48 protein-coding genes, 1 tRNA gene and 1 pseudogene (2 of these 50 running past the window's edge) are annotated in these 57,671 nt (G+C 63.8%); 16 read left to right on the forward strand and 34 right to left on the reverse strand.

What is annotated here, in order from left to right; translation table 11 throughout:
• Nucleotides 1-527: the beginning of a M3 family oligoendopeptidase gene (locus AB8841_RS26230; RefSeq protein ID WP_370438681.1), read on the reverse strand. Its footprint begins 1,318 nt before the window's first position; the window shows 527 of its 1,845 coding nt (coding positions 1-527); the start codon lies at nt 525-527; its stop codon lies beyond the left edge, outside the window.
• Between the two features lie 171 nt (nt 528-698).
• Between AB8841_RS26230 and AB8841_RS26235 the strand changes: the two genes are divergently transcribed.
• The 3 genes from AB8841_RS26235 (at nt 699) to AB8841_RS26245 (ending at nt 5,554) form a co-directional block, all read left to right on the forward strand.
• On the forward strand, nt 699-1,733 hold the full coding sequence (locus AB8841_RS26235) for a sigma-54-dependent transcriptional regulator (protein WP_370438682.1): 1,035 nt from the start codon (nt 699-701) through the stop codon (nt 1,731-1,733).
• Between the two features lie 106 nt (nt 1,734-1,839).
• A complete protein-coding gene (locus AB8841_RS26240; protein WP_370438683.1) occupies nt 1,840-3,618 on the forward strand; it encodes a murein L,D-transpeptidase in 1,779 nt (592 codons plus the stop codon).
• A gap of 238 nt (nt 3,619-3,856) precedes the next feature.
• The gene (locus AB8841_RS26245; RefSeq protein ID WP_370438684.1) at nt 3,857-5,554 is read left to right on the forward strand and encodes a DUF882 domain-containing protein; all 1,698 of its coding nucleotides are present in this window, start codon (nt 3,857-3,859) and stop codon (nt 5,552-5,554) included.
• Nucleotides 5,555-5,589: 35 nt separating this feature from the next.
• Here the strand turns inward: AB8841_RS26245 and AB8841_RS26250 are convergent, their stop codons facing one another.
• Nucleotides 5,590-6,450, reverse strand: coding sequence for an urea carboxylase-associated family protein (locus AB8841_RS26250; RefSeq protein ID WP_370438685.1), 861 nt, complete (start codon nt 6,448-6,450; stop codon nt 5,590-5,592).
• Nucleotides 6,451-6,855: 405 nt separating this feature from the next.
• Here AB8841_RS26250 and AB8841_RS26255 point away from each other — a divergent pair, with 405 nt between their 5' ends.
• Nucleotides 6,856-6,996, forward strand: a complete 141-nt coding sequence (locus AB8841_RS26255; RefSeq protein ID WP_370438686.1) for a hypothetical protein — start codon at nt 6,856-6,858, stop codon at nt 6,994-6,996.
• 122 nt (nt 6,997-7,118) lie between these two features.
• Nucleotides 7,119-8,825, forward strand: coding sequence for a PAS domain S-box protein (locus AB8841_RS26260; protein WP_370438687.1), 1,707 nt, complete (start codon nt 7,119-7,121; stop codon nt 8,823-8,825).
• Nucleotides 8,826-9,059: 234 nt separating this feature from the next.
• Here the strand turns inward: AB8841_RS26260 and AB8841_RS26265 are convergent, their stop codons facing one another.
• The 15 genes and pseudogenes from AB8841_RS26265 to AB8841_RS26335 form a co-directional block, all read right to left on the reverse strand.
• Nucleotides 9,060-10,823 carry an ABC transporter substrate-binding protein gene (locus tag AB8841_RS26265; protein WP_370438688.1) on the reverse strand — a complete coding sequence of 588 codons (1,764 nt, stop codon included), beginning with the start codon at nt 10,821-10,823 and terminating at the stop codon, nt 9,060-9,062.
• A gap of 91 nt (nt 10,824-10,914) precedes the next feature.
• A complete protein-coding gene (locus AB8841_RS26270; protein ID WP_370438689.1) occupies nt 10,915-11,196 on the reverse strand; it encodes a DUF2160 domain-containing protein in 282 nt (93 codons plus the stop codon).
• A gap of 11 nt (nt 11,197-11,207) precedes the next feature.
• Nucleotides 11,208-11,984, reverse strand: coding sequence for a carbohydrate ABC transporter permease (locus AB8841_RS26275; protein WP_370439378.1), 777 nt, complete (start codon nt 11,982-11,984; stop codon nt 11,208-11,210).
• Nucleotides 11,985-12,088: 104 nt separating this feature from the next.
• Nucleotides 12,089-12,985 (reverse strand): carbohydrate ABC transporter permease, encoded by an 897-nt coding sequence (locus AB8841_RS26280; protein ID WP_370438690.1) that lies wholly within the window; start codon nt 12,983-12,985, stop codon nt 12,089-12,091.
• Entirely contained in the window at nt 12,982-14,082 is a 1,101-nt protein-coding gene (locus AB8841_RS26285) for an ABC transporter ATP-binding protein (RefSeq protein WP_370438691.1), read from the reverse strand. Before AB8841_RS26285 ends, AB8841_RS26280 begins: the two co-directional genes overlap by 4 nt.
• A gap of 10 nt (nt 14,083-14,092) precedes the next feature.
• A complete protein-coding gene (locus tag AB8841_RS26290; RefSeq protein ID WP_370438692.1) occupies nt 14,093-15,181 on the reverse strand; it encodes an ABC transporter ATP-binding protein in 1,089 nt (362 codons plus the stop codon).
• Between the two features lie 11 nt (nt 15,182-15,192).
• Entirely contained in the window at nt 15,193-16,719 is a 1,527-nt protein-coding gene (gene glpD / locus AB8841_RS26295) for a glycerol-3-phosphate dehydrogenase (RefSeq protein WP_370438693.1), read from the reverse strand.
• Nucleotides 16,720-16,871: 152 nt separating this feature from the next.
• Nucleotides 16,872-17,651: a DeoR/GlpR family DNA-binding transcription regulator gene (locus tag AB8841_RS26300; RefSeq protein ID WP_370438694.1), complete on the reverse strand. Its 780-nt coding sequence runs from the start codon at nt 17,649-17,651 to the stop codon at nt 16,872-16,874.
• A 179-nt stretch (nt 17,652-17,830) separates the two neighbouring features.
• Complete coding sequence (locus AB8841_RS26305; protein ID WP_370438695.1) at nt 17,831-20,656, reverse strand: EAL domain-containing protein; 2,826 nt, start codon at nt 20,654-20,656, stop codon at nt 17,831-17,833.
• A gap of 240 nt (nt 20,657-20,896) precedes the next feature.
• The gene (locus AB8841_RS26310; protein WP_370439379.1) at nt 20,897-22,162 is read right to left on the reverse strand and encodes a diguanylate cyclase; all 1,266 of its coding nucleotides are present in this window, start codon (nt 22,160-22,162) and stop codon (nt 20,897-20,899) included.
• 144 nt (nt 22,163-22,306) lie between these two features.
• Nucleotides 22,307-22,720 (reverse strand): annotated as a pseudogene (locus tag AB8841_RS26315) (hypothetical protein); the annotation flags it as partial.
• Between the two features lie 22 nt (nt 22,721-22,742).
• Nucleotides 22,743-23,009 (reverse strand): hypothetical protein, encoded by a 267-nt coding sequence (locus AB8841_RS26320; protein ID WP_370438696.1) that lies wholly within the window; start codon nt 23,007-23,009, stop codon nt 22,743-22,745.
• Between the two features lie 147 nt (nt 23,010-23,156).
• Complete coding sequence (locus AB8841_RS26325; RefSeq protein WP_091137461.1) at nt 23,157-23,414, reverse strand: DUF2312 domain-containing protein; 258 nt, start codon at nt 23,412-23,414, stop codon at nt 23,157-23,159.
• Nucleotides 23,415-23,476: 62 nt separating this feature from the next.
• On the reverse strand, nt 23,477-23,782 hold the full coding sequence (locus tag AB8841_RS26330) for a DUF1244 domain-containing protein (protein ID WP_370438697.1): 306 nt from the start codon (nt 23,780-23,782) through the stop codon (nt 23,477-23,479).
• 15 nt (nt 23,783-23,797) lie between these two features.
• Nucleotides 23,798-24,631 (reverse strand): N-formylglutamate amidohydrolase, encoded by an 834-nt coding sequence (locus tag AB8841_RS26335; protein ID WP_370438698.1) that lies wholly within the window; start codon nt 24,629-24,631, stop codon nt 23,798-23,800.
• Nucleotides 24,632-24,736: 105 nt separating this feature from the next.
• Here AB8841_RS26335 and AB8841_RS26340 point away from each other — a divergent pair, with 105 nt between their 5' ends.
• The 3 genes from AB8841_RS26340 to pyk all read left to right on the forward strand — a co-directional run bounded on the left by AB8841_RS26340 (nt 24,737) and on the right by pyk (nt 27,773).
• The gene (locus AB8841_RS26340) at nt 24,737-25,660 is read left to right on the forward strand and encodes a DMT family transporter (protein ID WP_370438699.1); all 924 of its coding nucleotides are present in this window, start codon (nt 24,737-24,739) and stop codon (nt 25,658-25,660) included.
• Between the two features lie 212 nt (nt 25,661-25,872).
• On the forward strand, nt 25,873-26,340 hold the full coding sequence (locus AB8841_RS26345; protein ID WP_370438700.1) for a DUF1036 domain-containing protein: 468 nt from the start codon (nt 25,873-25,875) through the stop codon (nt 26,338-26,340).
• Nucleotides 26,337-27,773: a pyruvate kinase gene (gene pyk / locus AB8841_RS26350; RefSeq protein WP_370438701.1), complete on the forward strand. Its 1,437-nt coding sequence runs from the start codon at nt 26,337-26,339 to the stop codon at nt 27,771-27,773. Before AB8841_RS26345 ends, pyk begins: the two co-directional genes overlap by 4 nt.
• Before the next feature lie 390 nt (nt 27,774-28,163).
• Here the strand turns inward: pyk and AB8841_RS26355 are convergent, their stop codons facing one another.
• The 5 genes from AB8841_RS26355 to cpdR form a co-directional block, all read right to left on the reverse strand.
• Nucleotides 28,164-29,183: an alpha/beta fold hydrolase gene (locus tag AB8841_RS26355; RefSeq protein WP_370438702.1), complete on the reverse strand. Its 1,020-nt coding sequence runs from the start codon at nt 29,181-29,183 to the stop codon at nt 28,164-28,166.
• A gap of 123 nt (nt 29,184-29,306) precedes the next feature.
• Nucleotides 29,307-29,906, reverse strand: a complete 600-nt coding sequence (locus AB8841_RS26360) for a tetratricopeptide repeat protein (RefSeq protein WP_370438703.1) — start codon at nt 29,904-29,906, stop codon at nt 29,307-29,309.
• Nucleotides 29,907-29,975: 69 nt separating this feature from the next.
• Nucleotides 29,976-30,101, reverse strand: a complete 126-nt coding sequence (gene ykgO, locus AB8841_RS26365; RefSeq protein WP_009763379.1) for a type B 50S ribosomal protein L36 — start codon at nt 30,099-30,101, stop codon at nt 29,976-29,978.
• 42 nt (nt 30,102-30,143) lie between these two features.
• Nucleotides 30,144-30,218 (reverse strand) — tRNA-Val (locus AB8841_RS26370).
• Between the two features lie 92 nt (nt 30,219-30,310).
• Nucleotides 30,311-30,667 carry a cell cycle two-component system response regulator CpdR gene (cpdR, locus tag AB8841_RS26375; RefSeq protein ID WP_047191407.1) on the reverse strand — a complete coding sequence of 119 codons (357 nt, stop codon included), beginning with the start codon at nt 30,665-30,667 and terminating at the stop codon, nt 30,311-30,313.
• Nucleotides 30,668-30,841: 174 nt separating this feature from the next.
• Between cpdR and AB8841_RS26380 the strand changes: the two genes are divergently transcribed.
• Entirely contained in the window at nt 30,842-31,732 is an 891-nt protein-coding gene (locus AB8841_RS26380) for an N-formylglutamate amidohydrolase (protein WP_370438704.1), read from the forward strand.
• Nucleotides 31,733-32,085: 353 nt separating this feature from the next.
• Here AB8841_RS26380 and AB8841_RS26385 read toward each other — a convergent pair whose 3' ends face one another.
• Nucleotides 32,086-33,345, reverse strand: coding sequence for an MFS transporter (locus tag AB8841_RS26385; protein WP_370438705.1), 1,260 nt, complete (start codon nt 33,343-33,345; stop codon nt 32,086-32,088).
• Nucleotides 33,346-33,459: 114 nt separating this feature from the next.
• Between AB8841_RS26385 and hisN the strand changes: the two genes are divergently transcribed.
• Complete coding sequence (hisN, locus tag AB8841_RS26390; RefSeq protein ID WP_370438706.1) at nt 33,460-34,242, forward strand: histidinol-phosphatase; 783 nt, start codon at nt 33,460-33,462, stop codon at nt 34,240-34,242.
• Here the strand turns inward: hisN and AB8841_RS26395 are convergent.
• Nucleotides 34,162-35,223 (reverse strand): alpha/beta fold hydrolase, encoded by a 1,062-nt coding sequence (locus AB8841_RS26395; protein WP_370438707.1) that lies wholly within the window; start codon nt 35,221-35,223, stop codon nt 34,162-34,164. The genes hisN and AB8841_RS26395 overlap by 81 nt on opposite strands.
• A 189-nt stretch (nt 35,224-35,412) precedes the next feature.
• Here AB8841_RS26395 and AB8841_RS26400 point away from each other — a divergent pair, with 189 nt between their 5' ends.
• Nucleotides 35,413-35,871: an Hsp20 family protein gene (locus AB8841_RS26400; protein ID WP_370438708.1), complete on the forward strand. Its 459-nt coding sequence runs from the start codon at nt 35,413-35,415 to the stop codon at nt 35,869-35,871.
• A 635-nt stretch (nt 35,872-36,506) separates the two neighbouring features.
• On the opposite strand, the gene AB8841_RS26405 is transcribed toward AB8841_RS26400, so the two are convergent.
• Entirely contained in the window at nt 36,507-37,583 is a 1,077-nt protein-coding gene (locus AB8841_RS26405; RefSeq protein WP_370438709.1) for a low specificity L-threonine aldolase, read from the reverse strand.
• 494 nt (nt 37,584-38,077) lie between these two features.
• Here AB8841_RS26405 and gltB point away from each other — a divergent pair, with 494 nt between their 5' ends.
• Both gltB and AB8841_RS26415 read left to right on the forward strand, forming a co-directional pair.
• A complete protein-coding gene (gltB, locus tag AB8841_RS26410) occupies nt 38,078-42,814 on the forward strand; it encodes a glutamate synthase large subunit (protein WP_370438710.1) in 4,737 nt (1,578 codons plus the stop codon).
• Nucleotides 42,815-42,832: 18 nt separating this feature from the next.
• Nucleotides 42,833-44,254, forward strand: coding sequence for a glutamate synthase subunit beta (locus AB8841_RS26415; protein ID WP_370438711.1), 1,422 nt, complete (start codon nt 42,833-42,835; stop codon nt 44,252-44,254).
• 69 nt (nt 44,255-44,323) lie between these two features.
• Here AB8841_RS26415 and AB8841_RS26420 read toward each other — a convergent pair whose 3' ends face one another.
• From AB8841_RS26420 to galE, 3 genes are all read right to left on the reverse strand, one after another.
• Nucleotides 44,324-45,565 carry a DUF459 domain-containing protein gene (locus AB8841_RS26420; protein ID WP_370438712.1) on the reverse strand — a complete coding sequence of 414 codons (1,242 nt, stop codon included), beginning with the start codon at nt 45,563-45,565 and terminating at the stop codon, nt 44,324-44,326.
• A 54-nt stretch (nt 45,566-45,619) separates the two neighbouring features.
• Nucleotides 45,620-46,846, reverse strand: coding sequence for a lytic murein transglycosylase (locus AB8841_RS26425; RefSeq protein WP_370438713.1), 1,227 nt, complete (start codon nt 46,844-46,846; stop codon nt 45,620-45,622).
• Between the two features lie 259 nt (nt 46,847-47,105).
• Entirely contained in the window at nt 47,106-48,092 is a 987-nt protein-coding gene (galE, locus tag AB8841_RS26430; protein ID WP_370438714.1) for a UDP-glucose 4-epimerase GalE, read from the reverse strand.
• 247 nt (nt 48,093-48,339) lie between these two features.
• Between galE and AB8841_RS26435 the strand changes: the two genes are divergently transcribed.
• Together AB8841_RS26435 and AB8841_RS26440 are read left to right on the forward strand one after the other, a co-directional pair.
• On the forward strand, nt 48,340-49,206 hold the full coding sequence (locus AB8841_RS26435; protein WP_370438715.1) for a UTP--glucose-1-phosphate uridylyltransferase: 867 nt from the start codon (nt 48,340-48,342) through the stop codon (nt 49,204-49,206).
• Nucleotides 49,207-49,431: 225 nt separating this feature from the next.
• Nucleotides 49,432-50,427 (forward strand): SIS domain-containing protein, encoded by a 996-nt coding sequence (locus tag AB8841_RS26440; protein ID WP_370438716.1) that lies wholly within the window; start codon nt 49,432-49,434, stop codon nt 50,425-50,427.
• A 118-nt stretch (nt 50,428-50,545) separates the two neighbouring features.
• Here the strand turns inward: AB8841_RS26440 and AB8841_RS26445 are convergent, their stop codons facing one another.
• Genes AB8841_RS26445 through AB8841_RS26455 form a run of 3 tightly spaced genes read right to left on the reverse strand, consistent with a single transcriptional unit; the run spans nt 50,546 to nt 52,655 of the window.
• Entirely contained in the window at nt 50,546-51,199 is a 654-nt protein-coding gene (locus AB8841_RS26445; RefSeq protein WP_370438717.1) for a glutathione S-transferase family protein, read from the reverse strand.
• Between the two features lie 20 nt (nt 51,200-51,219).
• On the reverse strand, nt 51,220-51,669 hold the full coding sequence (locus AB8841_RS26450; RefSeq protein WP_370438718.1) for an NfeD family protein: 450 nt from the start codon (nt 51,667-51,669) through the stop codon (nt 51,220-51,222).
• Nucleotides 51,666-52,655 carry an SPFH domain-containing protein gene (locus AB8841_RS26455; protein WP_370438719.1) on the reverse strand — a complete coding sequence of 330 codons (990 nt, stop codon included), beginning with the start codon at nt 52,653-52,655 and terminating at the stop codon, nt 51,666-51,668. Before AB8841_RS26455 ends, AB8841_RS26450 begins: the two co-directional genes overlap by 4 nt.
• 249 nt (nt 52,656-52,904) lie before the next feature.
• Between AB8841_RS26455 and AB8841_RS26460 the strand changes: the two genes are divergently transcribed.
• Nucleotides 52,905-53,621, forward strand: a complete 717-nt coding sequence (locus tag AB8841_RS26460) for an alanyl-tRNA editing protein (protein ID WP_370438720.1) — start codon at nt 52,905-52,907, stop codon at nt 53,619-53,621.
• 14 nt (nt 53,622-53,635) lie between these two features.
• On the opposite strand, the gene hemH is transcribed toward AB8841_RS26460, so the two are convergent.
• The 3 genes from hemH to AB8841_RS26475 all read right to left on the reverse strand — a co-directional run.
• A complete protein-coding gene (hemH, locus tag AB8841_RS26465; RefSeq protein ID WP_370438721.1) occupies nt 53,636-54,697 on the reverse strand; it encodes a ferrochelatase in 1,062 nt (353 codons plus the stop codon).
• Nucleotides 54,698-54,825: 128 nt separating this feature from the next.
• Nucleotides 54,826-56,982 (reverse strand): HWE histidine kinase domain-containing protein, encoded by a 2,157-nt coding sequence (locus AB8841_RS26470; RefSeq protein ID WP_370438722.1) that lies wholly within the window; start codon nt 56,980-56,982, stop codon nt 54,826-54,828.
• A 230-nt stretch (nt 56,983-57,212) separates the two neighbouring features.
• Nucleotides 57,213-57,671: the final stretch of a bifunctional UDP-sugar hydrolase/5'-nucleotidase gene (locus AB8841_RS26475; protein WP_370438723.1), read on the reverse strand. It continues 1,056 nt past the right edge of the window; 459 of the gene's 1,515 nt are visible here — the last part of the coding sequence; its start codon lies off the right edge, out of view; it ends in the stop codon at nt 57,213-57,215.

A 57,671-nucleotide genomic window follows, 5' to 3' on the forward strand; every position in this document is an offset into this window, starting at 1 on the left:
TGCTCGATCTTGTCGTCGAGCTGGTAGGGCTTGTCCTTGCGCAGATCCTCGATCCAGGGCTTGTAGTGCGAGAGAGGCGCCTGGGCCACGGCCTTGTCCAGCACCTCGTCGTCGATGCGGTTGAGTTCGAGTCCGAAGAACAGAAGTTCCGTGGAGGCCGTGGTGAGACGCTCCTGCGTGTCGCCGTAGAACTTCGCGCGGACCGGATCGGTGGTGTCGCCGGAATAGACGAGGCCGGCATAGGACATGATGCGGCCGAGAAGATCCTCCAGCGCCTCGTAGCGCTTGATCACGTCCGTCAGGACCTGGGGAGCGTCCTCGCCCCGCGTCATGGAGTCGAGCCTGCCGCGATAATCCCCGGCGAAGGCCTTGCACTCGGCCTCCGCCCTGGCGAGATCGCTCTTGAACGCCTCGCTGTCCATGCCCGGATAGAGATGGGACAGGTTCCACTCTGGGAGCGAGCCGAGATCGACCTGAACGGCGCCGGTAGAGGATGTCTGGTGCACGGAAGAAACTTTCTGGGACATGACTGCAAGCGGGGTTGAAGGAGGCTGAACCACATATTGGCGGTTCGGCCTTCCGGATCAACCCGGGGAACGGGGATATGGATCCGCCAGGAGGCTGCCGCCGTTAAGGCCGGATTTACCCTTCTTGCCCAGCATCCCTGAAGCGATTCCCTCAAACCGCGTCCGTTCCGAATGCCTCTTCACCGCTTCTTCGCAGACGATATCCGGGCTCTTCGCCTGGGCACGGACGGCTTCGAAGCCGGCTCCGAACGGGAAAGAACTGCGCGTCTCGCGGATCGCGCGGCCCGCTCGGCCTTGCCCGTCCTGATCGAGACGGAGGCCGGCAGCGGCGCCACGGCCCTGGCCAGAGCGATCCATGAGAGCGGCGAGCGCAAGACCCGCTCCTTCATCGCCTTTCGAACGACCGAAGCCCTGTCCGGCCGGGAAACCCAGGAAGCGGCCCTCCTGCGCCACATGAGGGAGGCCCGCGGCGGCACGCTGTTCATCGAGGATGTCGGACGCCTGTCGAGACAGGCGCAGGAGCGCCTGGCCGAATCGCTGTTCCGGCAGGACGCGGGGCCGCGTACAGGCCGGCGCCTGGATCTCCGTCTCATCGCCAGCGCCGGTTTCGATCTGTCGGAGAATGTCCGCGAGGGGCGCTTCAGGGAGGATCTCTATTATCGCCTCCAGACCATGCCTCTCGCCCTGCTCCCTTTGAGAGGCCAGAGAGACGTCATCGCCGAATGGGCGGTTCTCTTCGCTCGGCGCTTTGCCTCGGACGAGGGCAAGACGATCCGAGGTTTGTCCACGGACGCCCTGTCCCTGCTTTCCCGCTATGACTGGCCGGGCAATCTCCAGCAGCTGGAAAATGCGGTCTATCGCGCCGTGATCCTCGCGGATGGCGCTTTCCTGACGCCGAGCGAGTTCCCGCAGATCGCAGTCCAAGTGGAAGGCTTCCGCATCGACATCCCGCCGCTTCCGGCCGTGCGGGCCTTGGCCCCCCTTCGCGCGAAGGAACCCGGCGCAAAGCACGATCCGCACGCGCTTTCACTCATTCGTGAAAGCGGAGACATGCTGACGCTGGCGGAGCTGGAAGAGCGCGCGATCCGCTTTGCTCTCGCGCATTATCAAGGACATATGTCGGCCATTTCCCGTCATCTCGGAATCGGGCGCTCGACGCTTTACCGAAAATTGAAGGAACTCGGCCTAAACGATGCAGCCGCATGACGCCTTTGCGCGTTGAGCGTGGCAGAGGTGTGCTGCGCACGGACGATAAAATGAGGATGCGGAGGATGCAACGTCCTCCGATACCGTTGCGAGAAGGAGATGGGTCATGCGTGACTTGCGCAAGACGGCGTTGTGGCTTGGGCTGATCGGATCGGCCTCGTTCTTGTCCCTTTCCGCGATGGCGCAGACTGCGACGAACGATTCACCGGGCGCATCCGAGCCCGTCCTTGCGCAAAGCCCCGCCGAACCGTCGTTCCATGATGTGATCGCCGAACCTGCCCTGGGGCAGGAGAAGGCCACCGACCATGCGATTCCCCTGCCCGAGCCCGCACCGGTCGTCATCGAAACTGCGGATCGCAAGCCCGAACCGGCCATCGACATTCCTCTGCCGGAGGCCGCTCCCGTTACGGCACTCATGCAGCAGGACATGCTGCGCCTGACGGTCGAAGGCCTGCTCGGGGACGAGGCCGCGACGCGCGACCTTCGGCTCTCCGCGAAAGAGCGCGAGGGGTTGCGGGCCTTCTATGCGCAAGCCCAACGTCCTCTCGCCTGGGCCTCGGACGGCGCCTTCACGCAGGAGGCCATGGGAGCCATCGCACGGCTGAAGGCTGCGGACGAGGACGGATTGGATCCGACCGACTATCCTGTGCCCGACGTGAAACTGCGCAAGGAAGCCGCGCCCAGCCAATGGGCCGAAGCCGATCTGAAGCTCTCGGCCTCCGTGATCCGCTATGCCCGCGATGCGCGCGGCGGGCGTATCGAGCCGTCCCGCCTTTCGCCTCTGGTCACGCCGGTTCTGGCCCTTCCCGGGGCCGACGAGGTCCTCGGAAAAGTCGCCTTCGCGAAGGATGCGAATGCGGCGCTCGCCTCGTACAACCCGCCGCATGCCGGTTACCGCGCCCTGAAGGAGAAGCTCGCGGAACTACGGGCCAGCCATCCATCCCAGCCCAGCGTGCACGTGCCCAAGGGGCCCGCGTTGCGCGTGGGCATGAAGGATCCGCGGGTCCCGCTGATCCGCGCGCGCTTCAATCTCAACGAGGACGACGACAACCGGAACGTCTACGACAAGCGTCTCTCCACGGCGGTCGCGGCGTTCCAGAAGGAAAAGGGTCTCCAAGGCAACGGCATCCTCACCGCGCAGACGGTGGCTGCCCTCTCCGGCCCCTCGCTGGCTCAGCGCGAGGCCAATCTCATCGCCAATATGGAGCGCTGGCGCTGGCTGCCGGAGGATCTCGGCAAGCGCCACATCATGGTGAACGTGCCCGAATTCCGTCTGCAGCTCGTGGATAGCGGCAAGGTCGCCCACGAGACCCGCGTGATCGTCGGCAAGGAGCAGTCGCAGACCCCGATCTTCTCCGAGAACATGAAATACCTCGTGGTTAATCCGTCCTGGACAATCCCGCCGTCCATCATGAAGAAGGAGATCCTGCCCGGTCTCGCCAACGATCCGGATTACGCGGCCAAGAGGGGATACACCGTCATCCGCAAGGGAGGCCGCCTCATCGTCCAGCAGCCCCCAGGCGAACGCAATGCGCTGGGATTCGTGAAGTTCATGTTCCCGAACAAACATGCGGTCTATCTGCACGACACGCCCAACCGCAATCTCTTCACGGCCGCCAAGCGCGCCTTCAGCCATGGCTGCGTGCGTGTGGAAAAGCCCTTCGAGCTCGCGGAGTTCATCATGGGCGAGGACAGCAAGTGGGATGAGAAAAAACTACGCAGCCTGATCGGCAAGGGAGAGCGCACGGTGTTCCTGCCGAAGCCTCTTCCGGTGCATCTGGCCTATTTCACCCTTGCGGTCGACGAAAAGGGATCCCTCAAATCCTATACCGATCTCTACGGCCTCGACCAGAAGGTCCGGGCGGCGCTGAATCTCGCCCAATAGCGCATCGTGCGGCCCTTCGGGTCCGCTCCAGCGATGCGCTCATCTAAGAAGGGAGCATCGGACCCAAAAGTGCAAATCCACTTCCCGCGTCCGATGCTCTAGCCTGATCGAAGAGCGGCCTTAGGGCCGCTTTTTTTGCGCCCATTTAACCTGAAGGTAACCGTCTTCGGCAAAGATCTTTTCACGATGTGCGATTACCGCATTTTCCCGAAATGCGGCGAGTAAAACGAGTACCCCAGTGAAAGTATTGCGTTCCGACGGCATGGTGCGCCGCACCTGCATTGGTCTTGCGGCCTTCCTGGCCGTCATGGTCGGGGGCGTGCGCGGCACGCAGGATGCCATCGCCAACGGCGATACGCGCACGCTGACCTTCTACCACAACAACACCAAGGAAACTCTGACCGTCACCTTCCGGCGCAACGGCCAGTACGATTCTGCCGCCCTGCAGCAGCTCAACTGGTTCCTGCGCGACTGGCGGCGGGACGAGGCGACCCGCATGGATCCGCGCTTGTTCGACACGGTGTGGGAGGTCTATCGCGAGGTGGGCTCGAGCGCACCGGTCCGCGTGAACTCGGCCTATCGCTCGCCTCAGACCAACGCCATGCTGCGCCGCCGCTCCAGCGTCGTGGCGAAGAACAGCCAGCATATGCAGGGCAAGGCCCTGGACTTCTATCTGCCGGACATTCCCGCCGATCGCCTTCGGGCCGTCGGCATGAAGCTCCAAAGGGGCGGCGTCGGCTATTATCCCAATGCCTACACGCCTTTCGTGCATCTCGACGTCGGCAGCGTGCGCGCCTGGCCACGCATGACGCGCGATCAGCTCGTGCGCATCTTCCCCGATGGCAAGACGGTGCATATCCCCACCGATGGCAGGCCCCTGCCCGGTTACGACCTCGCCAGGGCCGAAGTGCTCGCCGGCGGCGGCACGGTCGCAGGCTACAGCACCTATGCGGATGCCGAGGAAGCCATCGCGGCGCAGCAGCCGCGCCGCAAGAGCTTCTGGGCCACTCTCTTCGGGCTCGGCGACGACGAGGCGGAGGACGTGGAAGAAATCCGCACGGCGTCGCGCCCCAGCAGCACGCTCATGGCGTCCCGCAGCGCGCCCGGCAACTATTATGCGGATGACCGCAATTCATCACCCATCGCCGCCCTGCGCCAATACGAAGACAGGAATGCTCCGGTTGCGCGTCAGGCTCCCGTGGCCGTGGCGCAGGCCCGTCCCGAGCCTCCGGCCGCTCCGGCGGTGGTGGCCGCGATGGCGCCTGCCCTGCGTGAGGATCTGTCCCCGCCTGCGGCGGCGCCTCTGCCGCCGACCCGGATCAGCGGCCTGCCGAGCACGGTTCAGACCGAAAGCGGCCCGACCCTCGCTTGGCAGCAGGGACCGGGCGTCCAGAGCGACATGTCGATCGCCAAGGGCATGGCCTTCGCGCCGATGCCGCCGCGTCGCCCGGATGCGGATACGGCGGCTGCGGATGACGTCGCCGAGACCACCGCGCTTGCCTATGCGCCACTCCCGCCTGCACGTCCCGGCTCGCTCGCAGCCACGAACCCGATCCCGGTGCTGAGCGAACTGCGCGGCCCTGCGGGCACGACGGTGGCAAGCTCGGCCCCGCTCCCTCCGCCGCGCCCCGAGCGTGCGATCGTCGTCGCCTCCGCGAGCCCCGTCGACATCCCGGTCACGGGCTCGACTCCGAAGACCCCTGTCAAGGCTCCGCAAAAGGACACCAAGGCAAGCCAGGTTCCGGCGAGCGCGGTTGCCCTCCCGGAGGTCAAGGCTCCTGCCGCGAAGAAGCCGCAGAAGCCTGCCACGGCCCTGAGCGCCCTGATGTCCGCCGAGCCCAGCGTCGCGATGGGCTTCTCCAACAAGCCCATCGGGGATCTGGCGACGAACAAGTTCACGGGACCGGCGGTCAAGCCGCTGCCGGTGGTGAGATAAAGCAAAAAGGGCCCGAACGGGGCCCTTTTTCATGGTCAGTCGCCGTGCTTGCGGCTGTAACCGTTATGCGGCGGAGAGATCCATCCCGCGGGCGCAGCCTTCGGCTTGTATATCTCGACGAGCAGCGGGTGACAGACCGCCGTATCGCTGGAATGCTCCGCGCTGCAATCGCCGCCGGGACAGGCCGACAAGGCGCCGAGAAGATCGATCTCCGCGAAGAACTCCAGGTAATCGCCCGGACGCACGGGGCTTGCCTTCATGAAGTACTGACCCGTATCGCGGGTGAAACCCGTGCACATGAAGACGTTGAGCACGTCATGGACCGCAGGCTCCGCGGCCTCGCGCGGGCGGCCTGTCCGGTCGGCGAGAGCGCGCGTGAGGTTCGAGTGACAGCAATGATGATATTCGTGACCCGAGAGGAGCTTGTGCGTGTAGGGATCGCAACGCGTTCCGATCACGTCGTGCACGGAGCCGCCGAATGCATCGAAGCCGTACCAGTCGAGCGTATCATGCGTGATCGTCGCCATGGGTCGAAGATAAGGCAGACAGGACCAGAGCTGGTCCCCGGTGGACAGGTGCGTGCCGTGAAGCGCGCGGGTCTTGCCCGAGAAAAAGCGCTCGTCGAGGTCTTCTGCCGCCCACAGGTTCAAGTCGCCGACCTGCGGCCCTTCGATGCTCACGATCCGAAAGAAGGAGCCGGCCGGCACGGAGAAGCAGCGCGCCTCACGCGGCGGTACGATCACCTCGTCCATCTTTTCCCAGCCTTCGCGGGCCGCCTGATAGGCGGAGAGGTTCGGGCGGGGAAGCGTATCGACCGGATAGCAGATGACCGGAGGAACCGCCCGACGCTCCCCGGCGTCCTGAGGCTCCGTGACTTCGTTGCGCGCTCTCTTCATTGTCCACTCCCGGAAATCCGATGCTCACCCGTCCGGGTATAGAAGGGCGGCTCCGGCGGCGGCAAGCGAAGAGTTCTGGAGCGGCGTTCCACGGCCTGAGCATCGAACGCGGAAGCGGGAACCCGTTTTGCGTGAAAAGATGCTCAAAAACATGGACTTACAGCATCGAATGTGGGCTCGATGTCATGTCCGCTGTTGTCGTCCGCAGCCCCTCGGCTATCGCAGGCGGGCCTGCCCGAGGGACGACGGGAGCGGCAAGGCCGGAAGACAAGACGCACCCATGCGCGCCGCAGGTACTCCTCCCGGGTCGGTTCTCTCCATTCGCCCTATGACGTGTCTGCTTAAGAGTGATCGCCTCGTGCGCTCCGCAAGCCTAGGAATCACGCATGATGCGTGGAACCGGCCATGGATGATGAAGACGGCGACGGACTTCTCGAAATGCTGCCCCTGTCGCCCGCGAACGATGATCTCGCTCGAATGCTGGACTGGGTCGGCCTGTCGGCGGCCCTCGGCATGATCGTATTTGCGATCGTTCTGGCCGCATGACCGCAGCGCTCATGGGCGGGCCGGCGGCCGCTTAGCTCCAGGTCCCCTGGAACATTGACCTCACCTGACAATTCCTAACCCGGAACCCTTTTTCAAATGAGTCCGAACGGGAGCGGAACTCTGTGGACGCGCTCTTCAACCAGGCGACGGTCGGCCTCGCCGAGTGCGATTTGAGCGGCCGCATTCTGCGGGCGAACGATTACTTCTGCGCCATGCTTGCGCGCAGCCGCGACGAGTTGATCGGGCACCCCCTCGGGGACATCGTGCATCCCGACGACCTTCCGCGCACGGAGGCCCTTCTTGCCGGTCTCCTGAAGGAGGATCGCTACGAGGTCGAAAAGCGCTACCTCCGGCCCGACGGCTCCGTCGTGTGGACCCGAACCGCCGCAAACCTGATCCGCGACGAGAGCGGCCGGCCGGACAAAGCGCTCGCCGTCTGCATCGACATATCGACGAACAAGCTCCAGGAGCAGCATCTGCGCGAGAGCGAAGAGAGATTCCGCCTGCTGGCGAATTCGGTGCCGGCCCTCGTGTGGATCACCGATCCCGAAGGCGGGATCACCTATACCAGCGAACTCTGGACCCGATATACGGGGCTCCCCCCGCATGAGGCCCTCGGGCAGGGCTGGCTCAAGTCGATCCATCCCGACGATGTCGCGGAAACGCTTCGGCTCTGGGAGGAGGTTCGCGCACGCGGCATTCGCTATGAAACGGAAATTCGCTACCTCTGCCACGACGGCGCCTATCGCTGGCATGTCGTGCGCGCCAACCCGTATCGTCACTCCGCGACCGGCGAGATTCTGGCCTGGTTCGGCAGCTCTACGGATATCCACGAGCGCAAAGTGACGGAGGCGACGCTGCGCGAGAGCGAGCAAAGGCTTCGCGCCACCTACGAGCAGGCGGCCATCGGGATAGGCGAAGTTGACGCCGACGGCCGGTTCATCCGGGTCAACGAGCGGCTTTGCGCCATCAGCGGCTACGGCCGTGGCGAGCTGCTTTCCATGACCCTGGAGGACATCACGTATCCCGAGGATCGGGGCTCAGAGCTCGAGATGTTCCGCAAGCAGATGTCCGGTGACATCACCAGCTATTCCATCGAGAAGCGCCTCGTTCACAGGAACGGGAATCCCGTGTGGATCGGGGTTTCCGCATCCCGCGTTGACGACCTGGAGGGGCGTCCCCTCTACGGCATTCGCGTCATTCGGGACATCTCGGCGCGAAAGCGTGCCGAACAAAGCCAGAGCCTGCTCATCAACGAGCTGAACCATCGCGTGAAGAACACCCTGACGACGGTCCAATCCATCGCGCGTCAGACCCTGCACAATGCCCGCACGCCCGAACAGGCCGCCGAGGACCTGGAAAGTCGGCTCCTGGCCCTGTCCCGCGCTCATGACGTCCTGACGCGCGAGAACTGGGAAGGCGCGCGCTTCTCGGACATCGTCGCGCAGGCAATCGCCCCATATCTGAACCGCGGCAAGGGCCGTTTTCAGGTGACGGGGCCGGAAACGCGCCTGACGCCGCAACAGGCGCTGGCCCTCGCCATGGCTCTCCAGGAGCTCGCAACGAATGCCGCCAAATACGGCTCTCTCTCGAACGACGAGGGAATCGTGACGATCGGGTGGTACCTCGCGGAAGCGCCGGACGGGTTGCACCTGCATCTCACCTGGAGGGAAAGCGGCGGTCCGCCCGTCGAGCCTCCCACCCGGCGGGGCTTCGGAACGCGCCTCATCGAGCGCAGTCTCGCGCGTGAGCTCGACGGCACGATGAAGATCGACTTCCTGCCGAGGGGAGTCGTCTTCACGGCGGATATTCCGGGCATGGGCGACTAGCGCATCGTGCGAAAAGTGGCCCCGGCTTTTCGCAGCAAGCGATGCGCTGGTCTATCGCGGGAGCATCGAACGCGGGAAGCGGGAGCCGGCTTTGCGGGGAAAGATGCTCAAGATCGAAATGCCAAAGCGTCGGACGTGAGCTCGATGTCACGTCCGACGCTGTAGGCCGGAACAGGCGGTCAGTCACTGCCGCTGCGAGCAAGCCCCGCCCCGTAGGGGGCGGGGCCAGTTTGATCAGCTGCGCTTCGGCGGAGACGCGGGCCAGCTCTTGATGAGCGTGTCGTAATCCACCGTCTCGCCCTTCGGCTTCTCGTCCGCGAGCTTGCGCTGCGGCGCGATGTTGCCGGCAGCCTCCGCCTTCTTGAACCACTCCTCGGCCGAGGTCTTCGGGTTCAGCTTCGGGCCGCACTCGCCCTGCACATTGGCGCGTTCGAGACGGCCGAGCACTTCGTCCTGCGCCGCAGCGAGCGAGTTCATCGCCTCCTGCGGGGTCTTGGCGCCGGAGGCCGCATCGCCGATGTTCTGCCACCAGAGCTGCGCGAGCTTGGGATAATCCGGCACGTTGTTGCCGGTGGGCGTCCATTGCACGCGAGCGGGCGAACGGTAGAACTCGATGAGGCCGCCGAGCTTCGGGGCGCGCTCGGTGAAGCTCTTGTCCCAGATATCGCTTTCGCGGATGAAGGTGAGGCCCACATGGCTCTTCTTCAGCGAAACCGCCTTCGACGTCACAAACTGGGCGTAGAGCCAGGCCGCCTTGCGGCGCTCGACGGGAGTGGACTTCAGAAGCGTCCAGGATCCCGCATCCTGATAGCCGAGCTTCATGCCGTCCTTCCAGTAGGAGCCATGCGGCGAGGGCGCCATGCGCCATTTGGGCGTGCCGTCCTCGTTCATCACCGGCAATCCCGGCTTCACCATGTCGGCCGTGAAGGCGGTATACCAGAAGATCTGCTGCGCGATATTGCCCTGCGCCGGAACCGGACCCGACTCCGAGAAGTTCATGCCGTTCGCCTGGGGCGGAGCATATTTCTTCAGCCAATCGATGTACTTGGCGATGGAGTAGACGGCCGCTGGACCGTTGGTGTCGCCGCCGCGTTCGATGGAAGAGCCGACCGGCCGGCAGCCTTCCATGCGGATGCCCCACTCGTCCACCGGCAGCCCGTTGGGAATCCCCTTGTCCCCGTTGCCGGCCATGGAGAGCCAGGCATCGGTGAAGCGCCAGCCGAGCGACGGATCCTTTTTGCCGTAATCCATATGGCCGTAGACCTTGACCCCATCGATCTCCTTCACGTCGTTGGTGAAGAATTCGGCGATGTCCTCATAGGCAGACCAGTTCACAGGCACGCCGAGATCGTAGCCGTACTTTGCCTTGAACTTCTCCTTCAGATCCGGACGCTGGAACCAGTCGTAGCGGAACCAGTACACGTTCGCGAACTGCTGGTCCGGCAGCTGGTACATCTTGCCGTCGGGCGCGGTCGTGAAGGACCTGCCGATGAAGTCCTTGACGTCGAGGGTCGGCGAGGTGACGTCCTTGCCGTCTCCCGCCATCCAATCGTCGAGCGGAATCGCCTGCTTGTAGCGGAAATGCGTGCCGATAAGGTCCGAGTCGTTGACCCAGGCGTCGTAGATGTTGCGGCCGGATTGCATCTGGGTCTGGATCTTCTCGACCACGTCACCTTCCTGGATGAGGTCGTGGTTGAGCTTGATGCCGGTGATCTCCGTGAAGGCCTTGGCGAGAACCTTCGACTCGTATTCGTGGGTCGTGATCGTTTCGGAGACCACGTTGATCTCCATGCCGGCGAAAGGCTTCGCCGCGTTCACGAACCATTCCATCTCCTTCAGCTGCTCGTCTTTGGACAAGGTTGAAGGTTGGAATTCCGTCTCGATCCAGCGTCGGGCCTCGTCCATGCCCGCATACGCTGCGCTCGAGCCGATCGCCATGGCGATGACGCTCGTCGAGACGAAGAGCCTCAAGCGCCGGTGAGAGTGGGTTCGATTCATGCGTTCCTCCCAAATGGTGCCCTGACCGGCCTTTTCGCCGTTGTCTCCTTCGGCCCGGGCTGCCCGAAGGAATTGTTGGAGCCTGCCGCTTTCACACCATGCGAAACACCAGGGCCGCGTAAAGGAGCGACAGGCCCGAAGCCCACCACAGATCGGGTCCGACCAGTCCAAGCCATGCGAGATGGATGAAGGCGGCGCCCAGAAGAGAGATGAAAAGACGATCGCCGCGCGTGGTCGGAATCCGTAAGGCTCCCACACGCGCGGTCTCGGGACGGTAGATCGCGAGGATCGTCATGACGGCGAGCAGGCATCCGATGCTGGCGAAGAAGAGGCCCGTCTGCCACGTCCATGCCATCCAGCTCAAATCGGACATGCGAGCCTCCCTCAGACCCGCCCCAGGGCAAAGCCCTTGGCGATGTAGTTGCGCACGAACCAGATCACGAGCGCGCCCGGAATGATGGTGAGCACGCCCGCGGCCGCCAGGAGCCCCCAGTCCATGCCGGCGGCGGACACGGTCCGCGTCATCGTGGCCGCGATAGGCTTGGCGTTCACCGAGGTGAGCGTGCGCGCCAGCAGCAGCTCGACCCAGGAGAACATGAAGCAGAAGAAGGCGGCCACCCCGATCCCCGAGGCGATCAGCGGCATGAAGATCTTCACGAAGAAGCGCGGGAAGGAATAGCCGTCGATGGCGGCTGTCTCGTCGATCTCGCGCGGCACGCCTGACATGAAGCCTTCGAGAATCCAGACCGCGAGAGGCACGTTGAAAAGGCAATGCGCCAGCGCCACGGCCCACGGCGTGTCGAAGAGGCCGATGGCCGAATACAGATTGAAGAAGGGCAGCGCGAAGACTGCAGGCGGCGCCATGCGGTTGGTGAGGAGCCAGAAGAACAGGTGCTTGTCGCCGAGGAAGCGGTAGCGCGAGAACGCATAGGCCGCCGGCAGCGCGAAGGAGATCGACAGGATCGTGTTGATCAGCACGTAGGTGAGCGAGTTGATGTAGCCCGAATACCAGCTCCTGTCCGTGAAGATCGTGACGTAGTTCTCGAAGGTGAGGTTCTGCGGCCAGAGCGTGAGGCCCGACGTGATCTCCATGTTGGTCTTCAGGCTCATGTTCACGAGCCAGTAGATCGGCATCAGGAGGAACAGGATATAGAGCGTCATCACCGCCACCCGGCCACTCACGCGCGGCCCGGCAAGCACTTTGTTCGCCGGGACGGCCGCGGCCTGGGTCTTGATGTCGGACGTCCCGATGATGACCGAATCTGTCATGCCTCAGCTCTCTCGTTCCGCGCATCGACATTGGTCATGATGGTATAGAACACCCAGCAGATGGCGAGGATGATCAGGTTGTAGACGAGCGACATGGCCGCCGCCTTGCCGAGATCGAACTGCCCGAGGGCGAGTTTCACCAGATCGATGGACAGGAAGGTCGTGGCGTTGCCGGGGCCGCCGCCGGTGAGGACGAAGGGCTCCGTGTAGATCATGAACGAGTCCATGAAGCGCAGCAGCACCGCGATCAGCAGGACGCGCCGCATCTTCGGAAGTTGGATCGTGCGGAAAACCGCCCAGCGGGAGGCACCGTCGATGCGCGCGGCCTGATAATAGGCATCGGGGATGGATTTCAGTCCCGCATAGCACAGGAGCGCAACAAGGCTCGTCCAGTGCCACACGTCCATGACCACGATGGTGATCCACGCATCGAGCGGATCGCCCGTATAATTGTAGTCGATCCCGAGATGGTTCACGAGCCAGCCGAGCAGGCCGATATCGCCGCGGGCGAAGACCTGCCAGATCGTCCCGACCACGTTCCACGGGATCAGGAGCGGCAGTGCCATGAGGACGAGGCAGAGCGCCACGGTCCAACCCTCCCGCGGCATGGACAGCGCCACGAGGATTCCGAGTGGCACTTCGATCAGAAGAATGATTGCGGAGAACAAGAGCGTGCGCCAGAGCGCATCGAAGAAGCGGCCGCCGAGATCCGTCGAGGGATCGAGCAGTTCCTGAAACCAGCCGACGCCATTCCAGAAGAACTGGTTGTTCCCGAACGTATCCTGCATCGAATAGTTCACGACGGTCATCAGAGGGAGAACCGCCGAGAAGGCCACGATGAGGAAGACAGGCAGGACCAGAAGCCAGGCCTTGTTGTTGACGGTCTTCGTCATGCGGCCTGCCCTTCCAGCGGTTCCCCGGGGACCAGGCGCCCGTCGGCGTAGATATGGATATGGCGCGGATCGAGTCGAAGCGAAGCCTCGTCTTCGCCGATCACGAAGCTGTCCGGGACGCTCGCCGCGAGCGTACGCCCTTCGAGCTCCACCCGCGCGATGCGCGCACGCCCGATATCGTCGATGCGCCGGATCCGGACGGGAAGCCCTCTCCCCTTCGGCTGGAGCTCAGCGAATTCGGGCCTGATGCCGAGTTCGATGCGCTCGTGCTGCGGCAGGCTTGCATATCCCCGATGAAGCGCGACGGGCACGCTGCCGAGATAGGCGGTCGCGCCCTCCACGCGGCAGGGCAGGACGTTCATGCCCGGCGAGCCGATGAAATGGCCGACGAAAGTGTGGGCCGGACGCGCGAACAGCTCGTCCGGCGTTCCGGTCTGCACCACCGCGCCGTCATGCATGACCACGACCTTGTCGGCGAAGGTCAAGGCCTCCGTCTGATCATGGGTAACGTAGATCATGGTGATGTCCAACGCCCGATGGATCTCCTTGAGTGTGGAACGCAATTGCCATTTCATATGCGGGTCGATCACCGTGAGCGGCTCGTCGAACAGGATCGCCGCCACATCGGAGCGCACGAGGCCGCGCCCGAGCGAGATCTTCTGCTTCATGTCCGCCGTGAGATTGCTGGCCCTGCGATCGAGAACAGGCGCAAGGTCGAGCAGGTGCGCGATCTCCTCGACCCTCCGCGCCGTCCTGTCCCTCGGAACGTGACGGTTCTTCAACGGGAATGCGAGGTTCTCGCGCACCGTCATCGTGTCGTACACCACGGGAAACTGGAATACCTGCGCAATGTTGCGGGCTTCCGTCGGCAAGTCGGTCACATCACGATCGTCGAAGAGGATGCGCCCCCGGGTCGGCCGCACGAGCCCCGAGATGATGTTGAGAAGAGTGGTCTTGCCGCAGCCTGAGGGACCCAGCAGCGCATAGGCGCCGCCCTGACTCCAGACGTGATTGATTTCCTTCAGGGCGTAGTCGTGCGGCGTCTGCGGATCGGCTTTATAGGAATGGGCGAGATGGTCGAGGGTGATGCGGGCCATGGCGCTCTCCTCATGCGGCATTCTGCGTCGCACCGACCGCGGCAAGACGGCCCGTCCGGTCGAACAGGAAGAGATTGCGCGGATTCAGATGAGCCGTGACGGGGGTCCCTGGCTCCCAGCGCCGAACGCCCGGCATCAACGACACGAACCGGTGCTCGCCGGCATCAAGGTGCACATAGCTCTCGGAGCCTGTGATCTCGACCACCGAGACGACTGCAGGAATGGTGATCTCCCCCGCTCCCGACGGGTCGAGGCTGAGGTGATGAGCGCGAAAGCCAGCGGTGTACTCTCCGTCAGGCGCGCCCGCGAGCGCCTCCGTCGCGCGAATTCGCCTGCCCGTGCTCAGCACGGCGCTGTCGTCCGTCTTGTGGAGCGTCAGCGTGTTGAGCGGCGGGTCGGAGAACACGCGCGCGGTGACGAGGTTCTGAGGCTTACGGTAGACCTGCGGCGTCGGGCCGAACTGCGTCACACGCCCCTGAAACAGGGTCGCCGTGTTGCCGCCGAGCAGAAGGGCCTCGGACGGCTCCGTCGTCGCATAGACGAAGATGGCCCCCGACGCCGCAAACACGCGCGGCAGCTCTTCCCGCAGCTCCTCGCGCAGCTTGTAATCGAGATTGGCCAGCGGCTCGTCGAGCAGAACCAGATCCGCGCGCTTCACGAGAGCCCGCGCGATGGCCGTGCGCTGCTGCTGGCCGCCGGACAGGTTCAACGGCTTGCGGTCGAGATACGGTTCGAGCTTGAGAAGCCTTGCCGCGTCATGGACGCGGCTCTCGATCTCGGCACGTGGCAGGCCCGCGACGCGCAGCGGCGAAGCGATGTTCTCGTAAACGCTGAGCGAGGGATAATTGATGAACTGCTGGTACACCATGGCGACGCTGCGACGTTGCACGGGCCAGCCGGTCACGTCCCTTCCATCCACGAGCACCCGGCCGCCGGTCGGCGCATCGAGCCCGGCCATGAGCCGCATGAGCGAAGTCTTTCCGGCAAGCGTCGCGCCCAGGAGAACGTTGAGCGAGCCACGCGCCAGTGTCAGGGAGATGTCGTCGATATGGACCGACGCTCCGGCCTTCTTCGACACTGCTTCGAGTACAAGCTTCATCGGCACTCCCTTCAGGCCGCACTCGACGTGGCGGCGTCGCTCATGAACCCGTCGAGCGCTTCCGCCTGTCCTTCGGAGAGTTTCAAGCCCAGTTTGCTGCGCCGCCAGAGCACGTCGTCGGCCGTGAGCGCCCATTCCCGTTCGATCAGATACTCGACCTCGCGCTGCGTGAGGCCGGCACCGAAGGTTTGGCCCATGTCGTGCATCGATCGTGCATTCCCCACCACGTCACGGATCCGCGTGCCGTAGGCGCGCACGAGCCGTGCGACCACGGTACGCTCCAGGAACGGATACGCGGCGCAGGCCTCGCCCACCAACGCCGCATAGCCGGTCCGCGGGAAATCGCCGCCCGGCAGCGCGGACGCTCCCGTCCAGGCGGGCTTTCGGACTGTGGGCAAATGATCCTTGAGCCTGTCGAGAGCCGCTTCGGCGAGACGGCGATAGGTCGTGATCTTGCCGCCGAAGACAGACAGCATCGGCGGCTGTCCCTCCGGGGCATCGAGCACGAGAACATAATCGCGTGTGGCTTCCTGCGCGCTCGATGCGCCATCGTCGTAGAGCGGACGCACGCCCGAATAGGTCCAGACGACGTCCTCCCGGCGAACGGGATCCCTGAAGTACTCGCTCGCCGCGTCGCAGAGATAGAGGACCTCCTCCTCGGTGGCCCTCACGAGGGCGGGATCGCCGTCGTAATCCCGGTCGGTCGTCCCGATCAGCGTGAAGTCGTTCTGGAAGGGAATCGCAAAAATGATGCGATTGTCCTTATTCTGGAAGATATAGGCCCGCCCGTGCGGGAAGATCTTCTTCACGACGATGTGGCTGCCCTGCACCAGGCGCACCGAAGCAGGGCTGTCGGACCGGACGACACCTTTGAGAACCTTCTCCACCCATGGGCCGGCGGCGTTGACCAGCGCCTTGGCCCGCACCCGTTCCTGACGGCCCGTCCGTACGTCTTCGGACATAACGATCCAGGAGGAGCCCGAGCGCTCGGCGCGTGCGACGCGGGTCCGGGTCCGGATCCGCGCGCCGCGCTCCGCCGCGTCCTGCGCGTTCAGCACCACGAGGCGGGAATCCTCGACCCAGCAATCCGAATATTCGAAGCCTTTCGTCAGGTCGCGCTTGAGAGGAGCGCCCGCCGGATCAGACCTCAGGTCGAGCGTGCGGGTCGGCGGCAACAGCTTTCGGCCGCCGATATTGTCGTAGAGCGCCAGCCCCAGCCGCAGCAGCCATTGCGGCCGTAACCCCCGATGGTGCGGCAGAACGAAACGCAGCGGCCAGACGATATGGGGAGCGATTGTCCAGAGCACCTCGCGCTCCATGAGAGCTTCACGGACGAGGCGGAACTCATAATGTTCGAGGTAGCGCAGACCGCCATGGATGAGCTTCGTCGAGGCGGAAGACGTACCGCTGGCAAGGTCGCTCTGCTCGAAGAGGATCACGGAAGCGCCGCGGCCGGCCGCATCCCGTGCGATCCCGCACCCATTCACGCCACCACCGACGATCGCGACGTCGAACGTCGCTCCCTCGAGCGAGTCCACTGGCGTCTCCCGGCTCAGCCCCTCGGCCGTATTTTTCGTTTTATATTCGTTTGAGGCTACGCGCCCCACAAAGTGAAAGCAAGTACCAATAAGGAACCACGCCTTCCGCTAGGGAAGAGCGACAGCTTCCCGAAAGACCCGGCATCCGGGATCTATTCGCCGAAGCGTCCCACTTCCACGACCTGAACCTGAGCCTCATGGCACAGCTCGCGAAGATGGGGCGAGACAAGCGCGTCGGTCACGAAGATGTCGACCTCCCGAAGGTGACCGATCCGAACCGGAGCCGACCGCTCCGCCTTGAGATGGTCGGCGACGAGAACGACCTTTCGGGCATTGTCGATGATCGCGCGGGACACGCGCACCTCGCGGACGTCGAAATCCAGGAGCGAACCGTCCTCATCGATGGCGGATGTGCCGATCACCGCGTAATCGACCTTGAACTGGCGCACGATATCGACGGCGGCTGCGCCGATGACGGCGCCGTCCGAGCGCCGCACGGGCCCTCCCGTCACGATGACGTCGATCTTGGACTGGCGATAGAGGAGATTGGCGACATTGAGGTTGTTGGTGATGACAAGCAGCCCCTCGTGATCCAGGAGCGCCCGGGCTACCTCTTCCGTGGTCGTCCCGATATTGATGAAAAGAGAGCTGTTGTTGGGAATAAGGCGCGCAGTCGCGGCGCCGATCGCCTGCTTCTCGGCCTGGGCAATGAGGCGTCGTGCCTCGTAGGCCACATTCTCGACGCCCGACGCGATGATGGCACCGCCATGGACCCTGGTCATGAGCCGCAGCTCGCAGAGTTCGTTCAGATCCTTGCGGATCGTCTGCTGCGTCACGTCGAGCCGAGCAGCGAGATCATCCACGTTGACGCGTCCCTGCAGGCGCGCGAGGTCGACGATTTCCTGCTGCCGGGGCGTGAGCATCTGATCCATGGCTCGAGATTTCGTTTCTGTACCACTTCGAGCAAGAAGCGAATTCAAAACGAAGCACGCGGCGCACGGAGCCGTCAAGACGACGGCGAAGGCGACGCGACCAAATAGACATGGGTTAGCCTTGCGGCGGCAACTCGATATCCTCGTGACCGGAACGAGGAGGAAGCGCAGGCCTTCCCTCAGATGCGGGAGACGGCGGCCGGAGGACCGAACGGCCACGCATCGAGCAGCTCGGTTACCTGTGCCGCGGATATCGGCTTTGCGTAAAAGTAGCCTTGAGCGCTGTGGCAGCCCATCTTCCGAAGCCGCTCGACCTGTCCTTCGGTCTCGACCCCCTCGGCCGTGACATGCAGGCCCAAGCTCTTGCCGAGGCCGACCACGGCCCCCACGATGGCGGCATCGTCCTCGTCCTCTTCAAGGTCGGCAACGAAGCTGCGGTCGATTTTGATGTGGCCGACGGGAAATCGCTTGAGATGTGTCAGCGAGGCATAGCCGGTTCCGAAGTCGTCGAGCGCGATCTGGACACCATGCTCGTGGAACCGCTCCAGAATATGCAGCACCAGATCGAACTGCCCGTCGAGCAGAACCCGCTCCGTCACTTCGATCTCGAGGCATCGCGCCGGAACCTTCACCAGGTTGAGGATGCGAATGACTTCATCCGCCATACTCGGCTGGTTGAACTCGACGGAGGAAAGATTGAAGGCCACGCGGCCGAACCGGTACCCACCGTCCAGCCATCGGCGCATATCGGATGCGACCTTCCCGATCAGCCTCTTGCCGATCACGGGGGCAAGCTCAGGATCCTCGAACACGGCGCCGAACACGCCCGGCTCGAGAATGCCCTTGTCCGGATGCTGCCAGCGGGCAAGCGCCTCGAGGCCGACGATCCTTCCGCTCGAGAGACAGACCTTGGGCTGATAGAAAGGCACGAACTGATCCTGGGAGATCGCATTGCGCACGTCCCGCCCCAGAGCCAGCCGCTGCTCCGTGAGGAGTCGCATCTCGGGATCGTAGGTCACGACGCGGCCGCGCCCTTCCGCCTTTGCCCGATAAAGGGCGATATCCGCATCCTTCATGAGTTCGACCGGCTCGGAATCGTGATCCGGATAGGCCGCGACACCGATGCTCGCTCGGCTCATGAGCGCTCTTCCCGCATACATGAACGGAAGGCGCAGCCTTTTCAGGATGATCTCGCCCAGGTTGGCGGCATGACTCAACCTCAACGGCTCGACGACCAGAACGGCGAACTCGTCTCCGCCGATGCGGGCGACGGTGTCCTGATCCCGCATCATCACCGACAGGCGATCTGCCGTTTCCCTCAACAGCATGTCGCCAGCGTCATGGCCGAGCGTATCGTTGACGTCCTTGAAATCGTCGAGGTCGATCATCAGCAGGCTGACGCTGGTGTCGTTCCGCCTGGCTTCCCTGAGAGCGGAATCGAGACGGCGCTGAAACAGGACGCGATTGGGCAGTCCGGTGAGCCCATCGTGATTTGCGGAGCGCCAGACCTCCTCCTCCGCAGCCTTGCGCTCCGTGATGTCGAACGTGACGCCCACCACGCGATTGGGGCCCGCCCGCTCTCCACGCGAGGCCAGCCACAGCGTCTTTCCGGCCGGCAACCGGTATCGGAACTCCATGGTATCGCAGCCCGTCGTGCCGATCGTCTCGATGAACCGCTCCCGTGCGAGCCGGTCCTCATGAGGAACGTTCTCGAGGAACTCCGATAAGGGCCCGGATCCGATGCCCAGCAGCTCGATCGCATTGGCCGAGCGGGTGATATGGTCGGTTTCGAGGTCGTGCTCCCAGGCGATCATGCGTCCGGCCTGCATGGCCAGTCTCAGCCGCTCGTCGGCCGCGAGCAGCGCATCCTCGGACAGCTTGCGCTGTGTCACGTCCTGTATCATTCCGACCTTGCGGATTGCCCGTCCGCTCGCATCGAGCACCGTTCGGGCGCTCGACGAGATCCATCGCACCTGCCCGTCATCCGCCCGGATGATTCGGAAGACGCCGCTGTACCGGAGACCTTTGCCCGGCACATCCACGAAGATCTTGGCTTCGACGGCGCCAAGGTCGTCGGGATGGATCCGCTCGAAAAAGCGTTCGGCGGAGGCCGGGACGTCCGGCGCAATCCCCAAGATCTCTCTCGTCTCGGCGGTCCATTCGACGCAGCCGGTGACGAGATCCATGTCCCAGATCCCCGCAGAGGTCGTCTCGGCGGCAAGGCGCAGCCTTTCTTCGCTCCTCCTCAACGTGTCCTGGGCCTGTCTTCGGTCATGGATGTCCGTCACGGTCCCGACCCATTCCCGGACCGAACCATCGGGATGTTTCAACGGAGTGGCACGTGACACGACCCAGCGAAACTCGCCGCTCCTGTGCCTGACCCGAAACTCCTTCTCCAGCGTTTCGGCGGATGTCAGGGCATCGAGCCAGACTTTCATCAGCGTTTCGGAATCCTCCGGATGTACGGCGTCGAGCCAGCCATAGCCGGCATATGCCTCCGGCCGCTGGCCACAGAACTCCTCCCAACCCCATCCGGACCGGATCGAGCCGTCGGGCGACGCACGCCAGACAATCGCCGCCCTGGCCTCGACGAGGGCACGGTACCTCTCCTCGCTCTCGGCCAGAGCTTGCTCGGCCTCTTTCCAGCCATGGATATCCGTATAGGTGCCGACCCACCGCTCGACCTGGCCCTGCGGGCCGCGAACCGGACTGCCCCGGCACAGAACCCACCGATATTCGCCCGAGTGATGAAGAAGCCGATGCTCGTTCTCGTAATCCGATGCGGTCGCGAGCGCATGCCTCCAGGTCGCAAGAACGCCCTCGCGATCATCCGGATGGACGAAGTCGAGCCAGGCTTCTCCGACGACCGGATGAAAGATGCCGGTGAATTCATGCCAGCGCTTGTTGTAGGAGTTTCTGCGGCCATCGGCGGTGACGAGCCAGACCATGTGGGGCACCGCATCGATAACGATCTGAGACGTCTGCTCGCTTAAGAGAACGTGCACATCCGATGTTTTTTCCTTCCCCATGATAATAAAATTTCTATCAACCGTAGTGTTCACCAAACCAAAGCGGGGAGGCTCAAATTGCCGGAAGCAACGATAATTTTCCGCACTTAAAGAAAGGCTTAAACGCAACCCTCATCCTTACGCAGCAAGGGAATACTGCCCTTCCGGGGGATCGACGAAAGGATGCCGCCAAGCGCAAGGGTAGCTCAACTCTCGGCTGCGTGAATGACCAAACCTTCAAGCGACGACGGCCAGATTCCTGCCGGCCCGCTTGGCTCTGTAACAGGCCTCGTCGGCACGCCTCAGAAGCCTGTCGATGGAGAGATCCTGGCTCGTGACTTTCGTGATCCCGACACTCAAGCCAAGAACGAAATTCCTGTCGTTCCAGACGAAGTTCGTGGTCGAGACGGCTTTGATGAGAGCGGAGACGCACGAGATTCCGCTATCGAGATCGGCTTCGTAAAGGATCAGGCCGAACTCGTCGCCACCGAGCCGCGCCAGAAAATCCATTGGACGGATGTGCTGCTTCAGTGTCGCTGCAACCATGCGAAGCACCTGATCGCCGGCGACATGCCCGGCCGCATCATTGACGCCCTTGAAGCCATCGAGATCGAGATAACACAATGCGTGCGGACGATTGCTGGCCTGTGCCGCCTTCATCGCGGAATTCAGCGCGTCTTCGAACGCGGTTCTGTTGGGCAGGCCCGTGAGACCGTCATGGGCGGCGCGATATGCGAGATCGGACAGGAGCGTATCGCGCTCGCTCTCCGCGTGCTTCCGCGCCGTCAGATCCTGAAGCTGGCTGATCACCTCGCCATTGGATCCACCATCGGTGAAATGCACCGCCGATTGCAGGGCCCACCTGAGGGTCCCATCCTGATGGAGGAATCGGGTTTCCCGCTCCAGGGACAGGATTTTTCCCGTGACGAGTTCGGCCATGACGGCGCGGGCGGAGTTCCATTCCTCCGGCTCCATGAAATCCCAGAGCTTCTTTCCGATCAGCTCTCTCGGGGCATATCCGAGAAACCGCCCGTAGGCTTCGTTGGCTTCAAGGATCGTCCCGTCGTCCGAGGCGATGCTCATACCCACCGGTGAACGCTCGATCACGGCCCTGAAGCGCGCCTCCTGCGCCCGCGCCTGGCTCTCGGCCAGTTCGAGAGCCTGTCTCTCCCGGTTGTAGCGGGTGATGTCGAAATGCACGCAGGTTCTCAGTCCCTCGCGGCTGCGCTGTTCGACGATGCGAACCCAACGGTTTTTCGGAAGCGGAACTTCATAAGCGACGCCGGCAAAGCGCTTGTCGTCCTGCAGGATGGGCCGTATGGCTTTCTCGTAATGCTCGCCGCCGCCCTCCTCCGGGTGCCGCTGCCATAGGGATTGGATGAGCTTTTCGAGAGCCTGACCCGCAATATCCTGCTCCGGCAGCACCTCGTAGAGATGGCGGAACAGATCGTTGCAGGAGACGATGATGTTGTTGCGATCGAGCACGACGATCGGATCCGGCATGCTCTCCATGGATGTCAGATGCGCAAGTTCCGGAGGCGCATTGGCAGGAAGGAAGAATCCGCGGCTTCGGCGCTGCGGCATCGGCACTTCGGTCCAGGCTCTCATCTTTCCCGTACCGTCGAGAGGGTGAACCGCAACGCGAACCCAGCGCTCACGGTGCCTGAAGACGTAGGGAGGATGATCGGAACGGTGTCGCGTAATGCTGCGCTCGATATATTCGTCGATGAACTGGACTTCGTCTTCATCCAGCCGAAGTGCGTAAAATCGTCGCAGGTTTTCGCTGTAGTGTTCTCCGATCGCGATATGTCCTGCGTGCTCTGGAAAGAAGTGTAGGAACGTCTCGTTCCAGAGAACGGCCCGATCATCCGTATCGAGGATGTAGACTGCGACACCGAGGGAATCGAGCAATGTCGCAATCGGAGCATAAAGCGCTCTGATACGGTCGGCAGAGATACCTGCCGACAAAGATACCGGAATCACGAAAAAGCCCCCCTGCGGCGGGTGCGCGATCCGGCCTGAGGTTTCCACATGCGTGATCCCGGCCTGTTTTCGACACACCCACGGAAGATTTGAAGCTCCCTTACGTCAGAAGGTCAACTCCCATCTGGGTAGAAGATCCGCCGACCCTGACGCTTCCCCGGAAAGTCATCCCGATGCCGTAAGGTCGTGTGTCCGTCGCAATTTTGGCCGCCGACTTGCCGGTGGGCGGCACAAAGGTCGGCGCGTTTGCGACAGGGCGAAGCGGGCGGTCCATCGCAGGCTTGGCGCGCTTCTCTCCCGAGGCTTCGATCCGGCATGAAGCTGCATTTCGGCCGACATCGGCATCGGGCTTCAGTCTGTCGCCCATGAGGCCCTTTCCTGGGCGACAGACGGGAGGCTTGGTCCATCCGTGCGAAAAGTGGACCCGGCTTTTCGCAAGAACGATGCGCTGTTCTAACGTGGGAGCGTCGGATCAAACCCCAGAAGGGCAAATCCACCTCCCGCGTCCGATGCTCTAGACCATCCCGAGCGCCTGCATGTAGAGCTCGAGAATGGCCTCTTCCTCCTGGCGTTCGGCATAGTCGCGCTTGCGGAGGGAAACGATCTTGCGGAGCACCTTGGTGTCGAAGCCGTTGCCCTTGGCCTCGGCATAGACGTCCTTGATGTCGCCCGCGATGCCGGCCTTCTCCTCCTCGAGACGCTCGATGCGCTCGATGAAGGCCTTCAGCTGATCGGCTGCGACGGATTCGGTGTTGAAAGCTGCGTCATCCATGATGAAGCCCCTGAATTGATGGCGTTGGCGCCAGTGTTATCGTCGATTTGGTTGAAGTGGATTTAATGCCCCGGCTTCGATTTCCCGAATTGGTCGAGCTGCGTGGGGGACGCGTCCTTCTGGTGGCGCGCTTTCCACTCTTCGTATGGCATGCCGTAAACGTATGTCCGGCTCTCGTCCTTGGACAGGGGCACCTGCCTGGCATCGGCGGCATCCTTGAGCCAGTTGGACAGGCAGTTCCGGCAAAAGCCCGCCAGGTTCATGAGATCTATGTTCTGGACATCGGTGCGTTCCCGCAGGTGCTCCAACAGCCTGCGAAAGGCGGCCGCCTCCAGTTCGGTGCGGGTCGCATCGTCGAGGTCTTTCATGAGCCCTCTCCCTCTTCAGTGTTGGCGCAAGCGCTCGCGGGTACGCGTTCCGAAGATCGCCGGCTTGCGCAGTTCCGACCGCGTCGCCAGGGGCTTGAGGAGCCGGGCGAAGCGCTCGGCCCATTCCTCCGCCCCCTCGTCCGAGGCGATCAGATCCTGCCGGATCTCGATCAGCGCATTGGCCAGGCCCCGGATCGTGGCATGCCGGTCGACCGTATCGCCGGCGAGGGCCCCATCATAGGGTTCGTTGTCACCGACGACGAGTCCTTTCTCGGCCGCGAGTCCCTCCAGAAGAGGCCGGGCATAGCGATCGTCCGCATCCCACAGGATGCCCACGTGCCAGGGGCGCGGCCAGCCGCGCCAGACCGGGGTGTAGCTGTGCACGGTCACGATCGCCGGCGGATGGCCCGACGCCATGGCTTTGTGAATGGCGTCCAAGATGGCCGCATCGTAAGGATCGTAGAAGCGTTCGATGCGTCTTTGAATCTCCGCCTCGTCCACCTTGGCGTTCCCCGGCACCACCGCGCCGTCCGAGAGGCGCATGACCAGTGTCGGGTCGTCCCGCCCCCGGTTGGGGTCGATGACGAGGCGTGAAAACCGGGTGAGGATCGCCGGAGCGTTGAGGCGGCGAGCCAGCGAGCGGGTGACCGCGGCCGCCCCGATGTCGTAGGCGATATGCCGCTGGAACTCGCTGGCCGGCAGGCCGAGGTCGGCGAGATCGGGCGGCACGGCATTCGATGCATGGTCGCAGAGAAGAAGAATGCCGGATTCGAGAGTTCCCTCGAGGATCTCGACAGGATGGGGCTCAAGGGCGGGGTCGGCGCTCTTGAGCGCGGCAGAAGCGGACATGGCTTAAAGTGTGAAACAAGACATTGATTGGCAGGGGAAAACCCTTACCCTGCGCGCCGCCCTCTGACAACGCGACCATCCGCGCAACGACCTGGCGATCAAAAAATGTCCTCAATCTCCACTCCGGCACGGTCCGAGTCCGGCTTCGTCACCGCTTTCGCAGCTCTTTGCCTGGGCGCGGTCGCCATGGGCATCTCCCCCATTTTCGTGCGCTTCGCCTCTGCCGGCGTGAGCGGGGCGCCGGCCGATGTGGGTCCCTTCACGAGCGCCTTCTGGCGCGTTTCCCTCTGCCTGCCGCTGCTCTATGCGTGGATGCGGCTGGAAGAGCGAAAGGCGCCCGCCGATACGCCACGGATCCCCTTCTCCCGTGCCGCGATCCTGGGAGGCCTCGTCTTCACGGGCGACCTTCTGGTCTGGCACCTCGCCATCCTCAAGACCACGGTCGCCAATGCGACCTTCTTCGCCACGATGGCCCCCCTCGTGGTGGTGCTGGTGGTGTGGCTGGTGCTGCGACAGAAGGTTTCGCGGGGCACCTTCGTCGGCCTGGGTCTGTGCCTTCTGGGCGGCGGCGCCCTCATCGGCCAGAGCATGCATGCCGATCCGGCCCGTCTCACGGGCGATCTTCTCGGCCTCGCCACGGCTTTCTTCTTCGGCCTCTACTTCATCGTCGCGAGCAAAGCGCGCAAGACGGCGGGAGCCGCGCGGGTGACCTTCGAGACCAGTCTCATCACCGCGGCCCTTCTTCTCGTGGTCGCGCTCGTCTTCGAAAACCGCATCATGCCGCAGACCTGGCAGGGAGCGGCGGCGTTGTTCGCCATGTCCTATGTCAGCCATGCGGGCGGCCAGGGGCTGCTCTCCGTCGCCCTCGGGATTCTGCCCCCGGTCTTCTCGTCTCTCGTCATCTTCCTTGAATCGATTGCGGCGGCGGTATTCGGCTGGGTGATTCTCGGCGAGCCGCTCACTCTGATCCAGAGCCTGGGAGGCGCCTTGATCCTGCTGGGAATCTGGGTCGCCCGCCCGGAAAACTAGGCCCTATGGGCACCGCAGCCCTCTTCGAACAAGGGGGAAATGCCTTGCGAGGAGACCCCAGGACGGCGCCCGCGATTTTTTTAGCGGGCTAAATGTCTCGAAGGGCGCCTTTTGGGTCTTGATGCAATGCGTCTTCTGGCCGACAAGGATTCGACATAGTTCTCGAAGCATTGTGCGATTTCATTCCTGACCCGTTGACCGAATCGACGTCCATGAAGGTTTTGACACTTCCCTCGGCCTCCCGGCGGCTGCGAAGCCTTGCACTGATGGCGGCCTCGCTGGGCGGCCTTGTCCTCGCAGCCTCTCCGGCACGCGCGGATCTGCGTCTGTGCAACATGACGTCGAGCCGCGTCGGCGTCGCCCTCGGTTACCGGGACCCGCAAGGATGGGTGACTGAGGGCTGGTGGAACCTGAACGCCCGTGGATGCGAGACCCTGCTCAAAGGGCAGCTCGGCGGCCGCTTCTATTACATCTACGCCATCGATTACGACCGGGGCGGGGAATGGAGCGGACGCTCCTTCATGTGCACCCGCGAGCGGGAATTCACGATCCGCGGCACGGAAGATTGCCTTGCACGAGGCTTTGATCGCAGCGGCTTCTTTGAAGTCGATACCGGTGAACAGAAGAGCTGGACCATCCAGCTGACAGAGACGAATCGCCCAGGGGGGGCACAGCCATGAGACGCTCAAGGCGCACGAAAATTCTCGCGACTCTCGGACCGGCCTCCGAGTCCCAGGACATGATCGAGAAGTTGTTCAAGGCGGGCGCCGACGTGTTCCGCCTGAACATGAGCCATCTGCCGCGCGAAAAGCTGAAAGAGCGCGTGGCGATGATCCGGGCGGTGGAGGCGAAGTTCAAGCGCCCCATCGCGATCCTCGCGGATCTGCAGGGCCCGAAGCTGCGCGTGGGCGCGTTCGAGGGCGACAGCGCCATGCTGAAGCCGGGACAGACCTTCACGCTCGATGCCGACCCGGCGCTCGGTGGGACGGAGCGTGTCCATCTGCCTCACCCCGAAATCCTCTCCTCCCTCGAACCCGGCCATACGGTGCTCATCGACGACGGCAAGTTGCGTCTTCGCGTCAAGAGCGTGAAGCAGGGCTCCGCCGCGACGACCGTGGAGGTCGCCGGCAAGATCTCGAACCGCAAGGGCGTGAGCCTGCCGGACACGACGATCCCCGTCGCCGCCATGACCGAGAAGGACCGCTCGGATCTCGAAGCGGCCCTCGATGCGGGCGTCGACTGGATCGCGCTGTCCTTCGTGCAGCGTCCCGAGGACGTGGCCGAGGTGAAGAAGGTTGCGCGCGGACGCGCGCTCGTCATGTCCAAGCTCGAAAAGCCTCAGGCGATCACGCGTCTCGACGAGATCATGGAGATTTCGGACGCCGTCATGGTTGCCCGCGGCGATCTCGGCGTGGAGATGCCGCTCGAAAAGGTGCCCGGCATTCAGAAACGCATCGTTCGCGCGGCGCGGCGCCTCGGCAAGCCGGTGGTGGTGGCGACGCAGATGCTGGAATCCATGATCACCTCGCCGGTTCCGACCCGCGCGGAGGTCTCCGACGTAGCGACCGCCGTCTATGACGGCGCCGACGCGGTGATGCTCTCGGCCGAAAGCGCCTCGGGTCAGTATCCCGTCGATGCGGTGGCCACCATGAGCCGGATCGCGGAGGAAGTGGAGCAGGACCAGAACTACTGGTCCATCATGCGCACCCTCAACACCGAGCCGGAAGCGACCGGCTCGGACGCGATCGCGGCCGGCGCGCATCAGATCGCGCATACGCTCAACCTCAAGACGATCGCCGCCTGGACCTCGTCCGGTTCCACGGCCTTCCGCATCGCGCGCGAACGACCGAACTCGACGGTGATCGCGCTCACGCCGAGCCAGGACACGGCCCGCCGGCTCGCACTCGTGTGGGGCGTTCACTCGATCCGCACCAAGGATGCGAGCGACATCGATGACATGGCCTTCCGCGCCTGCAAGTTCGCCGTGCGCGAGGGCCATTCGGACGTGGGCGATCGCATCATCATCGTGGCAGGCGTTCCCTTCGGGACGCCGGGAGCCACCAACATGGTGCGCATCGCCTTCATCAACCAGGAGCATGCCGCCCAGGCTTGATGCACAGGGCGCCATTGTTGCCTTCCCTGTCATGGCCGCACCCGGTGCGGCCATGCACGTCTTAGCGCATCGGGCGTGAAATCGAATTCACGTCCGCGCTTCAACTTTTTGGTTTGGCGCATCTTTCCACGCAAAAGTGGACCTGCACTTTTGGGATCCATCCGATACTTTCTCCTTGGATTGGAGCATCGTTCGGGCGGACCCGAAGGGCCGCGTCAGCGAATACCGGATCCACTTTTTCGCTCGATGCTCCCTTCTTAGATCAGCGCATCGTTCGGAGCGAAAAACCGGGTCCACTTTTTCGCTCGATGCGCTAACCAGCAGCCCTTCCCAAGACGTGGATGCCCGGCTCGAGGCCAAGCACGGCGTGGGCGAAGCCGGCTTCATCACTCATCCGGTTTCACCACCCCTGCCCTGCCCTGCCCTGCCCTGCCCCGCGAGGGCGACGGACGAATCCGAGATCCGCTCGGCCAGAACCTCGATGGCCGCGAGAACCCGTTGTCCTTCCGCATATTGCGGCATGTGCCCAATGCCCGGCAGCAGGATGAGCTCGGCCCCCGGCACCGCATTCGCGAAGGAGCGGCTGTGCAGATCGGTCCAGACGATCTCGTCGCACTCGCCGGCGATGACGAGCGCCGGCATGCGGATGTCGCCATAGCGGGGGCTTTGGCGGACGACGGCATCGTACATGACGGCGAAGTCCTGCATGTTCGCCTCGTAGGCGCGTGGCCGGAAGGCGAGCGGGATGAAGCCGTTGCGAACGATGCCCGGAGTCGGCTCCTGCGGGGCGTAGGTTTTTTTCTTCATCCACGGCCGCAGCACGAGCGTGACAGGTATCGCGAACGTGCGCATGGCGAGCCATCCCGCCCCGGATGTGATCAGCCGCCGATACCAGCCGGTATACCCGCCTGGCCAGGGCGTGGTGATGCCCGCCAGAATGACGATGGCCCCGGTCACATCACGATGGTCGAGGGCGAAATGCGGCACGAGGGTGCCCGACCAGGAATGCCCGACGATGACCGCGTTACGTACGTGGAGCCTGCGCAAGGCCTCGGCGATCAGGGCCGCCTGGCGCGCGGGCTCGGCCTCGCGCAAGCCTCCCTTCCGCTCGCTCCAGCCATGGCCGGGCCGGTCGAAGGCCAGGACCCGGTAGCGCTGCGCGAGATGCGAGCCGAGGCCGAACATCGATTCGGCGAGGTTGGATGATGCGCCATGGAGAAGGACAATGGTGCCGCGCGGCAGGCCCTCGGGCGCGACGTCCCGGTAATGGAGCCTCGAACCTGCGACCTCGATGAATCGGCCCGTCGGTGGATAGCGGCGCCCGACGATCCAGGTGTGGATACCGGTAAACGCGGCTCCGGCGGTGGCAAGAAGAAGAAATGCAGCCAGGAGGGCGAGAACGTGGCTCATCGTGAAACGCGGGCTAGAGCATCGGACGTGAAAGGTGGAATCCACCTTTCACGTCCGATGCTCTCGTCTTGGAAAGAGCGCATCGTTCTGGCGAAAAATCGGGCCACTTTTTCGCACGATACGTTAGAGATCCTGCCCGTCCACGTCGGGGATGAGGCGGTCCACGATCGTCTTCACGCTCGATTGTTGCGGATTGATCGTCAGCACGTGCCGATAAGCCTCGAGCGCCCGCGCCTTGTCGTCGGAAGCCATCAGGATATGGCCGAGTCCGGTCCAGGCGTTGAAATGGCGCGGCTCGATCGCGAGCGCCCGGCTGAGATCCGCCATGGCCCCGACCGGATCGTCCAGCTGATAGAACACCGTCGCCCGGCGATACCAGGCCTCCGCCCAGTTCGGCTGAAGGGCCAGCACCCGGTCGAGCAGTTCGACGGCGAGCGGGAACTCCTTCTTCTCGAAGGCCTCCGTGGCCCGGCCGAGGAGCAGGTCCGCCGTATCGGAGCCGGAACGCGCGAATCGCCGCTCGATCAGGTTCGAGATGCCCTCCGCCTCGCGCTCCGAGCCGGCCTTGGAGAGGCGGTCGAACAGATCGTCGAGCGTGACGGGCTTGGGCTTGGGCGGCTGCTCCTTCGCCGAAGGCGAATGAGGTCGAGCGGCCTCCTGCGCATTCGAGGGATACGCGGCGAGGCTCAGCGATGCGGTCAGCAGGAACGCAAAAAAACGCATGCCGGGATTTTAGGATCCCGGCATGCGCGGTCAATTCATAAAAGCGTGCGCGGGATCGCCGCGCCTGACTTAGCCCTGACGAGCCTTGTAGCGCTTCTGGGTCTTGTTGATGATGTAGACCCGGCCCTTGCGACGCACCAGCTGGTTGTCGCGGTGACGGCCGCGGATCGACTTCAACGAGTTACGGATCTTCATATCCGGTCTCCTGCGGCCCTTCGGGAAGGCCGGAAAAAGAAATGGTGGGCGCGGCTGGGATCGAACCAGCGACCCCTACGATGTCAACGTAGTGCTCTCCCGCTGAGCTACGCGCCCGGGAAACGGTGATGTTTGACGTCCCGTCTCGGCTGTGGGGGGCGATATACCCAGAACTGGGCATATGCGCAAGTCATGATGAGCAACCTTTTTTAGGCCGCCATCATTTTGTCGACCTCGCTGACGAGGTCGCGCAGGTGGAAGGGCTTGGAAAGCACCTTCGCATCCTTCGGAGCCTGAGAATCCGGATTCAGGGCCACGGCGGCAAAACCGGTGATGAACATGACCTTGATGTCCGGGTCGAGCTCGGTGGCCCGGCGGGCCAGCTCGATTCCGTCCATCTCAGGCATGACGATATCCGTCAGGAGAAGCTCGAAAGGCTCCTCCCGCAGGCGGTTATAGGCGGAAAGCCCATTGTCGAACGGGGCCACCTCGTAGCCTGCGTTCTCCAGCGCCTTCACAAGAAAGCGCCGCATATCGTTGTCGTCTTCGGCAAGAAGAATCTTCATCGGCTGCCAAGCCCCGAATCGTGGCGAATGATCTCAGGAGCCTTTCATGCCCCCACCGGGTAAATAACCCGTGAAAGAACGACGCAGCACCCCCACCATATTGTCGTGGACAGGCGGCGCCGCTGCCTTACACTAGCAAAAAAGCCGATCTTCATTTCAGAATAGCCAGTTTTCATGCGGCCAGCCATCGTCGACGAGTTCGATCCCCCTTTCGTCCTTAACGAGCCTGCGGCACAGACGATTCCGTTCGTCTTCAATGCCCCCCACGCGGGCGCCGTCTATCCGGCCTCCTTCCTGGCGGCGTCCCGCCTGGACGCCGTGGCCTTGCGCCGGTCGGAGGACGCCTATGTGGACGAGCTCTTTTCCTCGGTCACGGAGCTGGGCGCTCCTCTCATGGCGGCGCGCTTCCCGCGGGCCTATCTGGACCTCAACCGGGAGCCCTACGAACTCGATTCCCGCATGTTCGATGGACGCCTGCCGCCCTTCGCCAACACCCGCTCCATGCGGGTGGCCGGAGGCCTCGGAACCATCCCTCGCATCGTCGCCGACGGGCAGGAGATCTACCACGCGCGCCTCCCGGTCGATGAAGCGCTCCACCGGATCGAATGGCTCTACAAGCCCTACCACCGGACATTGCGCCAGGTCGTGCGCCGCACCGCCGATCTCTTCGGCCATGCGGTTCTCATCGACTGCCACTCCATGCCCTCCTCCAGCGTAAGCCGGGATGACGGCACGAGGGCCGATATCGTGCTCGGCGACCGATACGGCACCTCGTGCGCGGGCCTGCTCATCGATATCGTCGAGGCGGCCCTGAGGGGACGCGGCTATGCGGTGGTGCGCAACAAGCCTTACGCGGGCGGCTTCATCACCGAGCATTACGGGGAGCCGGCCCTCGGACGACATGCCTTGCAGGTGGAGATCAACCGGGCGCTCTACATGGAGGAGCGCAGCATGACCAAGAGGGCGGGCTTCGCGGTTCTGGCGGACGATCTGTTCCAGGCCTTCCACCAGGTCATCGGCGACATCGAAGGGGAGCTGACGACCCGGCGCATCGCGGCGGAGTGATGGCGGCTACAGCATCGGACGTGACATCGAACCCAGATCCGATGCATTGAGCTTTTGTTATCGAGCATCTTTTCACGCAAAACCGGTTCCCACTTTTGCGTTCGATGCTGCCGCACTTTGATTTGAGCATCTTTTCACGCAAAACCGGTTCCCACTTTTGCGTTCGATGCTGCCGTCCGAAGCGCGGACAGAAGAAACACGGCCCGAAAAAGAAAAAAGGCCGCCGTCGCCGGCAGCCCGAAGTTTAGGGAGGAAACGCCCAAGAAGGGCTACGACAAGGCGACGCCATCGCCATATCGCACTGCAATATTGCCTTCGCGTCGCACAAAAATCAACAAAAAAATCACGCCTCGTTATGCTTTAGGCGCATATCTGTTGGGATGGGGGTCAATAGCCCTGCCATAAATGAACAGGCTCAGGAGCAGCCAGCTGCCCAGAGCCGCGAAGACGAGCCGATATCCCTCCGCCGCATAGCCTCCGCTCCCCGACCGCCCCATGGCGTCGATCAGGATGCCCGTGACGCTTTGTGACAGGAACGCCCCGCCCATGGTGCCGATGTTCATGAGCGTGATCCCCCGGCCCGTCAGATGGGGCGGAAACAGGGATTTCCCGTGTGAGGTCAGAATGGGCGTGAACGATACGCTCAAGCCGAACAGGATGAACCAGACCGGAATCAGGGTCAGATCGAGAGGCGCGAAAACCAGGACCGCGATCATCGCGACCACCGCAAGGCCGCCGATGAGGACCGGCTTCTTGTAGCTGCCCCGGAACCGGTCGGTGGCTCCCCAGAGCAGCATCCCGCAGATCTGGGCTCCAGCTCCGAGCAGGAGGATCCGCCCCTTTGTGGCAAGATCGGCCCCGTGCACGTCAGCCAGCCAGGGCCCGCCCCAGAGACCGATGATGGAAACGAAGCACGAATAAGTGGTCAGGTGCATGAAAAACACGCGCCAGAAGGACGGCACCTTCGCGGCTAAGGCTACGCCCTTCAAAGCCTCGCCCCAGCTTTCCCGCTTCCCGGCGTCACCGGCATCCTTCGGCACCGCGACCATAATCACCAGCATCGTGGCGACGGTGAGCGCCGCGACGATCAGAAACGAACTGCGCCAGCCAATGGCCGCCGACGCCGCCGCCAGGGGCGCCGTGGCCGCGAGCGTGCCGAGATTGGCGCCACCCATCTGGATGCTTGTCAGCCCGGCAAATCGCTGCAGCGGGAAGCGCCGCGCATAGATGACGAGGGGCGCCATGAAGAAGGTGGAGCAGCCGAGCCCCATCAGGGCCCGGGCGGCGATCAGCAGAGACGCCGAGGGCGCCATGGCGAACATGGCCGTGGCGGCCACGGCCATCACGGCCGTGGCGAGCATGATGCGTTTGGGGCCGAAGCGGTCGATGAGGATCCCGATCGGGACCTGAACCGCCGCGAAGGTGAGGAAGAAAGCGCTCGACAGAAGACCGGTCTGCGTGGCGGAGAGAGACATTTCCCTCGCCAGATCGCTGGCGATAACCCCTATGGAATTGCGCAGGAACTGACTGACGGCGTACATTGCCACCAGTGCCGCAACGAGGAAAACAGTGGCCTCCGAGCGGGTTGCAGAAACCTTGGCTGCCGAATCCATGAATGTCCCGCCCTTCCCTGCGCCGCTGCTCACTTGCCGAACGCCAGACGCTTGATAAAAGCGAAGCGATAACAGGCCAAGGCCGGCCTGGACGATTCACGAGGACATCCAAGCATGGGGCTCATCGACTTCACGCATTTCGTCAACGAGCTCGCCACCTCGTCCGGTCAGGCGATCATGCCGTTCTTCCGTACGGCGATTGCGTCCGAGGACAAATCCCGCGGCGGAGCGTTCGATCCGGTCACGGAAGCCGACCGGGCGAGCGAAGCCACCATGCGCCACCTCATCAAGCGCAGCTTCCCCACCCACGGCATCATCGGCGAGGAGTTCGGAGCGGAGAACGCGGATGCGGATTACGTGTGGGTGCTCGATCCCATCGACGGCACGCGCGCCTTCATCGCGGGTCTTCCCACCTGGGGCACGCTGATCGGCCTCACCTACAAGGGCCGTCCGGTCTTCGGCATGATGCACCAGCCGTTTACCGGCGAGCGCTTCTTCGGAGACGGAGGCTCGAGCACCTATCGGGGTCCGGGCGGCGAGCGTAAGCTCATGGCGCGCCGCTGCGCCTCGCTGAAGGACGCGGTGATCTCCACCACGAGTCCGCGCCTCTTTGCGGGTGAGGATCTGCGCGCCTATGACCGTGTGGAAAGCGTGGCACGCCTCGCCCGCTACGGCTGCGACTGCTATGCCTATTGCATGCTCGCGGCGGGCCACATCGATCTGGTCGTGGAATCCGGCCTCAAGGCCTACGACATCGCGGCTCTGGTGCCGATCATCGAAGGCGCGGGCGGCATCGTCACCACTTGGGACGGAGGGTCAGCCGCCGGTGGCGGGCGCATCGTCGCGGCCGGCGACCGCCGGGTCCACGCCGCCGCCGTCGAGCTGCTCAGCCGATAAGCCCAGGACGTCGAGATCCGGCTTCCGCTCGGTCCTCACATCGGGCGTTCCGGGGATGAAGGCATCGAACGCGGCCCAGAACTGCTCGCGGATCTCGTCGCGCTCCATGAGAATCTCATGCCGCGCGCCGGGAATGACAATGGCGTGTCCCGCCTTCAGCCGCGCGGCAAAGCGCTCCGTCGCAGGCGTCGCGCAGACCGGGTCCTCTCCTGCGGCGACGATCAGCGTGGGCAGGCGGATCTTCAGCGCATAGTTCGGCGCCGTGAAGCACCTCATGAAGCGGAAGGCGGCATCCATCCATGCCACCGTCGGCGCACCGATGGCACCCGGCCCGATGGCCGTCGCCGCATCCGCGTTGCGGGAATAGCGCACCGGGTCGCTCGTGAGGCGGTTTCCCTTGAACGGCAGCGTGGAGATCGACGTCTCGCCGCCACCGGGAACGAACGTCTTGCCCATGCCGAAAAGCCTCAGGAGGCGTGCGAGAAAGGCCGCCCCGCGGGTCCGCCTGACGATGGAAAGCGCGATCATCGGCGTGGTCGTGACGAGCCGGCGGAAGGGCAGCCAGCTCTCGTGGGCCGCGTTGAGCGCAATGGCTCCGCCCATGGAATGGGCGAGCGCGAAGTGAGGCTCGGGCATGTGCGGCACCAGGATCTGGTCGCGCACGGCTTCCAGATCGAGCCTGTAATCGGCAAACCGCCTCACGTGCCCCTTGCGGGGGTTCTTCACCTGCCGCCCCGAGAGCCCCTGCCCGCGCCAGTCGAACGTCACCACTGCAAAGCCGCGCGCGAGAAGATCTCTGACCGTCTCGAAATACTTCTCGATGAACTCGGCCCTGCCGTGCAGGATGCAGACGGTTCCCTTGGGCCGGTCGGTTTCGGCCTTCCAGTAGGCGACCCGCAGGGCGATGCCGTCGGCCGTGGTGATGCCGGTGAGCACCGGCTCGCCGGGCACGGGGTTGTTGGGGGTCGGGAAGAATTCCACGGCTGGCCTCACGAAACGATGTGACCCCTTTATAGGGCGGTATGGGCCCGAGGGGCGAGCCTCTTGAACCCGAATGGATCTATTCCCACATGGATGATGTGCCGGCCGATGGCGGCACCGATCCCGATCCAGCCTTTTTAAGAGGTGGATCTTCAATGAATGCATGTTGCTTCTGATGGAGGATATGCCATGCGACAGTTCGATCTTGCTCCCCTGTACCGCAACACGGTCGGTTTCGACCGTCTGTTCTCGATGCTCGACCAGATGGTCGGCGTCGATGCGGCCCCAAGCTACCCGCCCTACAATATCGAGCGCACCGGCGAGAACGCCTATCGCATCTCGATCGCGGTCGCCGGATTTACCGACAAGGACCTCACCATCGAGGTGAAGGAAAACACCCTCTCCGTTCGCGGCGAGAAGAAGCCTAACGAAGAGCGTAAGGCCGAAGTGCTCCATCAGGGCATCGCGGCGCGCAGCTTTGACCGGCGCTTCCAGCTGGCCGATGGCGTCCAGGTCGTGGGTGCCAGCCTCGAGAACGGCCTGCTGCACCTGGATCTCGTGCGCGAGACGCCCGAGGCCAAGAAGCCGAAGCTCATCCCGATTGCCATGAACGGCGCTCAGGCGGTCGAGACCAAGCAGGCCGCCTAAAGCGGATCACTGAACAATTCAACGCGCCATGGCCGATCCCTGGACTTGATCCGGGGATCGGCTCCGCAACCCGCGTTTCTTCCATATCCGTCGGCCGGGGCAGCTATTGCCTGAGCCCGGGCTCCACATCCGCTCGCAATGCGGAGACAGACGAGCGGCGGCCCCTGTGCTCGCTCCAGATGCGTTACAGCATCGGACACGGGAAGTGGACCTGCACTTTTGGGACCCACTGATGCTTTCTCCTTGAATGAGAGCATCGTTCGGGCGGACGCGAAGGGCCGCGTCAGCGAATACCGGATCCACTTTTCGCTAGAGCATCGAACGCGGGAAGTGGGAACCGGTTTTGCGTGGAAAGATGCTCAAGACCATAGACTTACAGCGTCGGACGTGAGTTCGATTTCACGCCCGACGCTGTAGCGCGGCCCGCTGGGTCCGCACGATGCTCTAAGATTATGGATCCCCGATTGCGTGGAGATGATGAGGAATGCCCCAAACAAAAAGAGCGCCCCGTTGGCTCGGGGCGCTTTTGTTTTGATCCCTGGTCCAGATAGTCCCGCCGGGGCTGGAGGTGAACCCCGTTGGTCAGGTCTCGTAGGCCAGACATCGCGGGTGAATGCGGCAAGGTTAGGGCAATGTCACTCCGCCGCCTGCCGTGGCGCGGCCGAACGGGCGATCTCCAACAGCTTTCGCACATCCTGCTCCTGCGACGCGAAGGAGAGCACGAGGCGGATCAGGGTCTCGTCCGGCCCGATGGTCTCGCCCGCAGGCAGGCTCAGTTCCGTCCAGGGGTGATAGAGGATGCCTGCCTCCTTGAGCGCCTTGTCCATAGACGCCGGGATGATCGGGAAGACCTCGTTGGCCTGCGTCGCCCAGGCGAGACGCACGCCGGGAAGCTCTGAAAGCCCATCCGAGAGAAGCCTCGCCAGGCGATTGGCGTAGCGGGCATTGGCATACCAGTGATCGTCGGCGAAATAGCCCTCGAACTGCGCCGAGATCAGGCGGCCCTTGGACACGATCTGACCGGCGCGCTTCGCCCGGTAGTCGAGCGCCTCGGCGAGCTCGGGCTTGAACACCACGATGGCCTCGGCCATCAGACAGCCGTTCTTCGTCCCTCCGAAGGAGAGAATGTCCACACCCTGCTTCCAGGTCATCTCGGCCGGCGTGCAGCCGAGCGACACGAGGGCGTTGGCGAAGCGCGCCCCATCCATGTGGAAGGAGAGCCCATGCTCCCGGCAGACATCGCCGAGCGCCTTGAGCTCGTCCGGATGATAGACGAGGCCGCATTCCGTGACCTGGGAAATCGACAGGGCCTTGGGCGGCATCTGCTTCACGGCTCTGGAAAGCCCCTTCAGATAAGTCGAGACGCCCTCGGCCGTGAGCTTCGCGCCGACTCCAGGAAGACCCGCGAGCTTGGCTCCATGCATGAAGAATTCCGGCGCACCGCATTCGTCGTCGATCACATGCGCCTCCCGGTGACAGACGCACAGGCCGTAGGGCGGCACGGCAGAGGAGAGCGCGAGAGCGTTGGCGGCGGTTCCGGTGGTCACGAAGAACACCGAGACCTCTCGCTCGAAGACCTCGTTGAAGCGCGCCTTCACCCGCTTGGTGATCTCGTCGCCCCCATAGGCCGGCATAGCCCCCGCATTGGCTTGGCTCAGAGCCTGTAGAACCTGGGCGCTGGCGCCGACGATATTGTCGCTTGCGAAATTCATGAATGCTCTCCTTGACGGCGCAGCCTCCCCATGGGGAGCAACATGTCAAGATCATTGACCCATCGGCGAAGACTTTCGTTTCCAGGTGCCAAAGGCTGCTTTTGTTACATTCCTGATTGGCCGCTTGTAACTTTCGTCTAAAATTTTTCTAAACCCCTCTTGTGTGCTTTTCGGTTCTCTGGCACTTTGCCGACATTAGGACAGCGATGCTGTCCCATTTGGGGTGTCCGCACCCTTTGGCCTGAGGTTTTCTTGATGCTTCGTCAGATGCGAACGACGCGAGATACCGAAAAACCTGCCCGCAAAACGTGGGCGGGACGGGCAACTTTGGGCTGAATTCAAGCCTGGGATGCCCGCGAGGTGCGGGCTCTCCATCCGGTGACCCGAGCCTCGCAAGACGCGAGAAGCGGCGGGCATCCGGAAGATCCAACATCCGACGGGCCCGAAAGCCGCCTCAACAACCTTGAAGACGTGTTCGGATGTGAGGATCTGCCATGAGCCACGTGCCAACGAAGAGCCTGGGAAGCAAAGTGCCAAGCCGCACGGCCGCGACGGCGGATACCGTCAAATTCGTGCGCGATCCTGGTCTGCCCGCTCCTCAGGGCCTCTACCATCCGAATAACGAGCAGGATTCCTGCGGTGTCGGCTTCATCGCCGACATGAAGAACCGCAAGTCGCATACGATCGTCGAGCAGGGCCTGTCGATCCTGCACAACCTCGATCATCGCGGCGCCGTCGGCGCGGACCCGAAGATGGGAGACGGCTGCGGCATTCTGGTGCAGATTCCGCATAAATTCTTTGCCGCCGAATGTGCCAAGCTCGGCATCTGGCTGCCGGAAGAAGGGCAATACGGCGTCGGTCACCTGTTCATGCCGCGCAATCCCGAAGGCCTCCAGCTCGTCGAGGAGATCGTCACCAAGGCGATCACGGACGAGGGCCTGCAGGTTCTCGGCTGGCGCGACGTGCCCGTGGATTCGAGCGATCTCGGCGAGAGCGTGAAGGCCACCGAGCCCCTGCACCGCCAGATCTTCATCGGCAAGGGCAAGAGTCTTGGAAGAACCTCGGGGATGGACGACCAGGAGACCTTCGAGCGTCGCCTGTTCATCGCCCGCAAGGTCATCTCCAACGCCGTCTACGACATGAAGGACGAGCGCACCGCCGGCTATTACCCGGTGAGCCTGTCCTCGCGCACCATCGTCTACAAGGGCATGGTGCTCGTGACACAGCTGCGCCAATACTATCCCGACCTGCAGGATCCGCGCTTCGAGAGCGCCATCGCTCTCGTGCACCAGCGCTTCGCCACCAACACCTTCCCCACCTGGCAGCTCGCGCATCCCTACCGCATGGTCGCCCATAACGGCGAGATCAACACTCTGCGCGGCAACGTGAACTGGATGGCCGCGCGCCAGGCCTCCGTCGATTCCGAGCTCTTCGGCAACGACATCTCGAAGCTCTGGCCGATCTCCTATGAGGGACAGTCCGACACCGCCTGCTTCGACAACGCGCTCGAATTCCTGGTGCGCGGCGGCTACTCCCTGTCGCACGCCATGATGATGCTGATTCCGGAAGCCTGGGCCGGCAATCCGCTCATGAACGACGACCGGCGCGCGTTCTACGAGTATCACGCGGCCCTCATGGAGCCGTGGGACGGCCCGGCGGCCGTGTGCTTCACCGACGGCAAGCAGATCGGTGCGACGCTCGACCGCAACGGCCTCCGGCCTGCCCGCTATCTCGTGACCGACGACGGCCTCGTGGTGCTCGCCTCCGAGATGGGCGTGCTGCCGATTCCCGAGGAGAAGATCGTCGAGAAGTGGCGCCTGCAACCCGGCAAGATGCTCCTCATCGACCTTCAGGAAGGCCGCATCATCTCCGACGACGAGATCAAGCAGCAGCTGTCCGACGCTCATCCCTACAAGGATTGGCTGAAGCGCACGCAGATCGTGCTGGAAGACCTGAAGCCCGTCCAGGCGCGCGAATCCCGCACCGACGTGTCGCTCCTCGACCGTCAGCAGGCCTTCGGCTACACGGCGGAAGACCTCAAGCTGCTCATGCAGCCCATGGCCGTGACCGGCCAGGAGGCCGTGGGCTCCATGGGCTCCGATACGCCGATCTCCGCGCTCTCCGACAAGCCGAAGCTGCTCTACACCTATTTCAAGCAGAACTTCGCCCAGGTGACGAACCCGCCGATCGACCCGATCCGCGAGGAGCTCGTCATGAGCCTCGTGTCGTTCATCGGCCCGCGCCCGAACATTCTCGATCTCGAAGGCACCTCGCGCCGCAAGCGCCTGGAAGTGCGTCAGCCGATCCTCACCAACGAGGATCTGGAGAAGATCCGGTGCATCGGCCATTTCGAGGACCGCTTCGACACGAAGACCCTCGACATCACCTACGATGCCGAGCTTGGCGCATCCGCCCTCGACGGCGCGCTCGACCGCCTCTGCGACCGCGCGGAAGCGGCGGTTCACGGCGGCTATAACATCATCATCCTGTCCGACCGCATGGTGGGACCGGACCGCATCCCGATCCCGGCGCTCCTCGCCACCGCGGCCGTGCACAATTACCTCATCCGCAAAGGGCTGCGCACCTCGGTCGGCCTCGTGGTCGAATCCGGCGAGCCGCGCGAGATCCATCACTTCGCATGCCTCGCCGGTTACGGCGCGGAGGCGATCAATCCATATCTCGCCTTCGAGACCATCGCCGACATGCACGCCCGCGGCGAGCTGCCCGAAGAGGTGGACGGGGACGAAGCGATCAAGCGCTACATCAAGTCCATCGGCAAGGGCCTGCTCAAGGTGATGTCCAAGATGGGCATCTCCACCTATCAGTCCTATTGCGGCGCGCAGATCTTCGATGCGGTCGGCCTCAAGTCCGAGTTCGTGGCGCGCGACTTCTTCGGCACCGCGACCACCATCGAAGGCATCGGCATGGACGAGGTGGCGGAAGAGAACGTGCACCGCCACCGCGACGCCTTCGGCGACGCACCGATCTATCGCGGCGCGCTCGATGTGGGCGGCGAATACGCCTTCCGTCAGCGCGGTGAGGTGCATGCCTGGAACCCCGATACCGTCGCCACGCTCCAGCACGCGGTGCGCCTCAACGCGCAGGACCGCTACCGCGAGTTCGCGCGCCTCGTGAACGAGCAGGACAACGAGCTCAAGACCATCCGCGGCCTCTTCCGCATCAGGACGGCGCAAGAGGCGGGCCGCGCGCCTGTTCCGTTGAGCGAGGTCGAGCCCGCCCATGAGATCGTGAAGCGCTTCTCCACGGGCGCCATGTCCTTCGGCTCCATCTCGAAGGAAGCGCACGAGACTCTGGCGCTCGCCATGAACGCCATCGGCGGCAAGTCCAACACCGGTGAAGGCGGCGAGGAGCCCGAGCGCTTCCGTCCGCTGCCCGACGGCCGCTCCAAGCGTTCCGCCATCAAGCAGGTCGCCTCGGGCCGCTTCGGCGTGACGACGGAATACCTCGTCAACGCGGACATGATGCAGATCAAGGTCGCTCAGGGAGCCAAGCCCGGCGAGGGCGGCCAGCTGCCCGGCCACAAGGTCGACGTGAAAATCGCCCGCGTGCGCCATTCGACTCCGGGCGTGGGCCTCATCTCCCCGCCCCCGCATCACGACATCTACTCCATCGAGGATCTCGCGCAGCTGATCTTCGACCTCAAGAACGTGAACCCCCAGGCCGACGTGTCGGTGAAGCTCGTCTCGGAAGTCGGCGTGGGCACCGTGGCGGCCGGCGTGGCGAAAGCGCGCGCCGACCACATCACCGTCTCGGGCTTCGAGGGCGGCACGGGCGCCTCTCCCCTCACCTCGCTCAAGCATGCGGGCTCGCCGTGGGAGATCGGCCTGGCCGAGACGCAGCAGACCCTCGTGCTCAACCGTCTGCGCGGACGCGTGGCCCTGCAGGCCGACGGCGGCCTCCGCACCGGCCGCGACGTGGTGATCGCGGCTCTGCTCGGCGCCGACGAATACGGCTTCTCGACCGCGCCGCTCATCGCTGCAGGCTGCATCATGATGCGCAAGTGCCACCTGAACACCTGCCCGGTGGGCGTGGCCACGCAGGATCCGGTTCTGCGCAAGCGCTTCAAGGGCCTGCCGGAACACGTCATCAACTACTTCTTCTTCGTTGCCGAGGAAGTGCGCGAGATGATGGCCGAGATGGGCTTTACCTCCATCGACGAGATGATCGGCCGGTCCGACCTCTTGGACAAGAACGCGGCCATCGATCACTGGAAGGCGAAGGGCCTCGACTTCACGAAGCTCTTCCACAAGCCGGATGTTCCTGCCGACGTCGCGGTCCGTCACCTGGAGCGTCAGGTTCATCCCATCGCGAACGTGCTCGACCGCGACCTCATCGCTCAGGCCGGCCCCGCCCTGGAGAACGGCGAAGCCGTCGCCATCGAGGCGCGGGTGCGCAGCTCCGACAGGTCCGTGGGCGCGATGCTCTCGGGCGCGGTCGCCAAGCGCTACGGCCATGAGGGCCTGCCCGACGACACGATCACCGTGAACCTGAAGGGCACGGCGGGCCAGAGCTTCGGCGCATGGCTGGCCGCGGGCGTGACGCTGAAACTCGAGGGCGAGGCGAACGACTATGTCGGCAAGGGCCTCTCGGGCGGCAAGCTGATCATCAGGCCGACGCTTTCTTCGAAAGCGGTGCCCGAGCGCTCGATCATCGTCGGCAACACGGTGATGTACGGCGCGATCGCAGGCGAAGCCTATTTCCGCGGCGTCGCGGGCGAGCGTTTCGCCGTGCGCAATTCCGGCGCCATCGCGGTGGTGGAAGGCACGGGCGATCACGGCTGCGAATACATGACCGGCGGCCTCGTGGTCGTGCTCGGCCAGACGGGCCGCAACTTCGCGGCGGGCATGTCGGGCGGCATCGCCTATGTGCTCGACGAGGACGGCACGTTCGGGAAGCGCTGCAACCTCTCCATGGTCGATCTCGAACCGGTCGAGGAGGAGGAGGACCTCATGCGCCGTCTCCATCATCACGGCGGCGATCTGGAAACCAAGGGCCGCATCGACATCATGGCCAACATGTCCGGCCCTGATGAAGAGCGTCTGATGCAGCTGATCACCAATCACCACACCTATACGGGCTCGGCCCGCGCGAAGGAGATCCTCGACAACTGGGCGACCTTCCGCACCAAGTTCGTGAAGGTGATGCCGGTCGAGTACCGTCGCGCGCTCCAGGAGATGGACCGTCTCCGGAACCTGCAGGCAGCGGAATAAGGAACAAGGGGCAAACCGATGGGTAAGGTCACAGGCTTTCTCGAATACGACCGGCAGGAGCAGAAGTATCAGCTCGCCGGTGAGCGTGTGCGGCACTTCCGCGAGTTCACGCTGCCGCTCGACGACAACGATCTCAAGAAGCAGGCGGGACGCTGCATGGATTGCGGCATCCCCTTCTGCCACGGCCCGACGGGCTGTCCGGTGCACAACCAGATTCCCGACTGGAACGATCTCGTCTGGCAGAGCGACTGGGAGGAAGCCGCGCGCAACCTCCACACCACCAACAACTTCCCCGAATTCACCGGCCGCATCTGCCCCGCCCCGTGCGAGGAAGCCTGCACCCTGAACCTCGAAAACCAGCCGGTCGCCATCAAGACCATCGAGCAGGCGATCGCCGACAAGGCGTGGGAGATGGGCTACATCAAGCCCGAGCCCGCCGAGATTTCCACCGGCAGGCGCGTGGCCGTCATCGGCTCGGGCCCCGCGGGCCTGGCGGCGGCACAGCAGCTCGCGCGCGCAGGCCACGAGGTGCATGTGTTCGAGCGTCAGGCCAGGCCCGGCGGCCTGCTGCGCTACGGCATTCCGGACTTCAAGATGGAGAAGTACCACATCGACCGCCGTGTGAAGCAGATGGAGGCCGAAGGCGTCGTCTTCCATTGCGGCGTCAATATCGGCGTGGACCGGAGCTTCGCCTCGCTTCACAACGAGTACGACGCGGTGCTCTTCGCGGGCGGCGCGGAGGACCCGCGCAACCCCAATCTGCCTGGGCAGGACCTGAAGGGCGTTCACTACGCGATGCCCTATCTCACCCAATCCAACAAGCGCGTGGGGGGCGAGGACGTCGCCGACGAGGCGATCCTCGCCAGCGGCAAGCATGTCGTCGTCATCGGCGGCGGCGATACGGCCTCCGACTGCGTCGGGACCGCGTTCCGTCAGGGCGCGCTGTCCGTCACGCAGCTCGACATCCGTCCCAAGCCCCCGGAGCGCGAGGACAAGCTGACCGTGTGGCCCTACTGGCCGACGAAGATGCGGACCTCCTCCTCGCAGGCCGAAGGCGCGGAGCGCGAGTTCCAGGCCGCAACGCTGGGAATCGTCGGCAAGAAGGGCCAGGCGACAGGCGTGCAATGCGCCCGCGTCGACGAGAAGCGCCAGCCGATTCCGGGCACGGAATTCATCCTCAAGGCCGATCTCGTCTTCCTTGCCATCGGCTTTGCCGGCTCCGTGAAGGAAGGCCTGCTGGAGCAGTCCGGCGTCGCGATCGACCGGCGCGGCAACGTGGTGGCCGACGACAAGAGCTACAGGACCTCGAACGACAAGGTCTTCGTCGCCGGCGACATGCGCCGCGGCCAGTCCCTCGTCGTCTGGGCGATCCGCGAGGGCCGTCAGGCCGCGCGCGCCATCGACACCTATCTGACGGGTTCGAGCGACCTGCCGGTCTGATCGTCCGACAAGGGATAAGGGCGGCTGATCGGAGCGATGAGGCCGCCCTTTCAGTTCCGGCTGTTACGATCAGGATTTAGGCCAACGGAAATCGTCCGCGCGTCCCGGGCGGGAACCCGGTGCGATGCCCGTGCGCAAAGCGCGCCTTACCGGATAGGCTTGATCGCCGCTGAGCTTCGGCGCACCGGAAACCAGGCTTCCACCCGGCGTCACGTCCTGGCGCGTCAGCGGCAGGACGGGACCGACGAGAGGCTTCATCGGGAGTGAAACCGGAGCGGCGGCATCGGGGAGCGCGGGAAGTGCGGCCTCGATGTCCACACCGCTCGTCGGAGCGGTCGCCACGGGCGTCCCGGTCCGCAGCGATTCCAGGATCTTCTTGATCTCCACATCCGCGAAAAACGCGATCTTGCGCGCGCCCGCCTTGGTGAAGGAAACGCCGTCGTCGGTGCGCAGCCGTGCCGGCTCGCCATCCACATCCGGTCCGGTGGAGGTATAGCGGTTCTCGTCGTCCACGAAGCCGGGGAAGATATCCACATAAGTCCCGCCGTGGCGCGGTACGCTCTCCTGGTAGACGTTGTTCATGTCCAGGAGCTCCTCCGAAAGCCTGCTGCTCTTCATGGGCGGCAGGCCGATCCAGATGACGGGAATGCCGCGCTCCTGGAAGGTATTCAGGATCCCGTCGATCCTTTTGCCGTAGAGATCCTTCCAACGGTCGGAGAGAAGCTCGACCCGTTCCTCTCCCTCCTGCAGGCTCTGCCGGTCGCTCAGGCCAAGCATGACGACGGCGACGGTCGCCTTCTGGCCGGAATCGAGGGTGGACTTGATGAAGTTCGGCCAATCCGCCGGGTCGCTTCGCACGAGATTGCTGCCGTTCCTGATCTTGCCGACGACGGCCACATCCTGATTGTCGGCATAGACCGCCTCGAGGCCCTGGCGCGCGAACTCGGCGAGGGAATCGCCGAAGACCACGACATGGGTGCTGGGATCCACCTTGGGCTTTTCCGAGCGCGCGACCGGCGCCGGAGACGGCGCCTTGCGGGGCTTTGCCACGGGGGCGCGCACCGTCGGTGGCGGTTCGTCGGGAATGCCGAAGAAGCGGCGAAGGCTGAAACCCTGCTGGGGCTGCGCGGGCTGGACGAGCTTTCCCGGGTAGTAGCCCGGCGGATAGGCCCGGGGATCGCGGTAGGGTTGCGGCTGCTGTTGCTGCTGTTGCGGCGGATAATAATAGCCCTGCGCCACGACCGACGTCCCGCTTCCCAGGGCGAGAAGCAGGCTCAAGGCAACCAGACTTAGGATCGTCAGCAACCGCATCGGTGGTTCCACAAGGTCCGCACCACCCAGTTTATAGAGCTTTTGCGGAACCTGTCAGCGGGCCGCACGCAATTCGCGCAAGACCACGGAATCAGCATAGCCATCGGGAATTAAGCCACGCCTGAGCTGGAAGTTCCGCACGGCCTCCCGGGTCTTGGACCCGAATTTGCCGTCCGCCTCGCCCTCATAGAAGCCGAGCCGTGCGAGCCGCTGCTGCAATTCGTGGCGCTCATCCTTGTCGAGCATGGGCTGGTCCTTGGGCCAAGATCCCTGGATCGGCAGACCTCCCATGATCCGATCGCCGAGATGGGCCACCCCCATGGCGTAGGCGTCCGAGGAATTGTAGCTCTTGATCACATCGTAGTTCTTCGTGACCAGGAAGGCCGGACCGCCGGCTCCGCCCGGCAGGAACAGGGTCGCCTCGCCGGATCGGGGCATGGCCTTTCCGTCGCTCCGGCTCAGGCCCAGGGTCTGCCATTGTGGAAAGGTCAGCGTCAGGTAACGGAAATCGAAGCGCGGCGGCAGCTTGATCTCGAAGCCCCAGGGCAGGCCCGGCTCCCAGCCCTGCTGGCGCAGGTAGTTGGCCGTCGAGGCCATGGCGTCCGGCACCGACGACCAGATATCGCGCACCCCGTCCCGGTTACCGTCGACGGCGTATTTCATGAAGCTCGAGGGCATGAACTGGGTCTGGCCCATGGCCCCGGCCCAGGAGCCCAGCATCTTGTCGCGGCTGATATGCTCCTCCTCCAGGATCTGGAGGGCGATGAGGAGCTCTTCCTTGAAGAAATCTGCGCGATAGCCCGTATAGGCGAGCGTCGCGAGGGCCCGCACGACGTAGATGGAGCCGGTGAAGCTGCCGAAATTGGTCTCCATGCCCCAGACGCCGAGAACCACGGAACGGGGAACGCCATATGTCTTTTCGATGGCCGCCAGGGTCTTCGGCCATTCGGCCGCCATGTCACGGCCGCGCTGCAGGCGCTGGGCCGATACCGCACCGTTGACGTAGTCCCAGATAGGACGGACGAATTCGGACTGCTTCCGGGTGAGCGCGATGATCTTCGGATCGGGCGCAACGCCCCGGAAAGCCTCCTCGAAGGTGGCGCGGGAAACCCCGCGCGCCTTGGCGGCCGGCCACAGGCCCTGCACGAAACGCTGGAACCCCGCTTCCGACACGGCCTGCGCCTGAGCGGGCCGCACCAGGCCCTCCACGCCCATTGTGACGCTCAGACCGAGAAGGAGGGCGCCGCAGAAGCGGCGGACCGAGGGAAGCGGCAGATGCATGAATGTCGCTCACGGAAACAGGACAGAATTGTCCGGCCATTGCGACACGAAGAGAGTTAACAGCCAGTTGACAGAGCATCGGACGTGAAAAGTGGACTTGCACTTTTGGGATTGCATCCGAGGCTCTCTTCCTGGAAAGAGCGCATCGTTCTTGCGAAAATCCGGGGCCACTTTTTCGCACGATGCTCCTTCTTGGACAGAGCGCATCGTTCTTGCGAAAAACCGGGGCCGCTTTTTCGCACGATGCGCTAGCGGGGGGTTATGCGCCCTTCCGTTCCGCCAGGGTCCGTTCCCAGCGCAGGGCCTGTTCGACGATTTCCGCCAGATCGTCGTGCTGCGGCTCCCAGCCGAGAGCGCGAATCCTGTCAACCTGGGCCACGAGCCGGGCCGGGTCACCCGGACGGCGGGGACTGAGCCGCACGTCGAAATCGACCCCGGCGACGCGTTTCACCACATCCACAACCTCCAGCACCGAGGCACCGTGGCCGTAACCGCAGTTCAGCACGGCACAATCGCCGCCGGCACGCAGGGATCTCAGGGCCGCGAGGTGCGCGCGGGCGAGGTCGTTCACCTGGACGTAGTCGCGGATGCAGGTCCCGTCCGGCGTCGGGTAGTCCGTGCCGAAGACATCGAGATAGGGGCGCTGCCCGAGAGCGGCCTGAGCAGCCACTTTGATAAGATGAGTGGCCTGAGGCGTCGATTGGCCGGAGCGCCCCTTCGGGTCCGCTCCAGCCACGTTGAAGTAGCGCAGGATGGCATAGCGCAGGCCGTGGGCCGAATGGGCGTCCTGGAGCATCCATTCGCTCATGAGCTTGCTGCGCCCATAGGGATTGATCGGGACCAGAGGCCGGTCTTCGGACAGAAGCGGCGCATCGGCGTTGCCGTAGACCGCGGCCGTGGACGAGAAGACGAAGTTCGTGATCCCGGTCCGGACCGCCGTCTCGATCAGAGCCCGGGTCTTCACAGTATTGTTGAAATAGTACCCTAAGGGATCGGTGACCGATTCAGGCACCACGATCCGGGCGGCGAAATGCAGGATGCTGTCGATCCCATACTCCTCGATGACCTTGGCCACCAGAGCCTGGTCGCCCACATCGCCTACGACGAGAGCGGTGTCCTGAGGAACGGCCCAGCGGAAACCCGTGGAGAGGTCGTCGAGAACCACCACCGGCTCGCCTGCATCGAGCAGCTCGAGCACCATATGGCTGCCGATATAGCCCGCGCCGCCCGTGACCAGTACCGCCATATCCGTCCTCCTCGAAACCTGCCTATCCGGAGCATCGGGCGAGGCCCGTTTTTCCTCCGATGCTCGCGGAATCTAACCAGAACGCTTCAGCTTCGATTCAGGTCCGGAGCCTCAAAGAAGATTCGACGCTGATGCAACGAGGCGGCACATCCGGCGTTATTGAAGCCTAAGCTTGACTGTGGACGGTTTCCTTTTCCTTGTCTTGCTTTAGATTGTCCCCCTTCCCTGCCCAAACATGGCTTGATCGATGAAGCGCATTCGCAAAGCAGTCCTTCCTGTTGCCGGTCTCGGCACCCGTTTCCTTCCGGCCACCAAGGCCGTGCCGAAGGAGATGCTGTGCGTGGTGGACCGGCCCGTGGTGCAGCATGTGGTGGATGAGGCTCGGGCCGCAGGAATCGAGCATTTCATCTTCGTCACCGGACGCGGCAAGGCCGTGATCGAAGACCATTTCGACATCGCCTACGAGCTGAACAAGACCCTCGAGGCCCGCGGCAAGACGAAGGAGCTGGAGCTCCTGGCCAAGGACCAGCCGAAGGCCGGCCAGACGAGCTTCACGCGCCAGCAGGAGCCCTTGGGGCTCGGCCATGCCGTCTGGTGCGCCCGCGAACTGGTGGGCGACGAGCCCTTCGCGGTCCTTCTTCCCGACATGCTCAGCCGCGGCTCGATGGAGCAGATGCTGGCGGCCTATGAAAAGCACGGCGGCAACATCATCGCCGTGGAGGAGGTGCCCGAGGATCAGACCCATCAATACGGCATCGTCTCGGTGGGCCAGGAATTCGGCCAGACTTTCGAGATCACCGGCATGGTGGAGAAACCCCCGAAGGGAACCGCGCCGTCGAACTACATCATCTCAGGCCGCTACATTCTGCAGCCTGAGATCTTCGACCTTTTGTCGAACCAGGAGCGTGGCGCTGGCAACGAGATCCAGCTTACCGACTCCATGATCCGCCTGATGAAGGACCAGAAGTTCTTCGGCATGAAGTACGAAGGCACGACCTACGACACGGGCTCCAAGGTCGGCTTCCTCATGGCCAACGTGGCCTATGCCCTCGAGCGAGAGGACCTCGGACCCGCCTTCCGGCAGGAGCTCGAAGCCTTCCTGCGCCAAACGTAATCAGGTTTCAGGGTTACCTATGGCCGCCCTCCTATGCTAGAGCATCGGACCCAAAAGTGGCTTTGCACTTCTGGGATCGGGTCCGATGCTCACTCCTCGATCAGCGAACGCAAGAGTGGAAACCGGTTTTGCGTGAAAAGATTCTCAAGGACATAGACTTGAGGAGCGCATCGTCCTTGCGAAAAACCGGGTCCACTTTTTCGCACGATGCGCTATAGGGCGGCCATGTCACTTGCACAGACTCAATCCCCTTCGCCCGACCAGGCGGTCGCTTCGGCCCTTCGCACCCTCGACACCGAGCGCGAGGGTCTGACCGTGCTGATGGAGGCCGTCGGCAACGGGCTCGGCCCTCTCTTCACCGCCGCCGTCGAGACGATCGCCTCCGCCAAGGGGCGCGTGATCGTCACCGGCATGGGCAAATCCGGCCATGTGGGCCGCAAGATCGCCGCCACCTTCGCGTCCACCGGCACTCCCGCCTATTACGTTCATCCGGCGGAAGCGAGCCACGGCGACCTCGGCATGGTGCAGGCCGACGACGTGATCCTCGCCCTGTCCTGGTCGGGAGAAACGGCGGAACTCGCCGACGTCATCGGCTATGCCAAGCGCTTCCGGGTTCCTTTGATCGCATTCACGTCGAGTGCGGACTCGACCCTGGGCCAGGCCGCCGATATCTGCCTGTCTCTCCCGAAGGCCAAGGAGGCCTGCCCCAACGGGCTCGCGCCCACCACCTCCACCACCATTCAGCTCGCCCTCGGCGATGCCCTCGCCATCGCGCTGCTCGAGAGACGCGGCTTCACGGCCGAGAATTTCCGCGTGTTCCACCCGGGCGGCAAGCTCGGCGCGCGCCTGAAGCTCGTGCGCGACATTATGCACAAGAACGAGCGCCTGCCGGTCATCGGCATCGACGCCCGCATGGATCAGGCCATTGAGGAGATCGGCCGCAAGGGCTTCGGTTCGGTCATCGTGGTGAATGGGGACGGCACGCTCGCCGGCATCGTCACGGACGGCGATCTGCGCCGTAACCTCCGCCGCGATCTCGGCAGCCTTCCGGTGACCGCCATCATGACCCGCACGCCGCGCACCATCGCGCCGGATGCCCTGGTGGCCACCGCTCTTGAGATTGAGGAAACCGCGCGCATCACCGCGCTGATCGTGGTCGAGAACGACAAGCCCGTCGGCCTCGTGCACTATCTCGATCTGCTGCGGGCGGGCGCCGCCTGACGGCATCGGGTTTGAAATCGAACCCTCGTTCGATGCACTCTTTCCAAAAAGGGAGCATCGAATGGAATCCCAAAAGTGGCCTCAACTTTTGCGTTCGATGCTCGAGCCTCTCGTTCGGTCAGTCGCGATCCGGGGCTCCGAGTGGAAAGAACGGACGGAAGGGCCTGGCCTCGTCGACGGCCCGGGCGAAGGACGGCCGCGCGAGAAGGCGTTCGCGGTAGGCGCGGACACCGGCATGCTCCGCCCCGATCGGGTGCGCCCAATCGGCATAGAACAGCGATGGAGCGGCAGCGCAATCAGCCATGCTGAACGCCTGCCCGGCCGCCCATTCGCGCCCGGCCATCGCGCGATCGAGCCATGCATAAGCCGTATCGAGCATTCGCCTGGCCTCGGCGACGCCATAGGGATCGCGGTCCGTCTCCGGGCGCAGACGATCCAGCACGATCTTCTGCATCGGCGTCATGACGTAATGATCGAAGAAGCGGTCCATCGTCCGCACGTCGAGGGCCATGCGCGGATCTGCGGGAACGAGCGCCACGGGTCCGGGGTGGAAAAGGCCGAGATGCTCGATGATGATGGTCGCCTCGACCACCGTGCGCTCACCGTCGACGAGAACCGGAAACCGCCTGATCGGCCAAAGCGATGCCAGTTCCGCATGCGTCGCTTCGTTGTCGAGCATGCGGTATTCGAAGGGAAGGTCGTTCTCGTAGAGCGCAGTCAGAACCTTCTGGCAATAGGACGAGAACGGATGCGCATACAACGTCAAGGTCATGTGTATTCGGCTCCCATTGGTCATGGATCGTCTACGATGAGCGTCGAGCCCTCCACGCGCACGACGCGGACCCTTGCGCCTTTCAGACGGTCGGTGCCCGTGACTCGCCACGAGCTGTCATCGACACGGATGCGCCCTTCCCCGCCCGTAATCGGCGTTTCGAGCGTGAATACGCGCCCCACGAGGGCTTGGCCGCGCTGATTGAGGTATGGCTCGCCCTGCTCGGGCAGCACTTTCGGGCGCGTCACGAGCCGTCCCGTGATCACCGCCGCCACGGCAAGCAGGGCAAAGACGAGAGCGGCCGCCTGCCAGGTGAGATCGAGCGCCGCATCGAGCAGGCCCGTCGCAAGCGCGGCGAGCCCCAGCCAGAGAAAGAAGATGCCGGGCGCCAGCAATTCCACACCGATCAGCACGAGGCCGAGGACGATCCAGTTCCAGGCGCCGAGACCGACGAGGGCATCCCGGATCATGAGCGCTCCGATCCCTTCGCCACCGCGGGCACGCTTCGCGCGGACTTCGAGGCTGCCGTACTGCCATCCCCGCCGAAGACGGATCGGGTGAGCTCCGCGATACCTCCGAGCGTGCCGGCAAGGCCTGCCGCTTCGATGGGCACGATCACGACCTTCTGGTTGGGAGCCGTGGCGATGCTGCGGATGGCATCGATGTACTTTTCCGCCACGATGAAATTGGCTGCTGCGAGATCGCCGCGCGTGATCGCGTCGCTGACCATGCCGGTCGCCTTGGCCTCGGCTTCGGCAAGGCGCTCGCGCGCTTCCGCGTCGCGAAACGCCGCCTCCTTGCGCCCTTCCGCCGAGAGGATCAGCGCCTGCTTCTCGCCCTCGGCTCTTAGAATTTCCGACTGACGCATGCCTTCGGCCTCGAGCACGGCGGCGCGCTTCTCGCGCTCGGCTTTCATCTGCCGGGCCATGGCCCCGGCGACGTCTGCAGGCGGGACGATGTCGCGGATCTCGACGCGGGTGACCTTCGCGCCCCAGGGAGAAGCCGCCGCATCGACGACGCGCAGCAGCCGCTCGTTGATTTCGTCACGGTGAGACAGAAGCTGATCGAGATCCATGGAGCCCACGACCGTGCGGATGTTGGTCGTGGTCAGCACCATGAGCGCCTGGTGAAGATCGGCCACCTCGTAGGAAGCGCGCGCTGCATCGAGGACCTGGAAGAACGCCACTGCATCGATGGTAACGCCCGCATTGTCGCGCGTGAAGGCCTCCTGGCTCGGAACGTCGAGCACCCGCTCCATGACGTTCACCTTCTTACCTACCTGCTCGATATAGGGAACGATCAGGGCAAGACCCGGGGTGAGCGTGCGCGAGTAGCGTCCGAACCGCTCCACCGTATAGGCATACCCTTGCGGTACCGTCCTCACGCCCATGGCGATCGTCACCACGACGACGAGCACCAGAACGATGACGAAGATGTCGAAACCACCGAGCAGCATGGATCCCCCAAAGCAACGCCGTTGCAGCAGAGGCAGGCTATCCGATGGAAGCAGAAGTTCCTAGAGCATCGGACGCGGGAAGTGGATTCCACTTCCGGGATTGCATCCGATGCCCCCTCTATGGAACAGCGCATCGTTCGAGCGGACCCGAAGGGCCACGTTCGTGAAAACTCGGGCCTTTTCATGCGTGACATACTGGAGGCTTCGAGCCGAGCTGCTATTCTTGCTCCTCATTGTACGAGGCCCGCCATGCCACGCTATTTCAGCCAGGATCATCCGGATCGGCTCGAAATCGACGCTCCCGTGCTCGACGCGCGGCCCGGCGCGGTCCTGTTGGCGCAATCGCCCTTCTTTCCGGGTGGAGGCGGGCAGCTCGCGGACAGGGGAGCGATCCAATGGTCTGGCGGCGTGATCCCGGTCGAACGCCTCGAACCCGATGCCAGAGGCTTCTGGCATATCCTTGCGGCACCCGTGACGATCGACGGCTCCGTGCGGGTCCAGGTCGAGCCGCGCTTCCGCCGGCTCATGTGCGAGCTGCACACCCTGGCGCATGTCCTCAACAGTCTCGTCTACAGGGATTTCGGCGGTGCGCTGCTGACAGGCGCGCAGCTCTCCGCGGATGGAACCTTCCGGGTGGATTTCGACCTGCCGGGAGCCGATCCCGACAGGCTGCGGGCCCTGGACGGCCCCATCAACGACGTGATCCGCCAGGACCTCGCCATCCGCTCCTTCTCTATGCAGTGGGTCGCAGCCGAGGCCGAGCCCGGCCTGTTTCGCAGCAAATCCGTCTCGCCTCCGCCGCAGGAGGATGGATCGGTACGCATCGTCGAGATCGCGGGCCTCGACCGTCAGGCCTGCGGCGGAACGCACCTGTCCTCGACGGGGCAGGCGCGCCCTGTGCGCATTCTCAAGGTCGACAATAAAGGCAGGCAAAACCGGCGCATTCGCGTCGGCTTCGCCGATTGATCAGATCCACCCCTTCAGATCCACCCCTGCAGCTCGCGCTCCACGATGTGGTTGATCACGCGCATGCCGTCAGGGCCGTCGTTGAGGCAGGGCAGATAGGCGAATTCCTCACCGCCGTTGTGCATGAAGATCTCGCGGTTCTCCCCGTCGAGCTCCTCCAGCGTTTCGAGGCAGTCGGCGGAGAAGCCGGGCGCCACAATGGCCATGCGCTTGACGCCGCTCTTCGCCAGCGCCTCCACGGTCTTGTCCGTGTAGGGCTGAAGCCATTCCGCCTTACCGAACCGGGACTGGAAGCTCATCCGGAACCTGTCCGCCGGCCAGCCGAAGGCCTCGCGCATCAGGCGCCAGGTCTTCACGCACTGGCAATGATAGGGATCGCCCTTGAGCAGATACTCCTTCGGCACCCCATGGAACGAGACGAGGATCACCTCCGGCTCGAAGGTGAGCTTGGCGAGCTCCTGCTTCATCGAAGCGATGACGGATTCGATATAGACCGGATCGTCGTGATAAGGCGGCGAAACGCGGACCGTCGGTTGCCAGCGCATGTCCATCAGAGCCCGGAAGGCGTGATCGCAGGCCGTCGCGGACGTCGCCGCCGCATATTGCGGATAGAGCGGAACGAGCAGGATGCGGTCGCATCCCTGATCGAGCAGCGCCTGGATGCGCTCGCGCACTTCGGGCTTGCCGTACCGCATCGCCCAGTCGACGGTGACCCTGTCTCCTGCGATGCTCTTCAGATGCTCCGTCACCTTCTCGGCCTGGTTGCGCGTGATCGTCTTGAGCGGGCCCTCGTCCAGCTCGTTGTTCCAGATGGAGGCGTAATCGCGGCCCTTGGGGCCCGGGCGCTTGGTGAGAATGATCAGATTGAGGATCGGCCACCAGAGGAGCCGCGGCGTCTCGATCACGCGGCGGTCGGACAGGAACTCCTTCAGGTAGCGCCGCATGGGCCAGTAGGTGGTGCCTTCCGGCGTTCCGAGATTCATCAGAAGCACGCCGATCCGCCCCGCCTTCACGGGCGGGTGGTCCACAGGGCATGCGCCCGGGCCGGTTTCGGTCATGCTTACACGTTCGTTCATCGATCAAAGCCCTTTGGCAACAGGGTCCGGGGAGGACCGCGCTCCGAATGGGCCCTAGATAGTGGCTTTCTCCCCGTTACGCCAATGTGTTCTGTTTCACTTTGACGTGGGCCAGGCCTTGATGTGGGTCAGGCCTTGGCCGAGATCGGCGGACTGAGATTGGCCGTGGCCTTGAGCGGCGCATCGATGGCAACGCGCAACCCGGTCGGATGATACTCGACATCGACCTGGGCGTTGAGCTGCGTCGTCAGAACGCGATGCAGCAGGCGCGAGCCGAAGCCCTGGCGCTCGGGCTGGGAGACGTAAGGGCCGCCGCGCTCCTGCCAAGTCATGGTCAGCCGCTTCTCCTCGCCCTCTCCATGCACGTCCCAGGAGACCGCAACTTTGCCGTTGCGGACGGAGAGAGCGCCATATTTCGCGGCATTCGTCGTCAGCTCGTGGACGGCCATGCCGATGGGAACCGCGATCTCGGAGGGCAGCTCGACGGCCGGCCCCTCGAGGACGATCCGCTCCCCCCTCGCATCGTTGTAGGGCTTGAGCTCCTTCTCGAGGATCTCGCGCAAAGGCGCGGTCTGCCACAAGGCCTCGGTCAGCAGGGAATGCGTGTTGGCGAGCGAGACGATGCGTCCCACGAAGGCCTTGTAGAAATCGTCGATGCTCGATGTCGAGCGCGCCGTCGCACCCACGACGGCCTGCACGGTTGCCAGCGTGTTCTTGACCCGGTGGTGCAGCTCGCGGATCAGGAAGGATTGCTGGTTCTGCGCCTGCCTGCGCTCCTCGATCTCGTGCTGCGCCTCGCTGTAGAGGCGACCGTTCTCGAGAGCGATGGCCGCTTGCGCGGCAAGACCCGTCACGAGGCGCTCGGCGCGCTCGGTGAACGCTCCCGCACGCTCGTGCGCGAACAGCAGCAATCCCTGGATCTGTCCGTTTCGCGACGAAACCGGGACCGCCATGACGCTGCGCACTCTGGCGCCATCCTGCGTATCGGCCGCGTCGCTCGACGGCCTGAACTCCGGATGCTCGGCGACATCGTCGAACCGGATGACCCGGCCCTGCTCGAAAACGGTTCCGCAGATCTTGTCGCTGGGCAGTGTCGCAAAGGCCGTACGTGCCCCGCCCGAGGTATAGAGCCCATATTCCTCCCTGCGCGCATCGGCTCCCGAGAGATCGTCCGCGTTGGAGAAGTAGGCGCCGGCCTGCGCCCCGGTGAGAAGCACCGCCGCTTCGACCACGTTCTCGATCAACCGATCCACGTCGAGCTCGGCCGCAAGCGCCCTGCCCGTTCGGTTCAGCACCTCCAGCGCGGCCGTCTCCGCCTGCAATTCGCTGGTGCGAAGTGCGACTTCTTTCTGAAGCAACGCCTCGTTGGCTGCCTGCTCCCGGAACTGCTGGGACGCGAGGGACGTGAGCGCGGCCAGAGCAAGAAGAGCGATCAGCGCGAAGGCGCCGTAGAGCTTCATCTGGACGGTCCACGGCCCCCAATAGGCATCGTTGGGAATGCTGACATTGATATAGAGCGGCAGCTCGCCGATACGGCGATAAGCTCCCGTCCGCTCCTCGCCGTCGCTGCGAAAGGCATAGATTCCGGAGCCGCGGTTATGCTCGATCGCCCGGTCGAGAGCGGCCTTGTCGATGGGCGCGAAGGACAGTCCGTCGGCGGGTAACGGCAGCTGGGCGATGACCTCGCCGTCCGCTGCACGCAACAATGTCACGCGATTGCCTTTCGGAAGGCGGAGCTTGCCCCAGTACGTCTCGAAATAGGTCAAGGCCACCGTGGCCGAGACGATGCCGCGGAATGAATTATCCGGGCCGCTGAGACGACGGCTGATCATGAAAGTCGGCTGCCGCGTGACCTTCCCGATGATCGGCTCGCCGACGTAAAGCCCCTGGTCCGCCTGGACGTGAGCCCGAAATGCGTCCCGGCTCGACACGTCGGAGGACGGCGCCGGAAACTCGGCAGTCGTCAGCCGCAGACGCCCCGTGGAATCGTGGAGCCAGAGGTTATCGAAGTATGGAAGCGACTCCTTGACGGTCCTGAGATGCTGCCAATCGGCTCGGGAATCCGCGACCTGATCCCAGTCGGCTCCTCCGAACTGCGCTGCCAGCTGCCTGAGAGTCAGATCGGTGACTTCGAGAAGACGGGCCGTATGATCGGCCAGAAAATAGGCATTGCTGGTGATGTCCTCCTCGTTGCGCTGGATCAGCCGGTTACGCTGTTCCCAGGCGATGTAGCCGAAGGTGAGGAGGATGAAGGCAACCCCGAAAAAGCCCATGATCAAGGTCAAGCGTCCCCGTGCCAGCCGCTGGCGGCGGCGCTTGACCGATAGGCTTGGATGCTCTGGGCGCGGTGGAAACTGCAATGAAACAGGTCGTGTTAGTGCTGCGATTCGCGTCAGGCGGGCAAACATGGCACAGCATCGGCGAGAGATGGAGAGATAAATTATAGACCTCTCCCCCTTGAAAAAGAAACGCCGGGGCTTGGACCGAGCCCCGGCGCGAAATCGGCGAGGGAAAATCAGCGCAGGACGACGCGTCCCTCGACCTTGGGAGCGACCTTCCCGGCCTTGGCCACATAGTCGATCACCTGGCTCGCCATGAGCTGGCTGGCCGAAACGTCGATCAGCGACTTGGCGTCGATGAACGCCCGGTAGCCGTCGCCGCCGCGGGCCATGAAGTCGTTGGTAGCGAGCTTGTAGGTCCTGGCAGGATCGAGCGGCTCGCCGTTGATCTTCACCGACTTTACGCGGCTGCCGACCGGTTCCTTCAGATCGACCTCGGCCACGATGCCGGAAACCTGTGGGAAACGGCCGCCGAGCTCGCGCACCTGGCTGACGCCGTTCTCCAGCGCCGCCTTGATCTGTTCGCCCTTCACCTCGATCAGCACGGTGGTGTTGCCGAAGGGCATCTCGGCCAAGATGTCGCGCCGGGTCAGCTTCTGGCCCGCCGTATATTGCTTGTCCGCACGGATGCCGCC

This window comes from Microvirga sp. TS319 (assembly GCF_041276405.1).
Lineage (GTDB): Bacteria > Pseudomonadota > Alphaproteobacteria > Rhizobiales > Beijerinckiaceae > Microvirga.

Excerpts from the sequence above, each read along its gene's own strand:
- AB8841_RS26235 (WP_370438682.1), top strand. The coding sequence starts at position 699 with ATGCCTCTTCACCGCTTCTTCGCAGACGATATCCGGGCTCTTCGCCTG.
- AB8841_RS26240 (WP_370438683.1), top strand. The coding sequence starts at position 1,840 with ATGCGTGACTTGCGCAAGACGGCGTTGTGGCTTGGGCTGATCGGATCG.
- AB8841_RS26250 (WP_370438685.1), bottom strand. The coding sequence starts at position 6,450 with ATGAAGAGAGCGCGCAACGAAGTCACGGAGCCTCAGGACGCCGGGGAG.
- AB8841_RS26255 (WP_370438686.1), top strand. The coding sequence starts at position 6,856 with ATGGATGATGAAGACGGCGACGGACTTCTCGAAATGCTGCCCCTGTCG.
- AB8841_RS26265 (WP_370438688.1), bottom strand. The coding sequence starts at position 10,823 with ATGAATCGAACCCACTCTCACCGGCGCTTGAGGCTCTTCGTCTCGACG.
- AB8841_RS26270 (WP_370438689.1), bottom strand. The coding sequence starts at position 11,196 with ATGTCCGATTTGAGCTGGATGGCATGGACGTGGCAGACGGGCCTCTTC.
- AB8841_RS26275 (WP_370439378.1), bottom strand. The coding sequence starts at position 11,984 with ATGACGCTCTATATCCTGTTCCTCCTGATGCCGATCTACTGGCTCGTG.
- AB8841_RS26280 (WP_370438690.1), bottom strand. The coding sequence starts at position 12,985 with ATGACGAAGACCGTCAACAACAAGGCCTGGCTTCTGGTCCTGCCTGTC.
- AB8841_RS26285 (WP_370438691.1), bottom strand. The coding sequence starts at position 14,082 with ATGGCCCGCATCACCCTCGACCATCTCGCCCATTCCTATAAAGCCGAT.
- AB8841_RS26290 (WP_370438692.1), bottom strand. The coding sequence starts at position 15,181 with ATGAAGCTTGTACTCGAAGCAGTGTCGAAGAAGGCCGGAGCGTCGGTC.
- AB8841_RS26300 (WP_370438694.1), bottom strand. The coding sequence starts at position 17,651 with ATGGATCAGATGCTCACGCCCCGGCAGCAGGAAATCGTCGACCTCGCG.
- AB8841_RS26310 (WP_370439379.1), bottom strand. The coding sequence starts at position 22,162 with ATGCCGGATCCGATCGTCGTGCTCGATCGCAACAACATCATCGTCTCC.
- AB8841_RS26320 (WP_370438696.1), bottom strand. The coding sequence starts at position 23,009 with ATGGGCGACAGACTGAAGCCCGATGCCGATGTCGGCCGAAATGCAGCT.
- AB8841_RS26325 (WP_091137461.1), bottom strand. The coding sequence starts at position 23,414 with ATGGATGACGCAGCTTTCAACACCGAATCCGTCGCAGCCGATCAGCTG.
- AB8841_RS26330 (WP_370438697.1), bottom strand. The coding sequence starts at position 23,782 with ATGAAAGACCTCGACGATGCGACCCGCACCGAACTGGAGGCGGCCGCC.
- AB8841_RS26335 (WP_370438698.1), bottom strand. The coding sequence starts at position 24,631 with ATGTCCGCTTCTGCCGCGCTCAAGAGCGCCGACCCCGCCCTTGAGCCC.
- AB8841_RS26340 (WP_370438699.1), top strand. The coding sequence starts at position 24,737 with ATGTCCTCAATCTCCACTCCGGCACGGTCCGAGTCCGGCTTCGTCACC.
- AB8841_RS26345 (WP_370438700.1), top strand. The coding sequence starts at position 25,873 with ATGAAGGTTTTGACACTTCCCTCGGCCTCCCGGCGGCTGCGAAGCCTT.
- pyk (WP_370438701.1), top strand. The coding sequence starts at position 26,337 with ATGAGACGCTCAAGGCGCACGAAAATTCTCGCGACTCTCGGACCGGCC.
- AB8841_RS26355 (WP_370438702.1), bottom strand. The coding sequence starts at position 29,183 with ATGAGCCACGTTCTCGCCCTCCTGGCTGCATTTCTTCTTCTTGCCACC.
- AB8841_RS26360 (WP_370438703.1), bottom strand. The coding sequence starts at position 29,906 with ATGCGTTTTTTTGCGTTCCTGCTGACCGCATCGCTGAGCCTCGCCGCG.
- ykgO (WP_009763379.1), bottom strand. The coding sequence starts at position 30,101 with ATGAAGATCCGTAACTCGTTGAAGTCGATCCGCGGCCGTCACCGCGAC.
- cpdR (WP_047191407.1), bottom strand. The coding sequence starts at position 30,667 with ATGAAGATTCTTCTTGCCGAAGACGACAACGATATGCGGCGCTTTCTT.
- AB8841_RS26380 (WP_370438704.1), top strand. The coding sequence starts at position 30,842 with ATGCGGCCAGCCATCGTCGACGAGTTCGATCCCCCTTTCGTCCTTAAC.
- AB8841_RS26385 (WP_370438705.1), bottom strand. The coding sequence starts at position 33,345 with ATGGATTCGGCAGCCAAGGTTTCTGCAACCCGCTCGGAGGCCACTGTT.
- hisN (WP_370438706.1), top strand. The coding sequence starts at position 33,460 with ATGGGGCTCATCGACTTCACGCATTTCGTCAACGAGCTCGCCACCTCG.
- AB8841_RS26400 (WP_370438708.1), top strand. The coding sequence starts at position 35,413 with ATGCGACAGTTCGATCTTGCTCCCCTGTACCGCAACACGGTCGGTTTC.
- AB8841_RS26405 (WP_370438709.1), bottom strand. The coding sequence starts at position 37,583 with ATGAATTTCGCAAGCGACAATATCGTCGGCGCCAGCGCCCAGGTTCTA.
- gltB (WP_370438710.1), top strand. The coding sequence starts at position 38,078 with ATGAGCCACGTGCCAACGAAGAGCCTGGGAAGCAAAGTGCCAAGCCGC.
- AB8841_RS26415 (WP_370438711.1), top strand. The coding sequence starts at position 42,833 with ATGGGTAAGGTCACAGGCTTTCTCGAATACGACCGGCAGGAGCAGAAG.
- AB8841_RS26420 (WP_370438712.1), bottom strand. The coding sequence starts at position 45,565 with ATGCGGTTGCTGACGATCCTAAGTCTGGTTGCCTTGAGCCTGCTTCTC.
- AB8841_RS26425 (WP_370438713.1), bottom strand. The coding sequence starts at position 46,846 with ATGCATCTGCCGCTTCCCTCGGTCCGCCGCTTCTGCGGCGCCCTCCTT.
- galE (WP_370438714.1), bottom strand. The coding sequence starts at position 48,092 with ATGGCGGTACTGGTCACGGGCGGCGCGGGCTATATCGGCAGCCATATG.
- AB8841_RS26435 (WP_370438715.1), top strand. The coding sequence starts at position 48,340 with ATGAAGCGCATTCGCAAAGCAGTCCTTCCTGTTGCCGGTCTCGGCACC.
- AB8841_RS26440 (WP_370438716.1), top strand. The coding sequence starts at position 49,432 with ATGTCACTTGCACAGACTCAATCCCCTTCGCCCGACCAGGCGGTCGCT.
- AB8841_RS26445 (WP_370438717.1), bottom strand. The coding sequence starts at position 51,199 with ATGACCTTGACGTTGTATGCGCATCCGTTCTCGTCCTATTGCCAGAAG.
- AB8841_RS26450 (WP_370438718.1), bottom strand. The coding sequence starts at position 51,669 with ATGATCCGGGATGCCCTCGTCGGTCTCGGCGCCTGGAACTGGATCGTC.
- AB8841_RS26455 (WP_370438719.1), bottom strand. The coding sequence starts at position 52,655 with ATGCTGCTCGGTGGTTTCGACATCTTCGTCATCGTTCTGGTGCTCGTC.
- AB8841_RS26460 (WP_370438720.1), top strand. The coding sequence starts at position 52,905 with ATGCCACGCTATTTCAGCCAGGATCATCCGGATCGGCTCGAAATCGAC.
- hemH (WP_370438721.1), bottom strand. The coding sequence starts at position 54,697 with ATGAACGAACGTGTAAGCATGACCGAAACCGGCCCGGGCGCATGCCCT.